We start from the raw sequence: 41,936 nt of genomic DNA, 5'->3' as shown, positions 1-41,936 counted from the left end.
CGTCGACGCACTGCCCCGCAACGCGGGCGGCAAGGTGCTCAAGCGGGTGCTGACCAGCCAGGCTTGACACGGTGGTGTTACACCGGTTTTCGTCGCGAAACTGCATTCCGCGACGCGTTCGCCGAGTAATGCCGTCGCCAGTTGCAGTTTCGCGGCGGTTAAAGGCGATACCGGATCAACCGGGAGCTGTTGGCCACCACCGCGACCGACGAGGCGTTGTGCAGGATCGCGGCGAGCACGGGGGACAGCGCCCCGCCGGCGCCGATGATCAGGCCCGCGGCGTTGACCGCGATCGACATGCCGTAGTTCTCCCGGATGACGTCGACGGCGCGGGCGCCGAGATCGCGCACGTCGAGCAGGCGGCGCAGGTCGTCGTTGGCCAGCGCCACGTCGGCGGTCTCGACGGCGACGTCGGTCCCGGCCAGGCCCATGGCGATCCCGATGTCGGCCGCGGCCAGCGCCGGCGCGTCGTTGATGCCGTCGCCGACCATGCCGACCAGGTAGCCCTCGTCCTGCAGCCCGCGGACCACCTCGAGCTTGTCCTCGGGCATCACCTCGGCGCGCCACTCGTCGATGCCCAGCTCCTCGGCCACCACCTCGGCGATGTCCGGGTGGTCGCCGGTGAGCATGACTATCCGGCGAATACCGTTGTCCCGCAGCTCCTTCAGCACATCGACGGCCTCGGGGCGCACCTCGTCGCGCAGGCTGATCAGCCCCACCAGCTTGCCGTCGACCGCGAGCAGCAGCGGGGTCTCCGCCTGGCGCCGCAGCCTGTCCACCCACTCCGACGCCTTCTTGGACACCCGCACCTTTTCGGCGCGCAGCAGCCCGGGACTGCCGAGCAGCAGGGTGCGGCCGTCGGCCCAGGTCCGCATGCCCAGACCCACCAGCACTTCGCACTCCTCGTGCGGCGGGATGGTGATGTGGCGTTCCTCGGTCGAGCGGATCACCGCCTCGGCCAGTGGGTGCCGCGAATGGATCTCCGAGCTGGCCGCATACGCCAGCACCTGCTCGGGCTCCCAATCCTTGTGCAGGGCGATGATATTGGTGACCACGGGGCGGCCGACGGTCAGCGTGCCGGTCTTGTCGAAGACGATCGCGTCCACCCTGCCGGCCTGCTCGAGGTGCGAGCCGCCCTTGATCAGGATGCCGCGGCGCGCGCCGTTGCCGATCGCGGCGCTGATCGCGGTCGGGGTGGACAGGCCCACCGCGCAGGGGCACGCGATCAGCAGCATGGTCATCGCGCGGCGCACGTCGCCGGTGACCGCCAGGGTGAGGGCGGAGACGACGAACGAGGTGGGAACGAAACGGCGGGAGAAGTTTTCGCCGACGGTCTGGATGGGCGCCCGGTCGTGCTGGGCCTCCTCGACCCGGCTGATGATGCGCCCGATCGCGGTCTGGTTGCCGACGGCCTGGGCGCGCACCACCAGGCGTCCGCGCACCACGACCGACCCGGCGTGCACGTGCGCGCCGACCAGGACGGAGACGGGCAGGTTCTCGCCGGTGATCGCGGACTGGTTGACGATGGCCTCGCCGTCGATCACCTCGCCGTCCACCGGGATCGCGACGTGGTCGTGGATGACCACCTCGTCGCCGATCTGCACGCTGTCGATCGGCACCTGAACCTCGGCCTGGTCGGGCAGCCGGATCCACGCCGTGTCCTGGCTGCCGCGCAGCAGTTCGGAGATGGCCCGCCGGGTCCGTCGCAGGGTGAGGTCTTGCAGGTATTCGCCGATGTTGAGCAGCCACAGCACGGTGAGCGCCACCACGTTCTCGCGCAGCACCAGGCTGGCCACCGTCGCCGCCGATACCAGAGCGTCGGTGCCGGCGCGGCCCGACCGCAGCGAGCGCAGCGCGCCGCGCAGGAACGGGTAGCCGGTGAAGACGGTGACACCGGTGGCCAGGATCCGGCCGTTCGGGCCGAGCAGCGGCGGCCGGGCGAACACGTAGCGGCGCACGCCGAGCAACGCCAGCGCCACACCGCCGACCACCATCCGCAACACGTCGGTGTTGCGGATCTCCGACGAATGCGGCGCGCGTGCCGGGATCAGCTCGGCGGCGACGTGCGCGGCGGAGCCGATCGCGGCCAGCACCGCGGAGCGGTCGCAGCGCCGCGGCGAATACCAGACGACGACGGATCCGGTCCGCGGGTAGGCGTGCACCACGCGCACGCCGTCCTGCTGGGCGACGGACTCCTCGATCGCGACCGCGCGCCGGGAGTCGCAGCGCAGCCACGCGACGGAAACGCGCATGCGCCCGGCGGCATCCGAAATGATCTGCAGCGCAGGGTCTTCCGTGGTCAGGTCGGGGAGGGCGGCGGTGTCGACGGACATGCCCGCGCGATCAGTGGTCGTGCTGGTGGGCGTCGGCGATGGACGGGGTGGGGGCTTCCTCGCCGATGCGTTCGCGGGCCTCGGCCATCACGTCGGCGATCTTGAGCCGGGCCGACTCGGCGGCCTCCTCGGCCTTGCGGGTCCCGCGCAGCCCTAGCTCGGCGGCCGACACCGCGGTCTCGTGCAGGGGGGCCTTGGCCACGGCCTTGCGCACCACCTCGTAGGCCGTCACGCCGACGAGGCCGGTCACCACCGTCGATGCCGCCTTTGCCAAGAGCGCGTATCCCGCCATTGCCCGGACCTCCTCGTCGTCGCAGCGTCAGCTGATGCTCGCTCGACGTTAACATCGAAATATTGCGATATCAATATGAATCGGGGCGGGTGCGCGGGCCTACAGCACCCGGGTGACCTTTTCGGTCTTGATCCTGCGCGGCAGCGCCGACGGGTCGGGATTGGCCACCTGCACCAGCGACGCGCCGACGGCCAGGATCGCCAGCAGCCCTTCCATCAGCTCCGCGGGTCCGGACCACGCGGCGGTGGAGAGGACCCGGTCGGCGGCCGTCAAATCCCTTGCCGCGGCCGATGTCCGGCAATCGGCCAGCACCTCGTCGACCGATCGGCCGGCGAGCGCGGGGCCGGGATGGCGTTCGGCGACGATCTGGTCGCCGTGCACCCGGACGGCCGTGGCGTAGTCGGTGACGCCGATCGGCAGGTCGGGGGCCGGGCGGCCGAAGGGGTCCAGCGAGAGCACTGCCACCTCACCCCCCGATGCCGCCACGGCGGCGTCCGCCTCGTCGAGCCGTTCGGCGGTGCACAGCGCCACGTCGGAAGGCCCCGCGAACACCGCCTCCGCGCCGATCCACCACACCCCGAACAGCGCGGCCGCGGTCTGCCAGTGCGCGGGCAGCAGGATCGCGACCCGGCTGCCCGGCCCGGCGCCCAGTTCGTCGCGCAACAGGTTGCCGGTCTTGGCCGCCCAGTTGGCCAGCGTCGCTGCGGACAACTCGATCCGCTCGCCGGTCGCGTCGTCGTAGTAGGTGATGCGCGGGCCGACCGGGTCGGCCCGCAGCATCGGCTCGAGGATCGCCCCGGACAGCGTGCTCAGTTGATGCACTCGGGCTTGTCGGAACCGGCGGTCAGGATCGGCGAGGGCGCCGGGACGTTCGGGTCGGGTGCCACCGCGCCGACGTTGGACACCTTGGCGGGCATCACCGTCCCGGTGCCGGACAGCCCCGAGCCGGGGCCGCTGTAGTCGTTGCCGAGCACCACCCGCACCGAGCCCGCCGCGACGGACGGGTCGGCGACCACCGGCAACCCGCCCAGCTCCTTGGACACCTCCTGGGCGCCGAGGTCGTCGGTCTTGGCCGCCCGCACCTGGCTGCCCTTGACGTGGCCGCCGTCGTTGTTGCCGACCGTGCCCGCACCGAATCCCTTGGCGGTCAACACCTGGGATACCGCCGACGCCAGGCCGTTGATGTCGGTGTCGTTGACCACGCTGGCGGTGGTCTTCGCCGGGGTGTAGGCGATCTCCTCGGTCTTACCCTGCTCCTGGTCGTGCAACAGCCCGTTGACCCAGTCCTGGACCTGATGCGGGTCCACCCGCACCACGCTCTGCATCCCGTCGTCGCTCCAGCCGGCCCCGTCCAGCACCGGGATGGTGGCGAACGCGACGTTGCCGCCGGCCAGTTTCTGCATCTGCTGGACGAAATCCATGACGTCCCAACCCTGCGAGATCACCACCGAGCGCTGCACGGCCGCCTCCAGCCGTTTGAGCGTCGTGGGGCTGGACAGCGTCTTGCCGGAGATGACGCGGTGGGCCAGCGAGGCCATCACCACCTGCTGGCGCACCACCCGGTCGAGGTCGCCGCGCGGCAACTCGTGGCGCTGGCGGACGAAGCTGAGTGCCTCGGGCCCGTCGAGCCGCTGCGGTCCGGCCGGGAAGTCGGCACCCGAAAGCGGTTCGAACACCGGCTCTTTGAGGCAGACGTCCACGCCGCCGAGCGCGTCGGTGATCAAGGAGAAACCCAGCAGGCCGATCTCGGCATAGTGGTCGACGGTGACGCCGGTGAGGTCGGCGACGGTCTTGATCAGGGCCTCGCGCCCGGCCTCGGTGCCTTGCGCCGCCGCGTCCTCGGCGGAGTCGCCGGCCTTGACCAGGCTGGTGCGCTTGGCCTCGCGGGTCTGGCCGTAGACGCCGTTGATCTTCGTCTTGCCCAGCCCGGGGGCCGCGACGTAGGAGTCACGGGGGATCGAGATGGCGGTCGCCGACTTCCCGTTGTTGGGGATGCGGATCAGGATGATCGTGTCGGTGTTGGTCGCTTCCTCGTCGCCGGCCCGCAGGGTGGCCAGTTCCTCTTGAGACAAGGGGTTGCCGTGCGCGTCGGTGCGGCTGTCGAGGCCGACCAGCAGGATGTCGATCGCGCCGTCGTCGCCGCCCTTGCCCAGCGAAGGTGCGGACATGTGAAAGATGCCGTCCTCGAACGACCGGACGTTGCTCCACGCGAGCCCGGTGCCGAGCACGACCGCGAGCGTGAGCGCGGTCGCAATCACACGAATCACACGATGCACTCCCATCCCATTAGATTACTTGCGACCCACACGCTTCGCGGGTAGCGAAGCACCGCGCGCCCCGGCGTTCGCCCGCGCTTTCCCGGGCATGCCAGACTCAGACCATGTCGAGCAGGATCGTGATCGCCGGTGCCGGGGGCCAGCTGGGTGGGTTTTTGCGCTCGCTGGCGGCCGGTAAGGACCGCGACGTCCTGGCGCTGACGTCGTCGCAGTGGGACATCACCGACCCCGCCGCCGCCGAGCGCGTCGTCCAGCGCGGCGACGTGGTGATCAACTGCGCGGCCTATACCGACGTCGACGGCGCCGAGAGCGACGAGGCCGGCGCCTACGCCGTCAACGCCACCGGCCCCGAGAACATCGCCCGGGCCTGCGCGCGCGCCGGCGCCCGGTTCATCCACGTCTCCACGGACTACGTCTTCGACGGTGACTTCGGCGGCGCGCCGCCGCACCCGTACGAGCCCAGCGACCAACCCGCCCCGCAGAGCGTGTACGGCCGCAGCAAGCTGGCCGGGGAGGAGGCCGTGCTGGCGGCGCTGCCGGAGGCCGTCATCGTCCGGACCGCCTGGGTCTACACCGGCGGTGACGGCAAGGACTTCGTCGCCGTGATGCGCCGGCTGGCCGCGGGGGACGGCCCGGTGCGGGTGGTCGATGACCAGGTCGGGTCGCCGACCTACGTGGGCGACCTGGCGGCCGCGCTGCTGCAGGTCGCCGACGATCACGTGCCCGGGCCCATTCTGCACGCCGCCAACGAGGGCGCGGTGTCCCGCTTCGAGCAGACCCGGGCGATCTTCTCCGAGTGCGGCGCCGACCCGGCCCGGGTGCAGCCGGTCAGCACCGCCGAGTTTCCCCGCCCCGCGCCGCGCCCCAGCTACTCCGCGCTGTCGGGGCGGGAGTCCGCCGCGGCGGGCCTGCGGCCGTTAAGGCCGTGGCGCGCCGCACTTGTCGCGGCGCTGGCCGCCGCCGATCGACCGTTACCCTCTACGCGTGACTGACGTCCTGCCGGTCGTGACGGTGACCTACTCACCGGGCCCACACCTCGAGCGATTCCTGGCCTCGTTGTCGCTGGCCACCGAGCGGCCCGTGTGCGTGGTGATGGCCGACAACGGCTCCACCGACGGGACCCCGCAGGCCGCGGTCGAGCGCTACCCCAACGTGCGGCTGTTCCACACCGGGGCCAATCTCGGCTACGGGACCGCGGTCAACCGCGCGGTCGCCCAGCTCGCCGAGACGCCGGACGTCGACGACGACTGGGTGATCGTGGCCAACCCGGACGTGCAGTGGGGGCCGGGCAGCATCGACGCGCTGCTGGAGGCCGCCACGCGGTGGCCGCGCGCCGGGGCGCTGGGCCCGCTCATCCGTGATCCCGACGGTTCGGTGTACCCGTCGGCGCGCCACCTGCCGAGCCTGGTCCGCGGCAGCATGCATGCCGTCATCGGGCCCATCTGGAAGCGCAACCCCTGGACGGCGGCCTACCGCCAGGAGCGGCTGGAGCCCACCGAACGCCCGGTCGGCTGGCTGTCCGGGTCGTGCCTGCTGGTCCGCCGGTCCGCCTTCGCCCAGGTCGGCGGGTTCGACGAGCGTTACTTCATGTACATGGAAGACGTCGACCTCGGGGACCGGCTCGGCCGGGCCGGCTGGCTGAGTGTCTACGTGCCGTCGGCCGAGGTCCTGCACCACAAGGGGCACTCCACCGGGGACGACCCGGCGAGCCACCTGGCGGCCCACCACAAGAGCACCTATATGTTCCTGGCCGACCGGCATTCGGGGTGGTGGCTGGCGCCGCTGCGCTGGGCGCTGCGGGCCGCGCTGGCGCTGCGTTCCCGCCTGATGGTGCGTGGGGCGCTGCGCACTCGGAGACGGAAACTGGCGGAAGGGCGGCGCGCAGATGGCTAACCCACAAGTCGATGCCGTGATCCTCGTCGGCGGCAAGGGCACCCGGCTTCGGCCGCTGACGCTGTCGGCACCCAAGCCCATGCTGCCCACCGCCGGGTTGCCGTTCCTGACGCACTTGCTGTCGCGCGTCGCCGCAGCGGGCATCGAGCACGTCATCCTGAGCACCTCGTATCAGGCCGCCGTGTTCGAGGCCGAGTTCGGCGACGGGTCCAAGCTGGGCCTGCAGATCGAATACGTCACCGAGGACCGGCCGCTGGGGACCGGCGGGGGCATCGCCAACGTCGCCGACCACCTGCGCCACGACACCGTGATGGTGTTCAACGGCGACGTCCTGTCGGGTGCCGACCTGGGCCAGATGCTCGACTTCCATCGCAGCAACCGGGCGGACGTCACCCTGCACCTGGTCCGGGTGGGCGACCCGCGGGCCTTCGGCTGCGTGACCACCGACGAAACCGGCCGGGTCACCGCCTTCTTGGAGAAGACGCAGGATCCGCCGACCGATCAGATCAACGCCGGCACCTACGTGTTCGCGCGCGACATCATCGACCGCATCCCGCGCGGGCGCGAGGTGTCGGTCGAGCGCGAGGTGTTCCCCGCATTGCTCGCCGATCCGGACGTCAAGGTGTGCGGCTACGTCGACGCCACCTACTGGCGGGACATGGGGACACCGGAGGACTTCGTCCGGGGATCGGCGGACCTGGTGCGCGGCATCGCGCCGTCGCCAGCCCTGCACGGCCACCGCGGCGAGCAGCTGGTGCACGACGGCGCGGCGGTGTCGCCGGGCGCGGTGCTGGTCGGCGGAACCGTCGTCGGAAGGGGCGCCGAGATCGGACCCGGCGTCCGGCTGGACGGCGCCGTGATCTTCGACGGCGTCAAGGTCGAAGCGGGCAGCGTGATCGAGCGCTCCATCATCGGCTTCGGTGCGCGCATCGGTCCGCGCGCGCTGATCCGCGACGGCGTGATCGGCGACGGCGCCGACATCGGCGCGCGCTGCGAGTTGCTGCGCGGCGCCCGCGTGTGGCCGGGGGTGTCGATTCCCGACGGCGGCATCCGCTATTCGTCCGACGTCTGAGGCCCCGAGCTCATCGCGCGGCGCCGCGATACCACTCGATGGTTCGCCGGATGGCCTCCTCGTGGCGCGTCACGGGCAGGGGCCCGAAGGTGTGGTCGAAGGCGGAGTGGTCGACGACCCAGGGTCTTGTCCGCTGATGCTCGAGTTCGGAGTAACCGCGCAGTCGTCGATCGAACAGAGCCATGAGGTGGGTGGTCACGGCGGGCAGCCGGATGGGCCGGAGCGGTCGGCCGGCGACCTTGCCGGCAAGCGCCACGAAGTCCGAAACCGGCAGCGTCACATCGGCCGGCGTGTGCCAGATTCGGCCGTCGGCACGCTCGTCGTCGCCAAGCACGATCAGCGCTTTGGCGGTGTCGACGGAGTAGGCGAACGTGTGCGGCAGGTTCAGCGGCGCGAACCAGATCGGATTCCGACCCCGTGACAACGGCCCGATGATGAGTTCGTCGGGCAAGGACATCCGCGCTTCGGGGCCGTAGTAGTCACTGACCCGGCCGATCGTCACCCGCGCCCGGCCATCGGCGTGCGCCTCGAGCAGGGAGCGCCCCAACCGGGCGCGCAGTTTCTCCTTCGGGCCGACGGGCCGTTCCGGTGTCCGCTCGTCGAAGCGTCCGTCAACGGGCCCGTAGGCATACAGGTTGTCGGTGAACACCAGCTTGGCAGCGGTGTCTTGTGCTGCGGCGATGGCGTTGTCGACCATGACGGGGAACGTGCTGAGCCAGTCGGGGTAGGCCACGTTGGCAGCCAGATGAATGACCGACGCCTTCCGGCAGGCGGCAATTGCCGCGGACCGGTTCAGCAGGTCGGCACGGTGATTCTCGACTCCCTCCGGGATGCCAGTCCCGGAGCGGGTTACGCCCCGCACGGGGCGGCCTTGTGCTGCGTACTGGCGTGCGATCTCCCCGCCGAGCCCGCTGCCGGCCCCGAACACCACTGCCGTACCGCTCACCGCGCCTCCAGATAGCTCTAACGTAATATCCAATAACTATAGTTATGACCTATTACTAGAGTAGCGTGTTATCACCGTCGACGAGAAGAGAGCGATGTCGCAACCGCCAGCGAGCCGACGAGAGCGTTACCGCCGGGAAGCGACGGACGAGATCAAGCGGATCGCAATGCGTCAGCTTGCCGAGTCGGGAAGCGCCGGAATTTCGATGAGCGCCATCGCCAAGCAGATGGGAATGACCGGACCGGCGCTCTACCGATATTTCTCCAATCGGGATGCGTTGATAACCGCACTGATTCGCGATGGATACGCGGACCTGACGCGCACCGTCGAAGGGGCGGCAGGGCGCGGCGCGGGGCGGTCGGCCGCCGACCGGCTCCAGGCGGTGGCCGGCGCCGTGCGCAGCTGGGCCAGGGAAGAGCCGCAGCGTTACCTGCTGCTATTCGGCACGCCGATACCCGGTTATCGGGCGCCGATGGACACCGTCGCCGAGGCGTTCCGCCCGCTCAATGTCCTCGCCGGCATCGCCGCCGAGCTGCTCGGTGAGCCGACTCCGGACGATCGGGCCCTGCTGCTGGCGACGGTGGCGTGGGCCCGTATCCATGGCGTCGTCAGCCTGGAATTGGTCGGTCAGTTCACCCACCTGGACATGCACCCGGCCCGGCTTGTCGCCGGCGAGATGAATCATCTTGTCGCACAGATTCGTTCGGGCTCGATCGACTGGCAGTAAGCGCGGTGACGCCACTGGATCCTTGACACCCGAGGCGGGCGGTGACTATGGTCACAAACCATCAGATGGTTTTGAAAACCATACAGCGGTTCTAGCCGGGAGGTGTACGTGCCCGACGAAGGCTCGGTGCGGGTGATCGAACGGGTCTGCTTGGTGCTCGACTGCTTCACCAGGCAGCGGCCGCGGCTACAGATTGGCGACATCCGCGAGCGCACCGGTCTTCCGGCCACAACGGCGGCCCGGATCGTGAAAAACCTTGTCTCGCAGCGTTTGCTCGAGCGCGATGGCAACGAGTACCGCCTCGGACTGCGGGTCCTGGTGTGGGCCGCCCCCGCCGAGGCGGCCTCGGAGCTCATCGTCGCCGCCGCCCCGGTCATCGAGCACGTCCGCGATCTGACCGGCGAGACCACCGGGATCTACGTGCGTCAAGGGGCGGTGCGCGTCGGTGTCGCCGTCGCCCTGTCGGAACAATCGATCATCTACAACGGCTACGTCGGCCAGGTGATGCCCCTACATGCCGGCGCGGCGGGAAAGACGTTCATGGCATTCGAGCGCGAAGCGCTGAACGCGGCCCTGAGCGCCGGGCTGACGCGGTACACCGAGGCGACGACAACCGACGCCGACGCGCTGAAGCGCGAGCTCGAGGTCGTTCGCCGAGAGGGCTATTCGTACACCGCCGAGGAGCGCGAGCCAGGGCTGAGCTCCATCGCGGCACCCATTTTCGATTCCGCCGGCGACATCGCCGCGGCAATCGCGGTGGGGGGGCCGGCATTTCGCCTCACGTCGGCGGCCGCCGCCGCGTTCGGCCCGGTGATCACCACCGCCGGAGTCTCCATATCTCGGCGCCTGGGGTACGTCGGCCACCTCGGCAGTGAGCACGCGCAACCTGGACAAGTCACTACCTAAGCGTCCAAAACATAAGCCGCAGAGCATAGAAGGAGATTCGCCATGTCCGACCTCGCTGTCCCCGACGTCGCCGAAGCGAGGTCACACCTTCCCCTGTACGACGACAGCAACAAGCTCAAATTGGGGACATTCGCCACCAACGTGAGCTCCGGTGTGAGCCTGAGCCAGGCGCCCACGTCCTTCGAACTGAGTTGGGACCACACCGTCGGCCTCGCGCAGCGGTGCGATGCCATGGGTTTCGACATGCTCATTCCGCTTGGACGCTGGCGCGGCTTCGGTGGTCCGACCAACTTCAACGGTGCAAGCTTCGAGACCTACACGTGGGCGGCCGGCCTCGCCCAAGCCACCGAACGCATCATGGTTTTTGCCACGTCGCACGTCCCCGTCGTCCATCCGATCGTCGCCGCCAAACAAGCCGCGACCATCGACCACATCTCCCACGGACGCTTCGGCCTGAACCTCGTCATGGGCTGGTTCAAGCCCGAAATGGAGATGTTCGGCTCGACGCTGCGCGAGCACGACGAGCGCTACAAGGTGGGCGAGGAGTGGCTCGAGATCGTCAAACGGCTTTGGACCCAAGAGGAACCGTTCTCCTACGCGGGTGACTTCTACACCGTCAACGATGCGCAATCCTGGCCCAAGCCCGTGCAGAAGCCGCACCCGGTGATCATGAACGCCGGCGCATCGCCGGCCGGCAGCGACTTCGCCGCACGCAACGCCGACATCAGCTTCATTGCCGTCGACGACCCGGAAAGTGCGGCCGCCACGGTGGGCGACTTCAAAAACAACGCTTACCAGAAGTACGGCCGGCAACCGTTGGTCTTCTCCGGCGCCTACGTCGTATGCCGGGACTCCGAAAAAGAGGCCAAGCGGGCGCTGCAATCCATTCTCGACAACGGAGACCGCGAGGCCGCGCAGAACTTGATGCAGACCCTCGGCCTGCAAAGCGGCTCGTTCGATCACCTGATCGCCAAGGCGGCCGTGGATCGCTTCATCACTGGTTATGGCGGGGCGCCGTTCGTTGGAACACCGGAACAAATCGTGGACCGCTTCATCGAGATCGAGAAAGCGGGAATCTCGGGAATGACGTTGGGATTCCTCGACTATGCAGCGGAGCTCGCGCACTTCGACGACACCGTCATGCCGCTGCTTCGGCAAGCGGGATTGCGCGCTGACCGATGAGCGACGCGATGGGACGGCTTGACAACAAGTACGCGGTGATCACCGGCGCCACCGGCGGAGTCGGCCGCGCGGCGTGCCGCATGTTCTGCGGTGAAGGAGCGTCCGTGGTCGGCGTCGACATCAGCCGCGACGCGGGCGAAGAGCTCGAACGAGAACTGCGGGGCGGCGGTTACGACTTCCAGTTCCGCACCGTGGACGTGTCATCAGAAGAGCAGGTCAACGACCTTGCCGCGACGGTCGCTGACGGCCGCAGTGTCGACATCCTCTACAACAACGCCGGTGTCATCCTCGGAAAGCACATTCTTCAGTCCTCCGTCGAGGACTGGGATCGAGTCCACGACGTCAACTCCAGGTCCGTGTTCCTCATGATGCGGGTGTTTGCCCCCAAAATGACCAACCCCGGAGGCGCGATCGTGAACACGTCATCGGCTGGGGGAGTCGTTGCGATACCGAACATGTCGATTTACGGGGCCGCCAAAGCCGGGATCATCATGCTGTCCCGAGTCGCTGCCGTCGACCTTGCTCCCGGCATCCGGGTCAACGCCCTCGTTCCCGGGCTCATTGATACGCCGATGCCGCGAAGCTTCGTCGCCTCGCTTCCCGAAGACCAGCAAGACGCCGTCCTCGAGGGAATGAAGGCCCAGCATCTGACCGGTCGCCTGGGCCGCCCCGAGGAGGTCGCCGCGGCCGCGCTGTTCCTCGCCAGCGACGAAGCCTCCTTCGTCACGGGAACCGCGATGTTCGTCGACGGCGGGGCAACAGCGATGTGACACCCGACATGCGAGTCCGGGAGTGCGCACAACAGTCAAGGAGCGACGCCATGAGCAGGGCCTCTCAATCCGTGCAGCGGGCGGTCGCCGCCCTCGCGCGGGGGCGGATCGTCGTGGTGGCCGACGACCTCGATCGAGAAAACGAGGGCGACCTCGTCTGTGCGGCGGAGCAGGTCGGCGCCGAGCAGATGGCCTTCCTTATCCGGCACACCACCGGCATCATCTGCGCGCCGATGACTGCCGAGCGTGCCGACGCGTTGCGCTTGCCTCTCATGGTCGACGACAACCACGACCCGCACGGCACTGCTTTCACGGTCACGGTCGACCACACGTCGACCGGAACCGGAGTCTCAGCCGACGACCGCGCCCGGACCCTGCGCTCCCTGGCTGACCCGTCGACCGTAAACACGGACCTCAGGCGGCCCGGCCACGTCTTCCCGTTGCGTGCGCGAGCCGGCGGGGTTCTGGTGCGCGCGGGGCACACCGAAGCCGCCGTCGACTTGACGAGAATGGCCGGATTCTCCGGCGTTGGGGTGATCGGAGAATTGATCGACGACGACGGGTCGATGCGTCACGGCGAGTCACTGCGCAATTTCGCTGCAGAACATGATCTTCCGCTGCTGACGATCGCCGACCTGATTCGGCATCGGCGGCGGACCGAACGACTCGTCGAGTTGATCGGCGCATCACGGATGCCGACCGAGTTCGGCGAATTCCGCGCGCTGGCCTATCGCAACGTTCTCGACGGCGCGGAGCACCTCGCCCTGGTGATGGGCGACGTCGCTGCCGCCGGTCAGTCCGCGGAAGGGACCCTGGTGCGGGTGCATTCGGAGTGCCTGACCGGCGACATCGTCGGATCGCTGCGCTGTGACTGCGGCGCGCAACTCGAGAAGTCCCTCCACGCGATCGCGGCCGAAGGGGTCGGTGCGTTGGTCTACTTACGCGGACACGAGGGCCGGGGGATTGGCCTCGGGCACAAGATGCGGGCGTACGCGCTGCAAGAGGAAGGCCTCGACACCGTGGACGCCAACCTCGCCCTGGGTCTTCCGGTCGACTCCCGCAGTTACGGCGTCGGCGCACAGATACTGACCGACCTCGGTATTTTTCGACTGCGCCTCATCACCAATAACCCGGCCAAGTACGGCGGCATCGACGGATACGGGCTGCACATCACGGCTCGGGTGGCGCTGCCCGTCGCAGAAACCCCGCACAACGTGCGATACCTGCGCACCAAGAGAGAGCGCATGTGGCATGACCTCCCGGTCGCGCCCCGCTCCGAGTTAGCGCGCACGACCGATGGTGGTTAGTTGATTCCGCGGGACGCACGCCCCACCAAATACGCCAGCGCGTGGTCGGCGCCGTCGGGCAGCGCGTCGGCGGGCCACCACCGCAGGTCCTCCGACTCGTCGCTGATCGCGATCCGCGCGCCGGCCGGCGCGTGCGCGACGAACTGCAGATCCAGGTGGCGGGTGGGCACGCCCAACGAGCAGGTGACCGGGTGGACGTGGATGGCGGCCAGCGCTGGCTCGATGCGCAACCCGTCGACGCCGGACTCCTCGGTGGCCTCGCGCAGCGCCGCGGCGACGACGTCGCCGTCGTCGTCGTCGCAGTGGCCGCCCAGCTGCACCCAGCGGCCCACGCGGGGGTGCAGGGTGAGCAGCACCTGCGAACCGGTGTGGTCGACCACCAGCGCCGAGGCGGTGACATGGCCCGGCACGCACGCCCGGCGGCAGGCGTCGGGACGGGCGAGCACGAAGGCCAGGACGGCGTGCCGCAACGCATCCTGCGCCGGATCCGGGGCCTGCCAGTCGGACAGCAGCGAGATCGCCGAGTCCCGGACGCTCACCGAGAACCCCGCCGCGTCCGGCGATCCCGCAGCGAGACCCAGGCCGCGCGGCACCGCGTCACCGCTCCCGGCGCGAGCCCCAGCCCGTCGATCAGGACGTGGCGGTCGACGAGGTCGAGCGCCTTGTCGATCTCGTTGGCCTTCAACAGCAGATCGACGTCACCGGGCAGCCCGGGGCCGGCGAGCGCCGGCGGGGGGATGGGCAGCTGCTCGGCTTCCCGGGGCTCCAGCTCCAAGATGCCCCCGCCGTAACTGCGGCCGAGGATTTCGGCGAAGGCGAACGTCACGCTGTTGTGGAACACCGCGGCCAGCGCGGCCGGGTCAGTCTGGGCGTCCACCCCGGCGGCGAGCCGGACCCGGTGCACCGTGTCGGTGCTGGTCGCCGCGGCGGCGTTGACGGTCAGCCGCGGCGTCAGGTGGATCTGGCGCAGCAGGAACAGGTCGGGCATCCACAGCGAGGGCGTGGTCCACCACGGCTTGCGGATCGAGCACTTGTAACCGCGGTCCACCCCGGCGGCCGCACCGGCGTCGATGTGCGCGGCCAGGGCGGCGTCGGCCGGCTCGCACGGCGCGTTGAGCAGCCAGCCGCGGTGCCCGGCGGCGACATCGCCCGCCCGGCAATCGGTGTCGTAGAACAGGCCGGACAACTGTGCGCTGCGCGAGACGAGCGGGACGCAGTGGGGCAGCAGCCCGAGTGCGCGGGCCTGCGCGTCGGTGAACGTGAAGAAGCTGTTGCGTCCCGTCACGATGCCCACGTCGACCTCGGCGACCGACCCCAGCCGGGTCATGGCCGCCGACGCCTTGAGCGTGCGCAGCAGCCGGATCGCGGCCGGGTCCAGGAAGTAGGTGGTCCACTTCTCGTTCTCGTGCAGCAGCGCGGGCGCCGATTCGACACCGAGGTCGGCATCCGCGAGCGCATCGGCGTCGGCCAGGTCGACCGTGCGGACCCGGGCGGGCCCGCGACCGGCGATCGCGCAGAACAACACGACCTCCTGCAGGATGCGGTCGAACACCAACCGCCGGAACGTCACCAGCGTGATGTCGCTGAATCGGCTCAGCAGGAACTCGCGCAGCTGCGCGGCGTAGGTGACCTGAAGCAGCTCGGCGGGCAGCACCAGTCCCACCCGGCCGCCGTCGCGCACCAGCATCGAGCTCGCCACCACGAAGGGAACCCAGGCGTTGGTCAGCCGGGTGGGCCGCAGGCCCGCGCGCCGCATCAGCTCCAGCGCGGGGGCGCGCTGCTCGGCCGCCCAGTTGCCGAATCGGATGTAGGGCGGATTGCCCGCGACCCCGTCCCAGCCGCCGGGCTCGGTGGTGGCGAGCCAGGTGAACAGGTTCGCGGTGTCGACGGGAGCGAATTGCCGTGCCGTGGCCGCCTCTTCGGCGACGAGCTCGACGCCGTGGATCCGCCCGCCGAGGGCGGCCAGCTCGCGCAGGATGGCGCCGTCGCCGCAGGAGGGTTCCAGCACGCGCGGTCCGGCTTCGCGCACCCAGCGGGCGAGGAACCGGGCCACCGCCGCCGGCGTGTAGTAGCCGCCGCGGGCCTTCTCGGCGGAGGCCGCCGCCTTGCCCGCGAACATCTTCATTCGGCAAGTATCACTTGCGGATCAACAAATCCCCGGCGTCCGCCGGGTCGCGCGGCCCGGCGGGTTCTTCGGGGTAGCCGATCGCGACTGCGCCCAGCGGCTCCCAGTCGGCGGGCAACTCCAGCTCCGCGCGCACCAGGTCGGCGGCGAAGATCGTCGAGCCGATCCAGCAGCTGCCCACCCCGCGCACGGCCAGCGCCACCAACAGGGCCTGCACGGCCGCCCCGACCGCCACGGTGAACATGGTGTGCTCGGCGTCGGTGCGGGCGGCGTCGGGATACGCGTGCGCGCCTTCGGGAACGAGCATCGGGATGACGACCTCGGGTGCGTCGTAGAGGATCTGGCCGCGCGCCACCCGGCGTTCCACCGAGTCGGCGGGCCTGCCGTCGCCGGCGAGGTCGGCGCGCCACTTGTCTTTCATGCGGTCCAGCAGCCGCGGCCGCACACCGTCCGTGCGCAGCCAGACGAACCGGACCGGCCGGGTGTGGTGCGGGGCGGGGGCGGTGAGGGCCTCGGCGACGGCGGCTTCGATCAGCTCGGGCGCCACCGGCTCGGCGCTGAACCGGCGCACCGATCGGCGCAACAGCTGCGCCTGCCGGCGGCCCGCGTCGAGGGCCTCGGCGGTGCCGAGCCAGAACAGGTCTTCCTCGCCGGGCCGCAGCAGTCGCCGCGCGGTCGAGCCGTCGTCGGACACGGCAAGGCCGCGCACCACCGCCACCGGCATGGCGGTCAATTTGCCCTTCACCAGATCGGCCGCCGCGGCGACCTCGTCGGCGACCGCGATCTCGGTGACCACCAGTTCGTTGCCGTGGCGGTCGACGCTCCCCGAATAGCCGTGCAGCACAGCCATACCGGCCGACCCCACCGCCGCGTCGATCTGGCCGTTGCGCCAGGCGCGGCCCATCGTGTCGGTGATGACCACCGCGACGTCGACCCCCAGTCGTTCGGCCAGGCCGGCGCGCAGCGCCGCGGCGCTGCCGTCGGGGTCGACCGGCAGCAGCGCGAGTTCGTCGCGGCCCACGTTGGATCCGTCCACGCCCGCGGCGGCCTGGATCAGGCCGATGCGGTTCTCGGTGATCAGGGTGCGGCCCTTGCGCGCCAGCACCCGCACCGCCTCCTGCTCGACCAGCTTGCGCCGGAGTTGGTCGCGCTCCTCGGCGTCCTGCGGCGCGGGCACCAGCCGGCCCTCACACTTGGACACCACCTTGCTGGTCACCACCACGACGTCGCCGTCGCGCAGCCAGGGGGCGGCCGCGGCCAGCGTCGCGCTCAGGTCGTCGCCGGGGCGGAACTCGGGAAGCCCGGCGACGGGCAGGATCTCGATCGCCGCGCCGGTGCCGTGTTCGGTCACAGGTTCACGCCCGCGAGGTCGAGCCCGGCGCGGACCATCTCGGCCGTCGCTTTCGGGTCGGTCATCAGCAGCGGCACGGCGCGCACCGCGACGCCATCGATGTCCGCGTGGTCGCCCTCGTGCACCAGCCAGCAATCCAGGATGCCGGTGCCACCGCGCGCCCCGTAATGCCGGCCGACCGCCTCCGCGGTGGAGTCCACCCCGACCACCGACAGGCACGCATCGGCCATGCCGCGCAAGGGTTTTCCACCGATGATCGGCGAGTACCCGACGACCGGGGCGGTCGTCGAGCGCAACGCCGCGCGAATGCCGGGCACGGCCAGGATGGCGCCGACGCTCACCACGGGGTTGGACGGCGCCAGCAGGATGACGTCGGCGTCGGCGATGGCGGCGACAGCTTCACTTGTGGCGGTGGCCTTTTCGGCTCCGATGGAGGCGAAGCTGTGTGTCGGCACGTCGGCGCGATAGCGCACCCACCACTCCTGGAAGTGGATCGCGCGCCGGGTGCCGTCGTCCGGATCGGTGATCACCACGTGCGTCTCGCAGCGGTCGTCACTGGCCGGCAGCAACCGGGCACCGGGTTGCCAGCGATCGCACAGCGCCGTGGTGATCTGCGACAGCGGGTAGCCGGCGCCCAGCATCTGGGTGCGCACCAGGTGGGTGGCGATGTCGCGGTCGCCGAGTCCGAACCAGTCCGGCTGCACGCCGTAGCGCGCCAATTCCTCTTTGGCGTGCCAGGTTTCGTCGCGGTGACCCCACCCGCGCTCGGGGTCTACACCTCCACCTAAGGTGTACATGCAAGTGTCCAAGTCCGGGCAGACCCGCAGTCCATGAATCCAGGCGTCGTCGCCGATGTTGACGATTGCGCTAAGTTCGTGGTTGCCGGCTCCCGCGTCTGGGTGCTGTTGCGTTGCGAACTGACCCAGCCCGAGTAACTGTTGAATCCCCAGCAGGAAGCGGGCGCCGCCAACCCCACCGACCAGAACGGTGACCTTCACGTGGACGACAGTACTGCCCGACGACTGTGTGGTGGCCGGCCCGTTACGCGGCCTTTAAGCATAGTTGCGGGCGGTGTGATCGACACGCCGAATGAGCAAAACAACGGAAACGCCGTAATTCGGTCACGAGATGGTATGGAAATGCGCCGTAATGCTTGACCCGGCAGATCAACCCGTGTCTAATCACAACAGTGTCATTTCCCGGTTGGCCGGCCGGTTCCGGTGTCGCAGACCGAGATTCGATCACTTGTTCGAATTGTCTGTACACATCAGAAAAGTGGGAACCACTCACTCCCCCAATCAAATTGAGGAGGCGGACGACCGTATGTCTTACGAACATCTTCGAGGAGTCATGGCGAGCACGCCGCACACCCCCATCGTCTCGGCGCCGGTTCGGCCGGCCCGGCCGCACCTGACCGTGGTTCCCGATGCGCCAGTCGCATTCGAGCCCGAGCCGATGCCGGCCCCCGTCGCGGACCAGTGGCAGGACCGGGCGCTGTGCGCCCAGACCGACCCCGAGGCCTTCTTCCCGGAGAAGGGCGGCTCCACCCGCGAGGCCAAGAAGATCTGCCTGGGGTGCGAGGTACGCCACGAGTGCCTGGAGTACGCCCTGGAGCACGACGAGCGCTTCGGCATTTGGGGCGGCCTCTCCGAGCGGGAGCGCCGTCGCCTCAAGCGCGGCATCATCTGACGCCGCGCACAACGTCTTTCGGCGTCATTCGTCGTCGATCGTCGGGTCGATGACCGACGGCTCGACATCGAGGTAGATGGCCACCTGGGCCACCAGTATCTCGTGCAGCAAATCACCGAGTTCGACGGTGTCCTTCGCCCGTCGCTCAATAGGCTTGCGGAACAAGACAATTCGCGCCCGCGTGGCGTTGCCGCGGACGTCGACGCCGGCCGGGATCAGTCGCGCCAGGGGGATCGGCCCGTCGGCGACGACCTCCGGCGGCCACTGCACGCTGTCGGGATCCTTGGCCGCGATGCGGGGGATCTCGTCGACCGCCACGTCGAGCTCGGCCAGGCGCGCCTGCCAATGCCGCTCGATGGGTTCGTAGGCCTCGAGCACCGCCATGTCGAACCGCTCGGCCCGGCTGCGCCACCCGGGCACCGTCGGCGGCAGCAGCGGACCGCGTACATCGCGGCCCCGCCGGGAAGCGAATCGGCCCGGGGACCGATCCCTCCGCGGGGAGCTGCGCGAATCGCCCACGCGCCGATGGTAACGGTTGAACATCGGGGGTCGGCCGGTTGCGCGTGTCCGGCGCTTCAAGGACGTTTGCGCACGATAGCCTTTCGGCGTGAACGTTCCCCGTCGCTGTTGCCGGCCCGGGTGTCCGCACTACGCCGTGGCGACCTTGACGTTCGTCTACTCGGACTCGACGGCGGTGGTGGGACCACTCGCGACCGCGCGGGAGCCCCATTCGTGGGACCTGTGCGTCGGCCATGCCGGCCGGATCACCGCGCCCCGCGGGTGGGATCTGGTGCGCCACGCCGGCCCCCTCTTTTCTGAGCCCACGCATCCCGACGAGGACGACCTGGTCGCCCTCGCCGATGCGGTGCGCGAGGGCGGCCCCGCGGCGCGCGCGGTGCCCTACGGCGGCGCGCCGATCAACGGCTTCGCCGACCCGCACATCCCCCACGCCGGGTCGCAGGCCACCGCGCCCAGCAGCAGTGTGCTCGCGCCGCCCGAGCATCGGTCCGGCCGGCGCCGCGGGCATCTGCGGGTGTTGCCCGACCCCAGTGACTAGCCGTTCCGGCGTCGACCGCGATCCGCGCGCACCGCTGCGGTCCGTGTTTGTCGCGGGCCGATAGGCTGACGGCCAAGAGGCGAAGGAACGCGAACCCGTTCAAGGCGTCAGGAGGCCCCCGCATGTCTCGGCTCGCCGCGACCGTCCACCGCGTCGTCAAGGCATACGACGTGCGAGGGCTGGTCGGCGACGAGCTCGACGAGCCGCTGGTCACCGCCCTGGGGGCGGCCTTCGCCAGGCTGATGCGCGGCGAGGGCGCGCGGCAGGTGGTGATCGGCCATGACATGCGCGACAGTTCGCCCGCGCTGGCCGCTGCCTTCGCCTCCGGGGTGATGAGCCAGGGCCTGGACGTGGTGCGGATCGGTCTGTCCTCCACCGACCAGCTCTACTTCGCCTCCGGGTCGCTGGACTGCCCCGGCGCCATGTTCACCGCGAGCCACAACCCGGCGGTCTACAACGGGATCAAGCTGTGCCGGGCGGCCGCCAAGCCGGTCGGCGCGGACAGCGGGCTGCGCGCCATCAGTGAGGACGTGATCGCCGGGGTGCAGCCGTATGACGGGCAACCCGGAACCGCCACCGACCGCGACGTGCTCGACGACTACGGGACGTTCCTGCGTTCGCTGGTGAGCACGTCGGGGCTGCGGCCCCTGCGGGTGGCCGTCGACGCCGGCAACGGCATGGCCGGTCTCACCACGCCCGCGGTGCTCGGGGCGATCGACTCGATCACCTTGCTGCCGTTGTACTTCGAGCTCGACGGCTCGTTCCCCAACCACGAGGCCAACCCGCTCGACCCGGCCAACCTGGTCGACCTGCAGGCCTACGTCCGCGACACCGGCGCGGACATCGGCCTGGCCTTCGACGGGGATGCCGACCGCTGCTTCGTCGTCGACGAACGCGGCCGGCCCGTGTCGCCCTCGACGGTGACCAGCCTGGTGGCCGTGCGCGAGCTGGGCCGGGAGATCGGCGCCACCATCATCCACAACGTGATCACCTCCCGCGCGGTACCCGAGCTGGTCACCGAACGCGGCGGCACGCCGCTGCGCTCCCGCGTCGGGCACTCCTATATCAAGGCGATGATGGCCGACACCGGCGCCATCTTCGGCGGCGAACATTCGGCGCACTATTACTTCCGTGACTTCTGGGGTGCGGACTCCGGGATGCTGGCCGCGCTACACGTGCTGGCCGCCCTCGGCGAGCAGGACCGGCCGTTGTCGGAGTTGACCGCGGACTACCAGCGCTACGAATCGTCGGGCGAGATCAACTTCACGGTCGCCGACGCGTCGCTGTGCACCGAAGCCGTGCTGAAGTCCTTCGGCAGCCGGATCCACGCCATCGACCACGTGGACGGGGTGACCGTCGACCTGGGCGACGGCAGCTGGTTCAACCTGCGCAGCTCCAACACCGAGCCGTTGCTGCGGCTCAACGTGGAGGGGCGCAGCGCCGAGGACGTCGACGCGGTGGTGGCCCAGATCAGCGCGGAGATCGAGGCGCAGCCGGCGCCCGCCGAGGCCGCCCCGTGAGCGCCGTGCGGGCGATCGATCTCGAGGACACCGAGGGTCTGCTCGCCGCCGACCGTGACGGCATGCTGCGCTCGGCGTCGTCGGCCGGCGCGCAGGTGCGCGCGATCGCCGCGGCGGTCGAGGAGGGCGCGCTGGATACCCTGCGGACCGACGACCGGCCGCGCAGCCTGATCTGGGTGGCCGGCCGCGGGGCCGCCGACAGCGCCGGCGCCATGCTGGCCGCGACGGTGGGCGGTGCGGCTTCCGAGCCGATCGCGCTGACCGCCGAGGTCCCGCCGTGGATCGGCCCGCTGGACGTGCTGGTCGTGGCGGGCGACGATCCTGGCGATCCCGTGCTGGTTGCCGCGGCGGCGACCGGCGTGCGCCGCGGGGCGCGGGTCGTGGTCGTCGCGCCGTACGAGGGGCCGCTGCGGGATTACACGGCGGGCCGGGCGGCGGTGCTGGCGCCGCGGCTTGCCATCCCCGACGAGTTCGGGCTGTGCCGCTACCTGGCCGCCGGCCTGGCCGTCGTGCAGACCGTGGACCAGCGGCCGGGCATCGACCTGCGGGCCCTGGCCGACGAGCTGGACGCCGAGGCGCTGCGCAACAGCGCGGGCCGCGAGCTGTTCACCAACCCGGCCAAGACGATCGCCGCGCGGCTGGCCGACCGTCAGGTCGCGCTGGCCGGCGATTGCGCAGCGACGCTGGCGCTGGCCCGGCATGGCAGTTCGGTGCTGCTGCGGACCGCCCATCAGGTGGTCGCCGCGACCGGCCTGTCCGACGCCGTCGTCGCGCTGCGCGCCGGGGCCTCCGGCGGCTTCCCGGATCCCGCCGAGGCGCTGTTCCACGACGAGCAGATCGACGGCCCGCTGCCCCGGCGGCTGCTGGTGCTGGCGCTGACCTTGTCCGCCGAACAGCCGGTGGTGGCCGCCCGCACCGCGGGGCTGGACGACGTGTACCTGCTCGCCGCCGAGGACGTGCCCGACGGACCCGGCGGCTCGGCCGGCTCGACCGTCACGCCGGCGTTGGGGGGCGCCATCAGCGCCGAGCAGCAATTGGCAGTGTTGGCCGTCCGGCTGGAGATGGCCGCGGTTTACGCGCGACTGGTGCGGGGATAGATAGAACAGTGGAACTGCTTCGCGGAGCCTTGCGGACGTACGCCTGGGGATCACGCACCGACATCGCCGAATTCACCGGGCGGACGGTTCCGGCCGCCCACCCGGAGGCCGAGCTCTGGTTCGGCGCACACCCCGGCGACCCGGCCTGGCTGGAAACGGATCATGGCGAGATCACGCTGCTCGATGCGCTCGTCGAAGACCCGGAGGGACAGCTCGGCCCGGCGACGCGCGCCCGATTCGGAGACGTGCTGCCGTTCTTGGTCAAGGTGCTCGCGGCCGACGAGCCGCTGTCCCTGCAGGCCCACCCGAGCGCGGCGCAGGCGGCCGAAGGCTACCTCCGCGAGGAGCGGCTGGGTATCCCGCTGTCCTCCCCGGTACGCAACTACCGCGACACCTCCCACAAACCCGAGCTGCTGGTGGCGCTGCAGCCGTTCGAGGCGCTCGCCGGATTCCGTCAGGTCGCCCGCACCGTCGAGCTGCTGCGCGCCCTGGCGGTCTCGGACCTCGACCCCTTCATCGAGCTGCTCAACGACCAGTCCGACGCCGACGGCCTGCGAGCGCTGTTCACCACCTGGATCACCGCACCCCAGCCCGACATCGACGTTCTGGTGCCCGCCGTACTGGACGGCGCCATCCAGTACATCAGCTCCGGGGCAACCGAATTCGCCGGCGAGGTCAAGACGGTGCTGGAACTCGGGGAACGCTATCCCGGCGACGCCGGGGTGCTGGCGGCGCTGCTGCTGAACCGCATCACGCTGGCCCCCGGCGAGGCGATCTTCGTGTCGGCGGGCAGCCTGCACACCTACCTGCGCGGGTTCGCCCTGGAGGTGATGGCCAACTCCGACAACGTGTTACGCGGCGGCCTGACCCCCAAACACGTCGACGTCCCCGAGTTGCTGCGGGTGCTCGACTTCACCCCGACCAGCGAGGCAGAGGTGCGGTCCCACGTCCGCCGCGAGGGCTTCGGCCTGATCTATGAGACCCCGGCCGACGAGTTCGCGGTCGCGCTGCTGGAGCTCGACGGCGATTATCTGGGCCACGAGGTCGACGCCTCGTGCAGCCACGAGGGCCCGCAGATCCTGCTGTGCACCGAGGGCTGCACGACCGTGCACGGCAAGTCCGGGTCGCTGACCCTGCAGCGGGGGATGGCCGCCTGGGTGGCGGCCGACGACGCCCCGATCCGGCTGGTCGCGCGCGAGCCCACCAAGCTGTTCAGGGCGACTGTGGGGCTGTGAGGGGGGCGCGCCGGCAGTCTTATAGTGGCGACCCGCATCGCCCGGCTTCGCCGCGCTCGCGATCGCCACGGGCGGCCTGACGGCGTTCGCCCAGCCACAGCCGCAGGTTGTGCGTAATGGCCCGCCCGACGATGCGCGGCGGCGGGACCATGTACAGGCTGTCCAGCAGTGAGAACCGGCGCAAAAACCATTCCGCCAGAACGGGATCGGTCTCGGCGGCCCCCAGGAATTGGTCGAACAGCGCACCGGAGGGCCGCCACCACCACGGGATCGGTCCCTTGGCTCCGGCGTGGTGAAAGGTGACGTCGCCGATGGCGTTCATGATCCAGACGGGGAAGGTGGTCTTGGCGGTGGCCCGGCTCAGTTCCGCGGCCAGTTGCTCGTCGGGGGAGGACAGCGCGCGCCGCAGGTGACCGGCCTGCAGCGAGGTCATCGTCATGCCCTGCCCGAAGGTCGGGTTGAAGCTGGCGACCGCGTCGCCGAAGGGGATGATCCCGGCGGGGAAGCGGTCCAGCTTGTCATACCGGCGCCAGCGGCTGGCCGGAAACGCGTGGAACGCCGGCTCTCCCAGGGGTTCGGCCTGCGTCAGGGCGGTACTGAAGTGGGCCGGTAGTAGCTCGTCGGCCAGCGCCAGCATCTCGGGAAACGTCCGGGGCGGTTTGACGTTGGCCACGCCGAAGGTGGTCAGCACCCAGGTGCCGTCCTCGTAGCACAGCATGCCCAGCCCCAGCGACTTGTCGTGGGAGGCGCCCGCGACCACCACCTTCTCGGTGATCAATCCGTCCCGGATGCGGAACTGCTGGGTGGCGTAGTGGATGCCGATGTCCAGGGCGTCTTCCCGGGGCCGCTCGTACCCCCACTGCTCGAGCCACACCGGGAGCCGGGTGCCCCGCCCGGCCGCGTCGACGACGAGGTCCGTGGCCACGAATTCCGGCTCCCGGCCGTCGGTGTCTTCGGCGTCCAGCACCACCCCGGTCACCCGCCGGCGGGCCGCGTCGAACCGTGGTTCGGCCACGGAGCGGCGCACGATCACCACGTTGTCCGTATCCCGGACTCGTTTGCGCAACTGCCACTCCAGATGCGGGCGGCTGGGCACATACGCGGTGAATTCGTCGCGCAGCGTGTGTCCGGTCCCGAGCACGTGGCCGGCGGCACCGAGGTGAATGCACTCGGGCCGGTTCTCCAGCATCGGCACGCCGGCGGCCACCATGTCGTCGAGCAGCCCGGGGAACAGCGTCTCGAACTCCATTGCGCCGCGGGCCATCAGCATGTGCAGGTGCCGGTCCTGCGGGACCGCCGCCCGGTTCGACGGTGTGCTCGGCAACTCGTCGCGTTCGTAGACGGTGACCCGCGCATAGGAATCCGAGAGCACCCGCGCGGCGCACAGGCCGGCGATGCTGCCCCCGATGACCACCGCATGCTCCCTGGTGTTTGCTTTGGTGTCCGGCATCTCGGCAGAGTACCCAGTACTGTGACGGACCAATGGGTCCCAGTTGATTCCGAAGGGCGACGGATGGCCAACCGATGGCGGATGAAGTCGGTCGAGCAATCGATAGCCGACACCGACGAGCCAGACACCCGGCTACGCAAGGACCTGACCTGGCTGGACCTGGTCGTCTTCGGCGTCGCGGTGGTGATCGGCGCCGGTATCTTCACCGTCACGGCCTCGACGACCGGCGACATCACCGGCCCGGCCATCTGGATCTCGTTCGTCATCGCGGCCATCACCTGCGCGCTGGCTGCGCTGTGTTACGCCGAGTTCGCCTCCACGCTGCCCGTCGCCGGCAGCGCCTACACCTTCTCCTACGCCACCTTCGGGGAGTTCCTGGCCTGGATCATCGGATGGAACCTGCTGCTGGAGCTGGCGATCGGCGCGGCGGTCGTGGCCAAGGGGTGGTCGAGCTATCTGGGCAACGTCTTCGGGTTTGCCGGGGGCACAACCGAGTTCGGGTCGGTCAACCTGGACTGGGGCGCGCTGCTGATCGTCGCCGGGGTGGCCACCCTGATCGCGCTGGGCACCAAACTGTCGTCCAGGTTCTCCGCGGTGATCACCGGCATCAAGGTGTCGGTGGTGCTGTTGGTGGTCGTCGTCGGCGCCTTCTACATCAAGGGCTCCAACTATTCGCCCTTCATTCCCAAGCCCGAGTCGGGGCACGAGGCCTCGGGCATCAATCAGTCGGTGCTGTCGCTGCTGACCGGGGCGCACAGCAGCCACTACGGGTGGTACGGCGTGCTGGCGGGCGCGTCGATCGTGTTCTTCGCGTTCATCGGTTTCGACATCGTCGCGACCATGGCCGAGGAGACCAAGCGGCCCCAGCGCGACGTCCCGCGGGGCATCCTCGCGTCGCTGGCCATTGTCACCGTGCTCTACGTCGCGGTCTCGGTGGTGCTGTCCGGCATGGTCTCCTACACCCAGCTCAAGACGGTCCCCGGCCACAAGCCGGCGAACCTCGCGACGGCGTTCACCGCCAACGGGATCCACTGGGCCAGCAAGATCATCGCGATCGGGGCGCTGGCCGGGTTGACCACCGTGGTGATGGTCCTGATGCTCGGCCAGTGCCGCGTCCTGTTCGCGATGGCCCGCGACGGCCTGTTGCCGCGGCGGCTGGCGAAGACCGGTGCGCGCGGCACACCGGTCCGGATCACCGTACTGGTCGCGGTGGTGGTGGCGGCGACGGCGTCGGTGTTCCCCATCGCCAAGCTCGAGGAGATGGTCAACGTCGGAACCCTGTTCGCGTTCGTGCTCGTCTCGGCCGGCGTCATGGTGCTGCGGCGCACCCGCCCGGACCTGGAGCGCGGCTTCCGGGCGCCATGGGTGCCGGTCCTGCCGATCGCCTCGATCTGCGCCTGCGTCTGGCTGATGGTCAACCTCACCGCGCTGACCTGGGTGCGGTTCGGCGTCTGGCTGGCGGTGGGAACGGCGATCTACGTCGGCTACGGGTACCGGCACTCCGTGCAGGGCCGTCGCGAGGCCGACGGGGTCGCACCGCCCGCGCGCGCGGAACCCGACACCGTGCCGTAACGGCGCTGGTTTACAAAACCACGTCTCGTGTCTAGACACGAGACGTGGTAGGCGATATTGTCAATCCCCAGAGTGGCGTGACTCACAAGGAGGTTTGGCATATGACCACACTCGAACGGCAGGTGCACCCGGACGCGTCCGAGCCGCCGGTCTGGCGGGACAAGAAGCGGCACCTGTGGCTCATGGGGCTGATCGCGCCGACGGCGTTGTTCGTGGTGCTGCCGCTGGTCTGGGCGATGAACTCACTCGGCTGGCAGACCGGCTCGCAGGCACTGCTGTGGATCGGGCCGATCCTGGTCTACGTCCTGCTGCCGATCCTGGACCTGCGCTTCGGGCCCGACGGGCAGAACCCGCCCGACGAGGTGATGGAGCAGCTGGAGAACGACAAGTACTACCGCTACTGCACCTACATCTTCATCCCGTTCCAGTACCTGAGCGTGGTCTTCGGCGCCTACCTGTTCACCGCCTCGAACCTGAGCTGGCTGGGCTATGACGGCGCGCTGGGCTGGGCGGGCAAGCTGGGCGTCGCCCTGTCGGTCGGCGTCCTCGGCGGCGTCGGCATCAACACCGCCCACGAGATGGGCCACAAGAAGGACGAGCTGGAGCGGTGGCTGTCCAAGATCACTCTGGCGCAAACCTGCTACGGCCACTTCTACATCGAGCACAACCGCGGCCACCACGTGCGCGTGTCCACCCCTGAGGACCCGGCGTCGGCGCGGTTCGGGGAGACCTTCTGGGAGTTCTTGCCGCGCAGCGTCTTCGGCAGCCTGCGCTCGTCGTTGCGGCTGGAGGCCCAGCGGATCCGTCGGCAGGGGCGCAGCCCGTGGGACCCCCGGACGTATCTGTCCAACGACGTGCTCAACGCCTGGCTGCTGTCGATCGTGTTGTGGGGGGTCCTGATCGCGGTGTTCGGCCCGGCGCTGATCCCGTTCGTGGTCATCCAGGCCGTGTTCGGCTTCAGCCTGCTCGAGTCCGTCAACTACCTCGAGCACTACGGGCTGCTGCGGCAGAAGCAGGCCAACGGACGCTACGAGCGCTGCACGCCCGTGCACAGCTGGAACTCCGACCACGTGGTCACCAACCTGTTCCTGTACCACCTGCAGCGGCACAGCGATCACCACGCCAACCCGACGCGCCGGTACCAGACGCTGCGCAGCATGGAGGGCGCGCCGAACCTGCCGAGCGGGTACGCGTCGATGATCTCGCTGACCTACATCCCGCCGCTGTGGCGCAGGGTGATGGACCACCGGGTGCTCGAGCACTACGACGGCGACATCACCAAGGTCAACATCCACCCGCGGGCGCGCAAGCGGGTGCTGGCGAGGTACGGGGCATGAGTACCTACCGCTGCCCGGGCTGCGGCTACACCTACGACGAGGCGAAAGGCGCTCCGCGGGAAGGGTTTCCCGCGGGCACGCCGTTCGCCGACATCCCCGACGACTGGGGCTGCCCGGACTGTGCGGTGCGCGAGAAGGCCGATTTCGATTGCTTAGGAGTGAGCCGGTGAGCGACTACAAACTGTTCGTCTGCGTGCAGTGCGGATTCGAATACGACGAGGCCAAGGGCTGGCCGGAAGACGGCATCGCGCCCGGGACCCGCTGGGACGACATCCCCGAGGACTGGAGCTGCCCGGACTGCGGCGCGGCGAAATCCGACTTCGAGATGGTGGAGATCGCCCGCTCGTGATCGGCGCGAAAGCGGCTCGAAAGCGGCTATTAAAGGGGCTATTGTCGCGCCTGTGAAGCGGATGCCCTACCCCGAGGCGTCGCGGGTGCTGCTGCGCGACTCGGTGCTGGACGCCATGCGGGAGTTGCTGCTGACCCGCGACTGGTCCGCCGTCACGCTATCGGACGTGGCCCGCGCCGCGGGCATCAGCCGGCAGACCATCTACAACGAGTTCGGTTCGCGGCAGGGCCTCGCGCAGGGTTATGCCCTGCGCCTGGCCGACCGGCTTGTCGACGCCGTGCAGGACGCCATCGACGCCAACGTCGGCAACATCTACGAGGCGTTCCTGCAGGGCTTCCGCGCCTTCTTCGCCGAGTCGGCGGCGGACCCGTTGGTGATCTCCCTGCTGACCGGGGTCGCCAAGCCGGACCTGTTGCAGATCATCACCACCGACAGCGGGCCCATCATCACGCGGGCATCGGACCGGCTGAGCGCGTTCTTCACCCAGAGCTGGGTGGCCACCAGCGACTCCGACGCCGGCGTGCTGGCGCGGGCCATCGTGCGGCTGGCGATGAGCTACGTCTCGATGCCGCCCGAGGCCGACCACGACGTGGCGGCGGACCTGGCGCGGCTGATGACGCCGTTCGCGGAGCGTCACGGCGTCGTCAACGTCCCCTGACGCCCGGCCGCGGCCGCCGACTACAGTGGCGCAAGAGCGCATACCTAAGCTAAGTAATCCGCTGGGAACCCAAGCCGTAGTAAGGAATGAGACTTTTATGACGACGACCGAAAGTTCGCTGACCGCCGACGTCCGCAACGGCATCGATTTCAAGGTCGCCGACCTGTCGTTGGCGGAATACGGTCGCCGGGACATCGAACTGTCCGAGCAGGAGATGCCGGGTCTGATGTCGCTGCGCCGCGAATACCACGACGTGCAGCCCCTCAAGGGGGCGCGGATCTCGGGCTCGCTGCACATGACGGTGCAGACCGCCGTGCTCATCGAGACCCTCGTCTCGCTGGGCGCGCAGGTCCGGTGGGCGTCCTGCAACATCTTCTCCACCCAGGACCACGCCGCCGCCGCCGTGGTCGTCGGCCCGCACGGCACGCCCGAGGAGCCCAAGGGTGTCCCGGTGTTCGCCTGGAAGGGCGAGACGCTGGAGGAGTACTGGTGGGCCGCCGAGCAGATGCTCACCTGGCCGGACGAGCCGGCCAACATGATCCTCGACGACGGCGGCGACGCCACCATGCTGGTGCTGCGCGGTGCGCAGTACGAGAAGGCCGGCGTGGTGCCGCCGGCGGAGGACGACGACCCCACCGAGTGGAAGGTCTTCCTGGAGCTGCTGCGCAAGCGCTTCGAGACCGATAAGGACAAGTGGACCAAGATCTCCGAGTCGGTCAAGGGCGTCACCGAGGAGACCACCACCGGCGTGCTGCGGCTGTACCAGTTCGCGGCGGCCGGTGACCTGGCCTTCCCGGCGATCAACGTCAACGACTCGGTGACCAAGTCCAAGTTCGACAACAAGTACGGCTGCCGGCACTCGCTGATCGACGGCATCAACCGCGGCACCGACGTGCTGATCGGCGGCAAGAAGGTGCTGGTCTGCGGCTACGGCGACGTCGGCAAGGGCTGCGCCGAGTCGGTCAAGGGCCAGGGGGCGCGCGTCGTCGTCACCGAGATCGACCCGATCAACGCGCTGCAGGCGCTGATGGAGGGTTACGACGTCGAGACGGTCGAGGACGCGATCGGCAGCGCGGACATCGTCATCACCGCGACCGGCAACAAGGACATCATCACCCTCGAGCACATGAAGGCGATGAAGGACTATGCGGTGCTGGGCAACATCGGGCACTTCGACAACGAGATCCAGGTCGCCGCGCTGGAGCGCTCCGGCGCCACGAAGACCAACATCCGCCCGCAGGTCGACGTGTGGACCTTCCCCGACAGCGGCAAGTCGATCATCCTGCTGTCCGAGGGGCGGCTGCTGAACCTGGGCAACGCGACCGGCCACCCGTCGTTCGTGATGAGCAACAGCTTCTCCAACCAGGTGATCGCCCAGATCGAGCTGTGGACCAAGAACGACGAGTACGACAACGAGGTGTACCGGCTGCCCAAGCACCTCGACGAGAAGGTGGCCCGCATCCACGTCGAGGCGCTCGGCGGCAAGCTGACCAAGCTCACCAAGGAGCAGGCGGAGTACATCGGCGTCGACGTCGACGGTCCCTACAAGGCCGACCACTACCGCTACTGAGTCAGGCCGCTCGCCGGACGTGAAACTAGTTTCACGTCCGGCACCGAGTGTGAAAGTAACGTCACGCTCGACGGCCCGATAGGCTCGGCGCCGTGCTGATCGCGATCGAAGGGGTGGACGGCGCGGGCAAGCGGACGCTGTCCGAGGGCCTGCGCAAGGCCTTCGAGGCGGCCGGGAAGTCCGTGGCCATCACGGCCTTCCCGCGTTACGGCAAATCGGTGACCGCCGACGTCGCGGCCGAGGCCCTGCACGGCCGGCACGGTGACCTGGCGTCTTCGGTCTACGCGATGGCGATGCTGTTCGCGCTCGACCGGGCGGGCGCCGTGGACGACATCGAGGCGCTGGTCCGCGACCACGACGTGGTTATCCTGGATCGCTACGTCGCGTCCAACGCCGCCTACAGCGCCGCGCGCCTGCACGAGGGGGCCGGCGGGGCGGCCGCCGCCTGGGTGCTCGAGCTGGAGTACCGGCGGCTGGGGCTGCCCGCGCCCGACTGGCAGGTGCTGCTCGCGGTGCCGGCGGAGCTGGCCGGGCAGCGCGCGCGCAGCCGGGCGCAGTCCGACCCGGGGCGGGCGCGCGACAGCTACGAACGCGACGACGAACTGCAGCTGCGCACCGGCGCGGTCTACGCGGAGCTGGCCGCCGCGGGCTGGGGCGGGCCCTGGCTGGTCGCCGACGCGGACGTCGATCCGGCCCGGCTGGCCGCCACCCTCATCGGTGCCAAGGACGTGCCGGCGACCGTCCGGGAGGGCACGCCGGGGGCGCCGGGCAGGGGTTTTTGACCGGATTTGGCTCCATATTTGCGGCTCGGCCCAAGAAACGCCCGTGTGGCGCGCCAATTTTGTCCCGATCTGGTGACACCATGGATGCCATGAGGCAAAGGATCTTAGTCGTCGATGACGACGCTTCGCTGGCCGAGATGCTCACCATCGTGTTGCGTGGGGAGGGTTTCGACACCGCGGTCATCGGTGACGGTACCCAGGCCCTGACTGCGGTGCGCGAACTGCGCCCCGATTTGGTACTCCTGGACCTGATGCTGCCGGGCATGAACGGCATCGACGTGTGCCGCGTGCTGCGCGCCGACTCCGGTGTGCCGATCGTGATGCTGACCGCCAAGACCGACACCGTGGATGTGGTGTTGGGTCTGGAGTCGGGCGCCGACGACTACATCATGAAGCCGTTCAAGCCCAAGGAGCTGGTGGCCCGGGTGCGGGCGCCGCTGCGGCGCAACGACGACGAGCCCGCCGAGATGCTTTCCATCGCCGACGTCGAGATCGACGTGCCGGCGCACAAGGTGACGCGCAACGGCGAGCAGATCTCCCTGACGCCGCTGGAGTTCGACCTGCTGGTCGCGTTGGCGCGCAAACCGCGCCAGGTGTTTACTCGTGATGTGCTGCTCGAACAGGTGTGGGGCTACCGGCACCCGGCGGACACCCGCCTGGTGAACGTGCACGTCCAGCGTCTGCGGGCCAAGGTTGAGAAGGACCCGGAGAACCCGACCGTGGTGCTGACCGTTCGAGGAGTGGGATACAAGGCCGGACCTCCGTGATCCGGGGGCGCCATTGATCTGGGGCTCTCGGCGACGCACTAGGAGCCGTTGGGGGCGCTCGGGCCCCATGACCCGCGGCATGGGTGCGGTGAGTCGCGCCGTCGCCGCTGCCTGGCGCCGGTCGTTGCAGCTGCGTGTCGTCGCGCTGACGCTCGGCATGTCGCTGGCGGTGATCCTCGCGCTCGGCTTCGTGCTGACCTCTCAGGTCACCAACCGTGTGCTCGACGTCAAGGTCAAGGCCGGCATCGAGCAGATCGAGCGCGCGCGCACCACCGTCGGCGGGATCGTCAGCGGCGAGGAGACGCGCTCGCTGGACAGCAGTCTGCAGCTGGCCCGCAACACGCTGACATCGAAGACCGACTCGGCGTCGGGCGCGGGGCTGGCCGGCGCGTTCGACGCGGTGCTGATCGTGCCCGGTGACGGGCCCCGCGCGGCGACCACGGCCGGCCCGGTCGACCAGGTGCCCAATGCCCTGCGCGGCTTCGTCAAGGCCGGGCAGGCGTCGTACCAGTACGCCACCGTGCACACCGACGGCTTCTCGGGCCCGGCGCTGGTCATGGGCACGCCGGCGTCGTCGCAGGTGGCCAACCTGGAGCTTTATCTGATCTTCCCGCTGAAGAACGAGCAGGCCACCATCACGCTGGTCCGCGGCACGATGATCACCGGCGGCGCGGTGCTGCTGGTGCTGCTCGCCGGGATCGCGCTGCTGGTGTCCCGCCAGGTCGTGGTGCCGGTGCGGTCGGCCTCGCGGATCGCCGAGCGGTTCGCCGAGGGGCACCTGTCCGAACGCATGCCGGTGCGCGGCGAGGACGACATGGCCCGGCTGGCGGTGTCCTTCAACGACATGGCGGAGAGCCTGTCCCGGCAGATCACCCAGCTCGAGGAGTTCGGCAACCTGCAGCGCCGGTTCACCTCGGACGTCAGCCACGAGCTGCGCACCCCGCTGACCACCGTGCGGATGGCCGCCGACCTCATCTATGACCACAGCGCCGACCTCGACCCGACGCTGGCGCGCTCCACCGAGCTGATGGTCAACGAGCTGGACCGGTTCGAGTCGCTGCTCAACGACCTGCTGGAGATCTCCCGGCACGACGCCGGTGTGGCCGAGCTGTCCGTCGAGGCGGTGGACCTGCGCACCACCGTGCAGAGCGCGCTGGGCAACGTCGGCCACCTGGCCGAAGACGCCGGCATCGAGCTGCTCGTCGACCTGCCGGAGGAAGAGGTGATCGCCGAGGTCGACACCCGGCGGGTGGAGCGGATCCTGCGCAACCTGATCGCCAACGCGATCGACCACGCCGAGCACAAGCCCGTGCAGATCCGGATGGGGGCCGACGAGGACACCGTGGCCGTCACCGTTCGCGACTACGGCGTGGGGCTGCGGCCCGGCGAGGAGAAGCTGGTGTTCAGCCGGTTCTGGCGGGCCGACCCGTCGCGGGTGCGCCGGTCCGGGGGCACCGGGCTGGGCCTGGCGATCAGCGTGGAGGATGCCCGTCTGCACCAGGGCCGGCTGGAGGCGTGGGGCGAGCCCGGTGAGGGCTCGTGCTTCCGGCTCACCCTTCCGCTGGTCCGCGGCCACAAGGTCACCACCAGCCCGCTGCCCATGAAGCCCATTCCGCCCACCGCGACGACGACGACGGGCCCGCAGCAGACCAAAGACCGGTCGCGGCAACGCGAACACGCCGAGAGGAGCGGGTGATGCGGCGCCTGCTCGGGCTGTTGGTCCTCGCGGTGGTGCTGGCCGGGTGCGCGGGGGTGCCCAGCTCGTCGGCTCCCCAGGCCATCGGCACCGTCGAACGGCCGGCGCCGTCGAACCTGCCCAAGCCGACGCCGGGCATGGATCCCGACGTGTTGCTGCGCGAATTCCTCAAGGCCACAGCCGATCCCGCGAACCGGCATCTGGCGGCCCGGCAGTTCCTCACCCAGTCGGCGTCCAACGCCTGGGACGACGCCGGCAGCGCCCTGCTGATCGACCACGTGGTATTCGTGGAAACCCGTGCCGCCGAACGGGTTTCGGCGAACATGCGGGCGGACATCCTGGGGTCGCTGTCGGACATGGGGGTGTTCGAGACCGCGGAGGGGGTGCTGCCCGACCCGGGCCCGATCGAGTTGGTCAAGACCTCGGGCGGGTGGCGGATCGACCGGCTGCCCAACGGGGTCTTCCTGGACTGGCAGCAGTTTCAGTCGACCTACAAGCGCAACACGCTGTACTTCGCCGACCCCACCGGCAAGACGGTGGTACCCGATCCGCGCTATGTCGCGGTCGCCGATCACGACCAGCTCGCCACCGAGTTGGTCTCCAAGCTGATCGGCGGCCCGCGGCCGGAGATGGCGCACACCGTCCGCAACCTGCTTGCCCCGCCGCTGCGGTTGCGCGGGCCGGTGACCCGCGCCGACGGCGGCAAGAACGGGATCGGGCGCGGCTACGGCGGCGCGCGCATCGACCTGGAGAAGTTGTCCACCACCGATCCGCACAGCAGGCAATTGCTTGCCGCGCAGATCATCTGGACGCTGGCCCGGGCCGACATCCGGGGCCCGTATGTGATCAACGCCGACGGCGCGCCGCTGGACGACAGGTTCGCCGAGGGCTGGACGACCTCCGACGTGGCGGCCACCGACCCCGGCGTGGCCGACGGCGCGGGCGCCGGGCTGCATGCCCTGGTGAACGGCTCGCTGGTGTCACTGGACGGGCAGCGCTTCACCAACGTTCCCGGGGCCTTCGGGCGGATGGGCGACCAGACCGGCGCCGCGCTGTCCCGCAGCGGGCGGCAGGTGGCGTCCGTCGTCACGCTGCACCGGGGCGCGCCCGACGAAGCGGCGTCGCTGTGGATCGGCGACCTCGGCGGCGAGGCGGTCCAGTCCGCCGACGGGCACAGCCTGACGCGGCCCAGCTGGTCGCTGGACGACGCGGTCTGGACGGTGGTGGACGGCAACAACGTGCTGCGGGCGATCCAGGAGCCGGCCTCGGGGCAACCCGCCCGCATCCCGGTCGATTCCGTCGCCGTGGCCAGCCGCTTCCCGGGTCCGATCACCGACCTGCAGCTGTCCCGCGACAGCACACGCGCCGCGATGGTGATCGGCGGCCAGGTGGTGCTGGCCAGCGTCGAGCAGACCCAGGCCGGACAGTTCGCCCTGACCTACCCGCGGCGGCTCGGCTTCGGGCTGGGCAATTCGGTCGTCTCGCTGTCCTGGCGCACCGGCGACGACATCGTGGTGACCCGCACCGACGCCAGCCATCCGGTGTCCTACGTCAACCTCGACGGGGTGAATTCCGACGCGCCGGCCCGCGGGCTGCAGATGCCGGTGCTGACCGTCGCGGCCAACCCGTCGACGATCTACGTCGGGGCCCCGCAAGGGGTGCTGCAGTACTCGGCGTCGGCGGCCGAAAGCCAGCAGGGCTGGTCGGAGGTGCCCGGGCTGACGGTGTTCGGGGCGGCCCCGGTGCTGCCGGGCTAGTGGCGATCGCAAGCGCGGCGGAGCCGGGCGCGGCGGGTCGCCACCATCGGGCTGACCGCCGCGGCCGGGGTTGTCACCCCCGCCCGCGACACTGGCGGTCATGCTTGACCTCATCCTGCCGCTGCAGTGCGGCGGTTGCGGGGCCCCGTCGACCCCCTGGTGTGACGCCTGCGCCAGGGAGCTGTCGGTGGCCGCCGACCAGCCGCACGTGGTAAGCCCGCGGGTGGACCCGCAGGTGCCGGTGTTCGCGCTCGGCCGCTACGCCGGCGCGCGCCGGCGGGCGATCCTGGGGCTCAAGGAGCACGGCCGCGGCGACCTCGTGGGACCGTTGGCGGCCGCGCTGGCCACCGGCGTGCACCGGCTGCTGTCGTGGGGAATCGTCGAGACCCCGCTGACCGTCGTGCCGGCTCCGACGCGTCGTTCGGCGGCGCGCCGGCGCGGCGGCGACCCGGTCACCCGGCTGGCGCGCACCGCCGTGTCCGGCCACCCGGCCATCGCCGTCGTCCCGGCGCTGCGGATGCGGGCGCTGGTTCGCGACTCGGTGGGTCTGGGCATCACCGCCCGCGAGCGCAACGTCGCGGGCCGGGTGCTGCTGGGGGGACGGCGACCGGTCACCGAGGTGTTGATCGTCGACGACATCGTCACCACCGGGGCGACGGCGCGCGAGTCGGTGCGGGTCTTGGGCGCCGCCGGCGTGCGGGTCGCCGCCGTGCTCACGGTCGCTGTCGCGTGAGGCTGTGCGGTCGCCAAGAGTATGTGAAGAACTCGCAACAGCTCCGCGAAATCAGTGGCATGGCGAGGCGAACAAGAGCTAACGTCGAGAACAACATCAATCGACTCACTGGTCTGACTCACTGGTCGCGACATTCCCAGGTTGAGACCCCACTCGCGGGAAGGGGTGAGTATTCGACACCTTGCATCGGCGAGCAGCCTGCGGCGGTGACTTGTTGAAAGGACCGCTCTCCCACCTCGTCGGCGCGTCGTAGTAAGCCGGGCACGCAGGGCGCGTGCGACGTGAGAGAGAAACGAGTTGTCACGTATGTCAAGGCTATCCGTGGATTCCGGTCAGATTCTCGACCAACCGCCGACGCACACCGACGGCCAAGCCCAACCGACGACAGATGCCGAAGTCGTCATCAAGGGTCGCAATGTAGAAATCCCTGACCACTACCGCGTCTACGTCTCCCAGAAACTCTCCCGCCTCGAGCGGTTCGATCGCTCCATCTACCTCTTCGATGTCGAGCTCAAACACGCGCCCAACCGGCGCCAGCGCAAATCGTGTCAACGCGTGGAGATCACCGCCCGCGGCCGTGGGCCGGTAAGCCGGGCCGAGGCCTGTGCCGACAGCTTCTACGCGGCGTTCGAGTCCGCGGTCGACAAGCTGGAGAACCGGCTGCGCCGCGCCAAGGACCGCCGCAAGGTCCACTACGGCGACAAGACGCCGGTCTCGCTGGCCGCCGCCACCGCGGTGGTGCCGGCGCCGCCGCGCGAACCCGGGCCGGAGCCGCCCGTCGACCTCGATGGCGCCGAGACCGACCACGAGCCCGGCCGCATCGTGCGGACCAAGGAGCACCCGGCCACGCCGATGACGGTCGACGACGCGCTCTACGAGATGGAGCTCGTCGGGCACGACTTCTTCCTCTTCCACGACAAGCAGACCGAACGGCCATGCGTGGTCTACCGCCGCCACGGCTACGACTACGGGCTGATCAGGCTCGCCTGAGCAGGCCATCCTGAGGTTGGGCGGCCCTCGCGGGGTTGTCACCTACCATGGGAGTCGCCTTACACAGACTCCTACCAACAGGGGACAACACCGTGCTGTCGAAGTTGCTGCGCCTCGGCGAAGGTCGCATGCTCAAGCGTCTCAAGCGGGTGTCTGACTACGTCAACACCTTGTCCGACGAGGTCGAAAAGCTCACCGACGCGGAGCTGCGCGCCAAGACCGACGAGTTCAAGAAGCGGCACGCCGACGGCGAGAGCCTCGACGACCTGCTCCCCGAGGCGTTCGCGGTGGCCCGCGAGGCGGCCTGGCGGGTGCTCGACCAGCGCCCCTTCGACGTCCAGGTGATGGGCGCGGCGGCGCTGCACTTCGGCAACGTCGCCGAGATGAAGACCGGTGAGGGCAAGACCCTGACCTCGGTGTTGCCCGCCTACCTCAACGGCATCGGCGGCAAGGGCGTGCACGTCGTCACGGTCAACGACTACCTGGCCAAACGAGACAGCGAGTGGATGGGCCGCGTGCACCGCTTCCTCGGCCTGGACGTGGGCGTGATCCTGGCCCAGATGACGCCCGACGAGCGGCGGGTGGCCTACAACGCCGACATCACCTACGGCACCAACAACGAGTTCGGCTTCGACTACCTGCGCGACAACATGGCGCATTCGCTGGACGACCTGGTGCAGCGCGGGCACAACTTCGCGATCGTCGACGAGGTCGACTCCATCCTGATCGACGAGGCCCGCACCCCGCTGATCATCTCCGGGCCCGCCGACGGCGCCTCGAACTGGTACCTCGAGTTCGCCCGGCTGGCGCCGCTGATGGAGAAGGACGTCCACTACGAGGTCGACCTGCGCAAGCGCACCGTCGGCGTGCACGAACTCGGCGTCGAATTCGTCGAAGACCAGCTCGGCATCGACAACCTCTACGAGGCCGCCAACTCGCCGCTGGTCAGCTACCTCAACAACGCACTGAAGGCCAAAGAGCTGTTCAACCGCGACAAGGACTACATCGTCCGCGACGGCGAGGTCCTCATCGTCGACGAGTTCACCGGCCGCGTGCTCTACGGCCGCCGCTACAACGAGGGCATGCACCAGGCCATCGAGGCCAAGGAACACGTCGAGATCAAGGCCGAGAACCAGACGCTGGCCACCATCACGCTGCAGAACTACTTCCGGCTCTACGACAAGCTCGCCGGCATGACCGGTACCGCCCAGACCGAGGCCGCCGAGCTGCACGAGATCTACAAGCTGGGCGTGGTGCCGATCCCGACCAACAAGCCGATGGTCCGCACCGACTGCTCCGACCTCATCTACAAGACCGAGGAGGCCAAGTACATCGCGGTCGTCGACGACGTCGCCGAGCGCTACGAGAAGGGCCAGCCGGTCCTGATCGGTACCACCAGCGTGGAGCGCTCGGAGTACCTGTCGCGGCAGTTCCAGAAGCGCCGCATCCCGCACAACGTGCTCAACGCCAAGTACCACGAGCAGGAGGCGGGCATCGTCGCGGTGGCCGGCCGCCGGGGTGGCGTCACGGTGGCCACCAACATGGCCGGCCGCGGTACCGACATCGTGCTGGGCGGCAACGTCGACTTCCTCACCGACCTGCGGCTGCGCGAGCGCGGCCTCGACCCGGTGGAGACGCCCGACGAGTACGAGGCGGCCTGGCACGAGGAGCTGCCCAAGGTCAAAGAGGAGGCCGGCAAGGAGGCCGCCGAGGTGATCGAGGCCGGCGGCCTGTACGTGCTGGGCACCGAGCGGCACGAGTCGCGTCGCATCGACAACCAGCTGCGCGGCCGCTCCGGCCGGCAGGGTGACCCGGGCGAGTCCCGTTTCTACCTGTCGCTGGGCGACGAGCTCATGCGCCGGTTCAACGGCGCCGCGCTGGAGGCGATGCTCAACCGGCTGAACCTGCCCGACGACGTGCCGATCGAGGCCAAGATGGTCACCCGCGCGATCAAGAGCGCCCAGACCCAGGTCGAGCAGCAGAACTTCGAGGTCAGAAAGAACGTCCTCAAGTACGACGAGGTGATGAACCAGCAGCGCAAGGTGATCTACGCCGAGCGCCGCCGCATCCTGGAGGGCGAGAACCTCAAGGAGCAGGCGCTGGACATGGTCCGCGACGTGGTCACCGCCTACGTCAACGGTGCGACCGCCGACGGCTATGCCGAGGACTGGGACCTTGAGGCGTTGTGGACCGCGCTCAAGACGCTCTACCCGGTCGGCATCGACCACGAGACCCTGATGCGCCTGGACGGTGACTCCGAGCGCGACGACCTCACCCGCGAGGAGCTGCTCGACGAGCTGCTCAAGGACGCCGAACGCGCTTATGCGGCAAGGGAAGCCGAGCTCGAGGAGATCGCGGGCGAGGGCGCGATGCGGCAGCTGGAGCGCAACGTGCTGCTCAACGTCATCGACCGCAAGTGGCGCGAACACCTCTACGAGATGGACTACCTCAAGGAGGGCATCGGGCTGCGCGCCATGGCGCAGCGCGATCCGCTGGTGGAGTACCAGCGCGAGGGCTACGACATGTTCATGGCGATGCTCGACGGCATGAAGGAGGAGTCGGTCGGGTTCCTGTTCAACGTCACCGTCGAGGCGGTGCCGTCGCCGCAGGTCGCGCCGATGGAAGCGCCGGAGGGGCTCAAGGACCTCGGCGCCGCGGCAGACCAGGGCGACATCGCCCCGCCGGTGCGCGAAGAGCCTCCAGCCCAGTTGCGCGCCAAGGGAATCGACGACCAGCAACCGGCCCTGACCTATTCCGGCCCGTCCGAGGACGGCTCGGCGCAGGTGCAGCGCAACGGCGGCGACGGCCAGAAGACGCCGGCGGGCGTCGCGGGCGGAGGCTCCCGGCGTGAGCGCCGTGCGGCCGCAAGGCAGCAGGGTCGCGGGGCCAAGCCGCCCAAGTCGGTCAAGCGCCGCTAAGGCTTCGCTTCTGAACGCCGAGCGTGAAGTTGGTTTCACACTCGGCGCCGAGCGTGAAACCAACTTCACACTCGGCGTGCGGCAGGCGGCCGGCTTCACACCCCGACTGGTCAAAAATGCCTAGGGTCCCCTTGCGCCAAGATGAGGCAATCGACCTATAGGCGGGCGCGGGCACGGGGCGGACACTTAGCCCATGAGGCGATATCTGACGCTTGGCTACGGCGCCGCGGCGTACCTGCTCTTTCTCGCGGCCTTCCTGTATCTCATCGGTTTCGTGGGCAACCTGGCGGTGCCACGAAGCGTCGACCGCGGACTCCCCGCATCCATCGCCGAGGCGGTGCTGGTCAACACGGCGCTGATCGCCGCGTTCGGGGTCCAGCACAGCGTGATGGCCCGGCCCGCGTTCAAGCGCTGGTGGGTCCGCGTCGTGCCGTCGCCGATCGAGCGCAGCACCTACGTGCTGCTGTCCAGCGCGGTGTTGGCCCTGTTGTACTGGCAATGGCGAACGATGCCGACCGTCTTCTGGGACGTGCGGGTGCCCGCCCTTCGCGCGGTGCTGTGGGCGCTGTTCTGGCTCGGCTGGGCGATAGCGCTGCTGGCGACGTTCCTGATCAACCATTTCGACCTGTTCGGGCTCCGGCAGGTGTATTTGGCGTCGCGCCAAAAGCCCTACACCAGCGTCGAATTCCGCGTCCGCCTGCTCTACCGCGTGGTGCGCCACCCCCTGATGCTCGGGATGGTCATCGCGTTCTGGGCCGCGCCCGTCATGACGGCCGGGCATTTGCTGTTCTCGATCGGCATGACGTGCTACATCCTGATCGCCACGCAGCTGGAGGAGCGTGACCTGGTCGCATCGCTGGGCCCCCAATACCGCGATTACCGGCGCGAGGTGTCGATGCTGCTGCCGATACCGCGCCGCCAGCCCGCGGGGGTGGCCCGGCAGGGCTGACTCTTCAGGAGTTCTCTAGGAGCCCCGCGATCCGGAGACCGCGCCACCGGCCGACCTGTCAGGATTGACGGTATGGATGTCAAGGAGGTGCTGCTGCCGGGGGTCGGCCTTCGCTACGAGTTCACCGATCACAAGGGCGACCGCATCGGCATCATCGCGCGGCGAAGCGGCGACTTCGAGGTCGTCGTGTATGCCCGCGACGATCCGGACGAGGCGCGGCCGCTCCTGCAACTCAGTGACGAGGAGGCCGAGGCGGTGGCCCAGATCCTGGGGGCGCCCCGGATCGCCGAGCGGTTCACCGAGCTGGCCCGCGAAATACCCGGACTCGAGACCGGTCAGGTCCACATCCTGGCCAGCAGCCCGTTTGTCGGGCACCCCTTGGGCGACACCCACGCCCGCACTCGAACCGGCGCCTCCATTGTCGCGATCGTGCGCAACGAGGAAGTGCTCGCCTCGCCCGGGCCGGCCGAAATGCTTTACGCCCGAGACGTTTTGATCGTGATCGGCACTCAGGACGGAATCGCCGGCGTCGAGCAGATAATCGACAAGGGCTGAGCCGGTGCAGGTCCTCCAGCAGGCGGGCGATGACGCCCGAGGAGGAGATGTAGGTGACCCCGGCCAGACACAGGA

General features: G+C 69.5%; 39 protein-coding genes and 1 pseudogene. 28 read left to right on the top strand and 12 right to left on the bottom strand.

The genetic code is table 11. The features are described from left to right. Positions 1-158: 158 nt before the first annotated feature. From ctpC to A5713_RS06195, 4 genes are all read right to left on the bottom strand, one after another. Positions 159-2,333, bottom strand: a complete 2,175-nt coding sequence (ctpC, locus tag A5713_RS06210) for a manganese-exporting P-type ATPase CtpC (protein ID WP_068093657.1) — start codon at positions 2,331-2,333, stop codon at positions 159-161. A 10-nt stretch (positions 2,334-2,343) separates the two neighbouring features. Then, positions 2,344-2,625, bottom strand: coding sequence for a DUF1490 family protein (locus tag A5713_RS06205; RefSeq protein WP_067924953.1), 282 nt, complete (start codon positions 2,623-2,625; stop codon positions 2,344-2,346). Positions 2,626-2,724: 99 nt separating this feature from the next. Then, a complete protein-coding gene (locus A5713_RS06200; RefSeq protein WP_197516309.1) occupies positions 2,725-3,447 on the bottom strand; it encodes a TIGR03089 family protein in 723 nt (240 codons plus the stop codon). After that, positions 3,435-4,907 (bottom strand): LCP family protein, encoded by a 1,473-nt coding sequence (locus A5713_RS06195; protein WP_068093653.1) that lies wholly within the window; start codon positions 4,905-4,907, stop codon positions 3,435-3,437. The genes A5713_RS06200 and A5713_RS06195 overlap by 13 nt, the downstream gene beginning before the upstream one ends. Positions 4,908-5,005: 98 nt before the next feature. Here A5713_RS06195 and rfbD point away from each other — a divergent pair, with 98 nt between their 5' ends. The 3 genes from rfbD to A5713_RS06180 are packed head-to-tail and all read left to right on the top strand — an operon-like array spanning position 5,006 to position 7,866. Next, positions 5,006-5,893 (top strand): dTDP-4-dehydrorhamnose reductase, encoded by an 888-nt coding sequence (gene rfbD / locus A5713_RS06190; RefSeq protein WP_068093650.1) that lies wholly within the window; start codon positions 5,006-5,008, stop codon positions 5,891-5,893. Next, positions 5,886-6,794 (top strand): glycosyltransferase family 2 protein, encoded by a 909-nt coding sequence (locus A5713_RS06185; RefSeq protein WP_067918264.1) that lies wholly within the window; start codon positions 5,886-5,888, stop codon positions 6,792-6,794. Before rfbD ends, A5713_RS06185 begins: the two co-directional genes overlap by 8 nt. Beyond that, positions 6,787-7,866 (top strand): sugar phosphate nucleotidyltransferase, encoded by a 1,080-nt coding sequence (locus A5713_RS06180; protein WP_067918267.1) that lies wholly within the window; start codon positions 6,787-6,789, stop codon positions 7,864-7,866. The genes A5713_RS06185 and A5713_RS06180 overlap by 8 nt, the downstream gene beginning before the upstream one ends. Before the next feature lie 10 nt (positions 7,867-7,876). On the opposite strand, the gene A5713_RS06175 is transcribed toward A5713_RS06180, so the two are convergent. Further along, positions 7,877-8,812 carry an NAD-dependent epimerase/dehydratase family protein gene (locus A5713_RS06175; protein ID WP_158243969.1) on the bottom strand — a complete coding sequence of 312 codons (936 nt, stop codon included), beginning with the start codon at positions 8,810-8,812 and terminating at the stop codon, positions 7,877-7,879. Positions 8,813-8,906: 94 nt separating this feature from the next. On the opposite strand from A5713_RS06175, the gene A5713_RS06170 reads away from it, so the two are divergent. The 5 genes from A5713_RS06170 (at position 8,907) to A5713_RS06150 (ending at position 13,704) form a co-directional block, all read left to right on the top strand. Further along, the gene (locus A5713_RS06170; RefSeq protein WP_068093647.1) at positions 8,907-9,539 is read left to right on the top strand and encodes a TetR/AcrR family transcriptional regulator; all 633 of its coding nucleotides are present in this window, start codon (positions 8,907-8,909) and stop codon (positions 9,537-9,539) included. A gap of 108 nt (positions 9,540-9,647) precedes the next feature. Beyond that, complete coding sequence (locus A5713_RS06165) at positions 9,648-10,445, top strand: IclR family transcriptional regulator (RefSeq protein ID WP_068093670.1); 798 nt, start codon at positions 9,648-9,650, stop codon at positions 10,443-10,445. 42 nt (positions 10,446-10,487) lie between these two features. Continuing rightward, a complete protein-coding gene (locus A5713_RS06160; RefSeq protein WP_068093644.1) occupies positions 10,488-11,627 on the top strand; it encodes an LLM class flavin-dependent oxidoreductase in 1,140 nt (379 codons plus the stop codon). Positions 11,628-11,635: 8 nt separating this feature from the next. Then, positions 11,636-12,397, top strand: coding sequence for an SDR family NAD(P)-dependent oxidoreductase (locus A5713_RS06155; RefSeq protein ID WP_068093668.1), 762 nt, complete (start codon positions 11,636-11,638; stop codon positions 12,395-12,397). 50 nt (positions 12,398-12,447) lie between these two features. Continuing rightward, positions 12,448-13,704: a bifunctional 3,4-dihydroxy-2-butanone-4-phosphate synthase/GTP cyclohydrolase II gene (locus tag A5713_RS06150; RefSeq protein ID WP_068093643.1), complete on the top strand. Its 1,257-nt coding sequence runs from the start codon at positions 12,448-12,450 to the stop codon at positions 13,702-13,704. On the opposite strand, the gene A5713_RS06145 is transcribed toward A5713_RS06150, so the two are convergent. From A5713_RS06145 to cofD, 4 genes are read right to left on the bottom strand one after another with little or no spacing between them, the layout of a single operon-like run. Continuing rightward, a complete protein-coding gene (locus tag A5713_RS06145; protein WP_068093663.1) occupies positions 13,701-14,243 on the bottom strand; it encodes an NUDIX hydrolase in 543 nt (180 codons plus the stop codon). The two genes, A5713_RS06150 and A5713_RS06145, sit on opposite strands and share 4 nt — an antisense overlap. Further along, on the bottom strand, positions 14,240-15,829 hold the full coding sequence (locus A5713_RS06140) for a class I SAM-dependent methyltransferase (RefSeq protein ID WP_068093640.1): 1,590 nt from the start codon (positions 15,827-15,829) through the stop codon (positions 14,240-14,242). Before A5713_RS06140 ends, A5713_RS06145 begins: the two co-directional genes overlap by 4 nt. 10 nt (positions 15,830-15,839) lie before the next feature. Continuing rightward, the gene (locus A5713_RS06135; protein WP_067918270.1) at positions 15,840-17,180 is read right to left on the bottom strand and encodes a coenzyme F420-0:L-glutamate ligase; all 1,341 of its coding nucleotides are present in this window, start codon (positions 17,178-17,180) and stop codon (positions 15,840-15,842) included. Then, positions 17,177-18,178 carry a 2-phospho-L-lactate transferase gene (gene cofD / locus A5713_RS06130; protein WP_068093637.1) on the bottom strand — a complete coding sequence of 334 codons (1,002 nt, stop codon included), beginning with the start codon at positions 18,176-18,178 and terminating at the stop codon, positions 17,177-17,179. The genes A5713_RS06135 and cofD overlap by 4 nt, the downstream gene beginning before the upstream one ends. Before the next feature lie 352 nt (positions 18,179-18,530). Between cofD and A5713_RS06125 the strand changes: the two genes are divergently transcribed. Beyond that, on the top strand, positions 18,531-18,869 hold the full coding sequence (locus tag A5713_RS06125) for a WhiB family transcriptional regulator (protein WP_007168083.1): 339 nt from the start codon (positions 18,531-18,533) through the stop codon (positions 18,867-18,869). A 24-nt stretch (positions 18,870-18,893) separates the two neighbouring features. Here A5713_RS06125 and A5713_RS06120 read toward each other — a convergent pair whose 3' ends face one another. Continuing rightward, positions 18,894-19,304 (bottom strand): metallopeptidase family protein, encoded by a 411-nt coding sequence (locus tag A5713_RS06120; RefSeq protein WP_067918280.1) that lies wholly within the window; start codon positions 19,302-19,304, stop codon positions 18,894-18,896. A 172-nt stretch (positions 19,305-19,476) separates the two neighbouring features. On the opposite strand from A5713_RS06120, the gene A5713_RS06115 reads away from it, so the two are divergent. From A5713_RS06115 to manA, 4 genes are all read left to right on the top strand, one after another. Further along, complete coding sequence (locus A5713_RS06115; protein WP_082972806.1) at positions 19,477-19,926, top strand: DUF3499 domain-containing protein; 450 nt, start codon at positions 19,477-19,479, stop codon at positions 19,924-19,926. A 122-nt stretch (positions 19,927-20,048) separates the two neighbouring features. Then, on the top strand, positions 20,049-21,446 hold the full coding sequence (locus A5713_RS06110) for a phosphomannomutase/phosphoglucomutase (RefSeq protein WP_068093634.1): 1,398 nt from the start codon (positions 20,049-20,051) through the stop codon (positions 21,444-21,446). After that, complete coding sequence (locus A5713_RS06105) at positions 21,443-22,543, top strand: TobH protein (protein WP_068093631.1); 1,101 nt, start codon at positions 21,443-21,445, stop codon at positions 22,541-22,543. The genes A5713_RS06110 and A5713_RS06105 overlap by 4 nt, the downstream gene beginning before the upstream one ends. A gap of 8 nt (positions 22,544-22,551) precedes the next feature. Next, complete coding sequence (gene manA, locus A5713_RS06100) at positions 22,552-23,778, top strand: mannose-6-phosphate isomerase, class I (RefSeq protein WP_067928592.1); 1,227 nt, start codon at positions 22,552-22,554, stop codon at positions 23,776-23,778. Between the two features lie 19 nt (positions 23,779-23,797). Here the strand turns inward: manA and A5713_RS06095 are convergent, their stop codons facing one another. Continuing rightward, positions 23,798-25,192, bottom strand: coding sequence for an NAD(P)/FAD-dependent oxidoreductase (locus A5713_RS06095; protein ID WP_102419933.1), 1,395 nt, complete (start codon positions 25,190-25,192; stop codon positions 23,798-23,800). Between the two features lie 99 nt (positions 25,193-25,291). Here A5713_RS06095 and A5713_RS06090 point away from each other — a divergent pair, with 99 nt between their 5' ends. From A5713_RS06090 to A5713_RS06025, 15 genes are all read left to right on the top strand, one after another. Continuing rightward, a complete protein-coding gene (locus A5713_RS06090) occupies positions 25,292-26,800 on the top strand; it encodes an APC family permease (protein WP_068093626.1) in 1,509 nt (502 codons plus the stop codon). Positions 26,801-26,901: 101 nt separating this feature from the next. Beyond that, the gene (locus A5713_RS06085) at positions 26,902-28,137 is read left to right on the top strand and encodes an alkane 1-monooxygenase (RefSeq protein WP_068093624.1); all 1,236 of its coding nucleotides are present in this window, start codon (positions 26,902-26,904) and stop codon (positions 28,135-28,137) included. After that, complete coding sequence (locus A5713_RS27350) at positions 28,134-28,307, top strand: rubredoxin (protein WP_082972805.1); 174 nt, start codon at positions 28,134-28,136, stop codon at positions 28,305-28,307. Before A5713_RS06085 ends, A5713_RS27350 begins: the two co-directional genes overlap by 4 nt. Further along, positions 28,304-28,486: a rubredoxin gene (locus A5713_RS06080; protein WP_007168093.1), complete on the top strand. Its 183-nt coding sequence runs from the start codon at positions 28,304-28,306 to the stop codon at positions 28,484-28,486. The genes A5713_RS27350 and A5713_RS06080 overlap by 4 nt, the downstream gene beginning before the upstream one ends. A 61-nt stretch (positions 28,487-28,547) precedes the next feature. Continuing rightward, entirely contained in the window at positions 28,548-29,144 is a 597-nt protein-coding gene (locus tag A5713_RS06075) for a TetR family transcriptional regulator (RefSeq protein WP_102419932.1), read from the top strand. 97 nt (positions 29,145-29,241) lie between these two features. Next, positions 29,242-30,714, top strand: coding sequence for an adenosylhomocysteinase (ahcY, locus tag A5713_RS06070; protein ID WP_067925371.1), 1,473 nt, complete (start codon positions 29,242-29,244; stop codon positions 30,712-30,714). Positions 30,715-30,806: 92 nt separating this feature from the next. Further along, complete coding sequence (locus tag A5713_RS06065; protein WP_068093622.1) at positions 30,807-31,496, top strand: dTMP kinase; 690 nt, start codon at positions 30,807-30,809, stop codon at positions 31,494-31,496. A gap of 80 nt (positions 31,497-31,576) precedes the next feature. Then, entirely contained in the window at positions 31,577-32,263 is a 687-nt protein-coding gene (gene mtrA, locus A5713_RS06060) for a two-component system response regulator MtrA (protein WP_068093620.1), read from the top strand. Between the two features lie 13 nt (positions 32,264-32,276). After that, on the top strand, positions 32,277-33,959 hold the full coding sequence (gene mtrB / locus A5713_RS06055; protein WP_082972804.1) for an MtrAB system histidine kinase MtrB: 1,683 nt from the start codon (positions 32,277-32,279) through the stop codon (positions 33,957-33,959). Continuing rightward, entirely contained in the window at positions 33,959-35,716 is a 1,758-nt protein-coding gene (gene lpqB, locus A5713_RS06050) for an MtrAB system accessory lipoprotein LpqB (protein WP_197509090.1), read from the top strand. The genes mtrB and lpqB overlap by 1 nt, the downstream gene beginning before the upstream one ends. Positions 35,717-35,816: 100 nt before the next feature. After that, complete coding sequence (locus tag A5713_RS06045; RefSeq protein WP_067919063.1) at positions 35,817-36,449, top strand: ComF family protein; 633 nt, start codon at positions 35,817-35,819, stop codon at positions 36,447-36,449. A gap of 321 nt (positions 36,450-36,770) precedes the next feature. After that, the gene (gene hpf, locus A5713_RS06040) at positions 36,771-37,439 is read left to right on the top strand and encodes a ribosome hibernation-promoting factor, HPF/YfiA family (RefSeq protein WP_068093610.1); all 669 of its coding nucleotides are present in this window, start codon (positions 36,771-36,773) and stop codon (positions 37,437-37,439) included. Between the two features lie 92 nt (positions 37,440-37,531). Continuing rightward, positions 37,532-40,357 carry a preprotein translocase subunit SecA gene (gene secA, locus A5713_RS06035; RefSeq protein WP_068093607.1) on the top strand — a complete coding sequence of 942 codons (2,826 nt, stop codon included), beginning with the start codon at positions 37,532-37,534 and terminating at the stop codon, positions 40,355-40,357. Positions 40,358-40,550: 193 nt separating this feature from the next. Beyond that, positions 40,551-41,306 carry a methanethiol S-methyltransferase gene (gene mddA / locus A5713_RS06030; protein WP_068093604.1) on the top strand — a complete coding sequence of 252 codons (756 nt, stop codon included), beginning with the start codon at positions 40,551-40,553 and terminating at the stop codon, positions 41,304-41,306. A 72-nt stretch (positions 41,307-41,378) separates the two neighbouring features. Then, entirely contained in the window at positions 41,379-41,861 is a 483-nt protein-coding gene (locus A5713_RS06025; RefSeq protein ID WP_067919067.1) for a cation:proton antiporter regulatory subunit, read from the top strand. Here A5713_RS06025 and A5713_RS29055 read toward each other — a convergent pair. Beyond that, positions 41,860-41,936, bottom strand: a pseudogene (locus tag A5713_RS29055) (hypothetical protein); the annotation flags it as partial. The gene A5713_RS06025 and the pseudogene A5713_RS29055 overlap by 2 nt on opposite strands.

The sequence above is a fragment of the Mycobacterium sp. E2497 genome (assembly GCF_001668695.1).
In the GTDB taxonomy this organism is placed as follows: domain Bacteria; phylum Actinomycetota; class Actinomycetes; order Mycobacteriales; family Mycobacteriaceae; genus Mycobacterium.
The sequence above is the reverse complement of the archived record's forward strand: the minus strand, read 5'-3'. Positions and strand labels throughout refer to the sequence as shown.

Coding starts and splice junctions, on each gene's coding strand:
- ctpC (WP_068093657.1), bottom strand. CDS start 2,333: ATGTCCGTCGACACCGCCGCCCTCCCCGACCTGACCACGGAAGACCCT.
- A5713_RS06205 (WP_067924953.1), bottom strand. CDS start 2,625: ATGGCGGGATACGCGCTCTTGGCAAAGGCGGCATCGACGGTGGTGACC.
- A5713_RS06195 (WP_068093653.1), bottom strand. CDS start 4,907: ATGGGAGTGCATCGTGTGATTCGTGTGATTGCGACCGCGCTCACGCTC.
- rfbD (WP_068093650.1), top strand. CDS start 5,006: ATGTCGAGCAGGATCGTGATCGCCGGTGCCGGGGGCCAGCTGGGTGGG.
- A5713_RS06180 (WP_067918267.1), top strand. CDS start 6,787: ATGGCTAACCCACAAGTCGATGCCGTGATCCTCGTCGGCGGCAAGGGC.
- A5713_RS06170 (WP_068093647.1), top strand. CDS start 8,907: ATGTCGCAACCGCCAGCGAGCCGACGAGAGCGTTACCGCCGGGAAGCG.
- A5713_RS06160 (WP_068093644.1), top strand. CDS start 10,488: ATGTCCGACCTCGCTGTCCCCGACGTCGCCGAAGCGAGGTCACACCTT.
- A5713_RS06155 (WP_068093668.1), top strand. CDS start 11,636: ATGGGACGGCTTGACAACAAGTACGCGGTGATCACCGGCGCCACCGGC.
- A5713_RS06150 (WP_068093643.1), top strand. CDS start 12,448: ATGAGCAGGGCCTCTCAATCCGTGCAGCGGGCGGTCGCCGCCCTCGCG.
- A5713_RS06140 (WP_068093640.1), bottom strand. CDS start 15,829: ATGAAGATGTTCGCGGGCAAGGCGGCGGCCTCCGCCGAGAAGGCCCGC.
- A5713_RS06125 (WP_007168083.1), top strand. CDS start 18,531: ATGGCGAGCACGCCGCACACCCCCATCGTCTCGGCGCCGGTTCGGCCG.
- A5713_RS06110 (WP_068093634.1), top strand. CDS start 20,049: ATGTCTCGGCTCGCCGCGACCGTCCACCGCGTCGTCAAGGCATACGAC.
- A5713_RS06090 (WP_068093626.1), top strand. CDS start 25,292: ATGGCCAACCGATGGCGGATGAAGTCGGTCGAGCAATCGATAGCCGAC.
- A5713_RS06085 (WP_068093624.1), top strand. CDS start 26,902: ATGACCACACTCGAACGGCAGGTGCACCCGGACGCGTCCGAGCCGCCG.
- A5713_RS27350 (WP_082972805.1), top strand. CDS start 28,134: ATGAGTACCTACCGCTGCCCGGGCTGCGGCTACACCTACGACGAGGCG.
- A5713_RS06075 (WP_102419932.1), top strand. CDS start 28,548: ATGCCCTACCCCGAGGCGTCGCGGGTGCTGCTGCGCGACTCGGTGCTG.
- ahcY (WP_067925371.1), top strand. CDS start 29,242: ATGACGACGACCGAAAGTTCGCTGACCGCCGACGTCCGCAACGGCATC.
- mtrA (WP_068093620.1), top strand. CDS start 31,577: ATGGATGCCATGAGGCAAAGGATCTTAGTCGTCGATGACGACGCTTCG.
- lpqB (WP_197509090.1), top strand. CDS start 33,959: ATGCGGCGCCTGCTCGGGCTGTTGGTCCTCGCGGTGGTGCTGGCCGGG.
- A5713_RS06045 (WP_067919063.1), top strand. CDS start 35,817: ATGCTTGACCTCATCCTGCCGCTGCAGTGCGGCGGTTGCGGGGCCCCG.
- mddA (WP_068093604.1), top strand. CDS start 40,551: ATGAGGCGATATCTGACGCTTGGCTACGGCGCCGCGGCGTACCTGCTC.
- A5713_RS06025 (WP_067919067.1), top strand. CDS start 41,379: ATGGATGTCAAGGAGGTGCTGCTGCCGGGGGTCGGCCTTCGCTACGAG.